Source organism: Bacteroides sp. AM16-13, assembly GCF_003602705.1.
Taxonomy (GTDB): Bacteria; Bacteroidota; Bacteroidia; order Bacteroidales; family Bacteroidaceae; genus Bacteroides; species Bacteroides xylanisolvens.
The window spans coordinates 59,309-109,872 of record NZ_QTLK01000023.1 but is presented as its reverse complement, the minus strand read 5'-3'; the positions used below and the strand labels follow the sequence as shown (position 1 = coordinate 109,872).

The window sequence follows — 50,564 nt, the reverse complement described above, 5'->3', positions numbered from 1 at the left end:
AAATATATAATTGTAAGGCTTTCAGCCTAACTGCAAAATTCTCATTTAACTGCTAAATTCCCATTTAATTAAGAACTGTACTGAAATGAATGAAACCTTGCTTTCTAACTGCTGATTACTCATTATTTCTTTATCCGTACGTTTACTGTTTGGGTAGCGTCACCGAGAAATATGGATTGGGCGTATGTTGTTCGAAGATGATAGCTTTCATCTTTTCTACAACGTCCAGATGTTGGAGTGCTATATCAGTATCTTCGTGAATGTCCGTTTTTAAGTTGTAGAGGAACGGTGTTCCTTTTTTTACCACCATCTTCCAATCGTCCATGCGTACGGCAATCTGGTCTGTTTCATCAAATTCCCAATACAGGAAATCATGTTTCTTTTGCTTTTTCTTACCCAGCAGTGTGGGTGCAAAAGAAATTCCATCGAAATAATCGACTTCTTTTTCTTTATTGCGATATTTCTTTTCGTAGTCCTTGATGCCGATCACTTCGCAGAATGTAGGCATTAAATCATAAAAAGCACAGATATGATTGTTCACTTTACCTGCCGGTATGTGCCCCGGCCAACGCGCGATAAACGGAATACGTATTCCTCCTTCATGACACTGGCGCTTTAATCCACGCAGTTTTCCGTCTCTGCCGAAGAAAGTAGGATCGGCTCCACCTTCTTCGTGAGGGCCGTTGTCACTGGAGAAAATAACCAATGTGTTTTCGTCCAGCCCTTTTTCTTTCAGCTTTTTCAGGACTTCACCCACGTAATAATCCAGCCGGGTAATCATTCCTGCAAATTGAGCATGGGTGTGCGTAATAGCATTGTATCGTGAGCCTTCGCTTCCTTTAAACTCTTTGTCCGGGTTGAATTTGGCTTTGTATTCATTCAGGATGGAATCTTCCGGTTGAACGAGTTCCGCATGAGGTAAGGTGTAAGTCAATATGCCGAAAAACGGTTGTTTGTCGTCTTGTTGGTCCAGCCACTCCAATGCTTTCTGATGAATCATGTCGGCCGAGTATTGCGGACGTTTCTGGTAGTCGGGACCATACATCGGATATTTGATGTTTTCATCCATCACCACCCGCACCACTCCGGTGTCGCCCAACGCTTTACTATAACGGTTCAGGAAATTGGGATAGTAGAGATGAGCCTGAAATTGACAGATGTAACCGTAGTATTCATCTATTCCCCGTTTGTCGGGAGTAGAACGCGAGCCTTCATATCCTCCCGCCCATTTGCCGAACATACCCGTGGTATAGCCATTGTCTTTCATTATTTCCGGTAAGATTACATGGTCGGAATCATAAGGGTGTTGTCCTACTATCGAATATTCTTGGTTTTGCCCATACAACACGATCGGTACATTTTTCCAGTATTCTTTGTTGCCTCGCACCTCGCAGTGGCCTGAATGTTGCCCTGTCATGAATGAAGCTCTGGAAGGCGCGCTGACGGGACTGCCGGCGTATGCCTGTGTAAAACGCATACCTTCATTCGCCATCGTGTCTATATGAGGGGTGCGGATAAATGGTTGACCGTAACAGCCTAAATCTCCATATCCCATGTCATCGCAGAGAATGAAAAGAATATTGGGTGGAGTATTTGATTGGGGCGGTGTAGTGTTTTCCGGTGCTTTGTTAGTGGCTGTTGCAGCGCAGGCAACAGTGGACATAAGGGTTAGAATGAAAGGTTGTTTCATTGTTTTTTGGGGTTAAGTGTGTTATTATTAGTAGAAAAAGATGTGTCCGTTCTTTGCCGGATACATCTTTTTCATCATCTGTTTAACTTAATTCAATGATTTCTTCATTGCAGTTCGTCAGCTTTTCTATTCCTTCATTGGTTACTACCCAAGAGTTTTCAATACCTACGGGGCCTACACTCGGAATAACGATTTTCGGTTCGAGGGCAAAGACCATGCCCGGTTCTAATTGTTGTTTCATGCGGGGAGCCAATACCGGAGCTTCATTAATTTCGAGTCCGATACCGTGGCCGATAAACTTGGCTTGTTGCCCTGTTCCCATAAATTTGTCGGCAAATCCGGCTTCTTTGGCTATTTCGACAGCTATGTCGTAAAGCACTTCACAAGCAATGCCCGGTTTGGCGATGGAAGCTATCTTTGTTTGGATATCCAAACAAACCTGATGGGCGGTGTAAGCCTCTTCGGGCAGCTTTCCTATTGAGAATACGCGGCTCATATCGTTCATGTAGCCGTTGAAGTTACCTCCCAAGTCCACCATAACGCTCTGACCTTCCTTTAGCGGGGTTTTATTTGCTCCTCCCGGCAAAGCAGGATCAAGTCCCTGTCCACCTAAAGCAAAATCATAAGGCGAGGGGTATCCGGCATTGTCTCCGGTCAGTACGCTACCCATGAATATTTCCATGCTGCGTCCGAATACCCGGAAAATTCCGAGGCAACCTTGCAGACGCATCAGGCGTTCTATTTCAATGGAAAACTCAATGTCCGTCATACCGGGGCGATATACGCTTGGAATCTGCTCGTATGCCTTGGCGTGGGCAATGCCCGAACGGCGGAACATCTCAATTTCTACAGGTGTTTTTACGCTGCGTGCCTGACGAATCAACGGGGTGCCATTTACAACTTCTGCTTCCGGAAACAGGCTGGCCAGACGGCAATATTCCGTATAAGGGAGTTCGTCACCTTCTAACATCAGTTTGGTTGGCATCGGCAATCCTTGTTCTTTCAACAGGTCAACGATTTGTTCCGGTTTGCGAATCGAGAACGAATGTTCTCCTGTGATATTATTAGGGCGTTTGAAAAATAATAGTGCAGGCGAATGAAGGGGGAGGTAAAGATAGCCACTGACTACACAGCCATACGTGTAAATTAAATTTGCATTACAAGTGATAAGTGCGGCGTCAATGCCCTGTGACACCATCAGACTGCGAATCTTGTCACGGCGAAATTTCAATTCGGGTTGTAGCATTTTTTATTTATTACATGATTATTAATTACAAAACTATCAATGGTAAATTATTAGTTGTGAGTTATTTATCTGATATAACAAATTCACAAACCATTATTTAACCTATCATGCCACAAAGATAATTAATTCCAGCGAAAATAATGTTAATCTCAAAAAAATAGCGCTACCCGCGTCCTGTCACAGGAGGCGAGCAGCGCAAACCACAAATACAAATACAACTAAACAAAGTCTTCTAAATAACGCCTTGTCCCATCATTGCGTGAGCTACTTTCATAAATCCGGCAATGTTGGCACCCTTCACATAATTAATGTATCCGTCGGGTTCCGTACCGTACTTCACGCATTGTGCATGGATGCCGTGCATGATTGCATGGAGCTTTTCGTCCACTTCGGCAGCACTCCAGCTTAGGTGCATTGCGTTTTGAGACATTTCCAAACCGGAAGTGGCAACACCGCCTGCGTTGACCGCTTTACCCGGAGCATACATTATCTTATGTTCAATAAAGAGGTCGATTGCTTCGGGAGTACATCCCATGTTGGAAATTTCTCCGACGCAAAGTACGTCATTTTTTATGAGATTTTGAGCATCTTCTCCATTTAATTCATTCTGGGTAGCACAAGGAAGCGCGATGTCTGCTTTCACTTCCCATGGGCGCTTGCCTTCTACAAAGGTAGCATTCGGATACTGTTCTGCATAAGGTGCAACAATGTCATTACCCGACGAACGAAGTTCGAGCATATAGTCTATCTTTTCGCCGCTGATACCATCCGGATCGTAGATATATCCGTCCGGACCGGAAATTGTAATCACTTTGGCACCCAGTTCGGTAGCTTTGGTAGCTGCTCCCCATGCAACGTTGCCGAAACCGGAAATAGCGACTGTCTTACCTTTTATATCAATGCCTTTCGCTTGTAGCATCTGATTTACAAAATACAGACCACCGAAACCGGTAGCTTCCGGGCGAATCAACGAGCCTCCGAATTCTAATCCCTTGCCGGTGAATGTGCCTGTAAATTCGCGAGTCAGTTTCTTATACATACCGAACATATAACCTACTTCACGTCCGCCTACGCCGATATCACCGGCTGGTACATCCATATCCGGTCCGAGGTGGCGCCACAGCTCCAACATAAAGGCTTGGCAGAAACGCATAATTTCAGCATCACTCTTACCGCGCGGAGAGAAATCGGAACCACCTTTTCCACCACCCATAGGCAGCGTGGTCAGTGCATTTTTGAATGTCTGTTCGAAACCGAGGAATTTCAGAATGGAAAGATTGACGGAAGCATGGAAACGGATACCGCCTTTATAAGGACCGATCGCATTATTGAATTGTACACGATAACCGAGGTTGGTCTGCACCTCGCCTTTGTCGTCCACCCACGTCACACGGAAAGTGAAGATACGGTCGGGTTCTACCAATCTTTCTATGATTTTAGCTTTTTCAAATTCAGGATGTTGATTGTATATATCTTCGATAGAAAGAAGAACTTCCTTCACTGCTTGAAGATATTCAGATTCACCGGGATGCTTAGCCTCCAAAGAGGACATGATTTTCTGGATGTTCATGATACTATATTTTAAAAGGTTAATTCTGATAAAATGTCAACTAACTCACTGCAAATATAGGAAAATTTTTCAAAGTTGCTTGTTTTAATGCGGATATTTTGATTAAATAATGATAAAATGTCAATTTCTTCTGCTGAAAAACACAAAGCCCCGCAGCCTGTAATATAAAATACAGGTTACGGGGCTTGTATGTGTTTATAAATAGGAAGTGCCGCTTTAGAATTTTGGTTTCATTCCTAGATTATACATGATGAATCCGTAAATATCAGCTTGTTCTTCCAGTACTTTAGCCATTGGTTTGCCTGCGCCATGTCCGGCTTTGCTGTCAATACGGATCAGTGTCGGATTCGTACCGTCGTTGTCGGCTTGCAGGGTAGCGGCAAACTTGAATGAGTGGGCAGGGACTACACGGTCGTCATGGTCAGCGGTAGTGACCAGTGTTGCCGGATATTTCGTGCCTGGTTTCAGGTTGTGCAGTGGAGAGTAGCCTTTGAGGTATTCAAACATCTCTTTGCTGTCTTCGCTTGTGCCGTAATCGCTTGCCCAGTTCCAGCCGATAGTGAATTTATGGTAGCGGAGCATATCCATCACACCTACTTGCGGGATCGCTACACGGAACAGGTCGGGACGCTGTGTCATGCAGGCACCTACCAACAGACCACCGTTGGAACCTCCTACAATGGCGATTTTATCTTTATTCGTATATTTCTGGTCGATCAGATATTCGGCAGCAGAGATGAAGTCGTCGAATACGTTCTGTTTCTGCATTTTAGTTCCGGCTACGTGCCAGTCTTCACCGTATTCACTACCACCGCGCAGGTTTACTTGTGCGTAGATACCCCCATTTTCGAGGAATGGAATGCGTGTGGCGCTGAAGCCCGGGTTGAGGCTGATACCGAAGCCACCGTATCCGTAGAGGAATACAGGGTTTTTGCCGTCTTTCTTCAAATCTTTCTTATAAGTAAGGAACATCGGAATTTTTACGCCGTCTTTGCTGGCGAAGAATACTTGTTCGGTCACAAAATCGTCCGAGTTGAATTGTACTTTCGGGGCACGATATAGTTCGTAGGTATTCTGATCCATGTCGTATTTGTAGGTAGCACCCGGTATGGTGAATGAAGTGAATCCGAAGAAACATTCTTTGTCGTCTTTGTTGCCGCTAAAGCCTACGGAACCGAGTGACGGCAGTTGGATTTCCTGGATTTGTTTGCCGTCGAGACCGTAAACGTATGCGTGGTTCGAGGCATCTTTGTCATAAGTAAGGAACAGTTTGCCACCGATCACTTCCGCATTTGAAAGAACAGCTTCCGATTCGGGTACGAGCTCTTTCCAGTCTTCCAGCTTCGGACGGTTGATGTCGGCTACCATGATCCGGTTTTTCGGTGCACCGTAGTTGGTATAAATATAAATCTGGTCGCCGATAACTTCGATTGGGTAATATTGGTAGTCGAGGTCTGTAGTCAGCTGGATGAAGGGTGAATTCGGCTTTTTCAAATCCCGTATAAACAGGTTGTTACCTCTTCCGGCGCCGGATTCCGTTAGGAAGAGAATCCGTTCGTCTTCACTGGTGCTCGATGTATAGAAACGTTTCGGATAAGCAGGATTCTGATAAATCAGTTTATCTTTTGACTGTGGCTCACCGATTTTGTGATAATAGATTTTGTGATTCTCGTTCACGTTGGAGAACTCTTTTCCTTTGGATGGTGCATCATAGGCACTGTAGTAGAAACCGTCTCCCTGCCAGGCAGCACCGGTGAACTTGGCCCATTCGATGTGGTCTTCCAGCAGTTTTCCGCTTTCGGTATCCATTACATAAATTTCAGACCAGTCCGAACCGCTGCGTGAAATACTGTAAGCGGTGTACTTGCCGTCGTTTGAGAAATAAAGACCGGTCAGTGCTACTGTTCCGTCGTCCGATAGTTTGTTCGGATCGAGGAAAACACGCGGTTCGCCGTCCAATGAGTCCTGCACATAGAATACACTCTGGTTCTGCAGACCGTCATTTTTACTGAAATAATACTTTCCATGTTTCTTGATCGGGGCACTGATTTTCTCGTAATCGGCCAGTGTCGTCAATCGTTTCAGAAGGTTTTCGCGGAACGGGATCTGGCTAAGATACTCATTCGTTACTTTGTTTTGTGCTTCTACCCAGGCAGTAGTGGCTGCACTGGTGTCATTTTCCAACCATCTGTAAGGGTCGGGAACTTGTGTGCCGAAGTACACATCTACAGTGTCTACCTTTGCCGTCTCGGGGTAGACCAGCTTTTTTTGTTGGGGAGCGCATGACATCACCATGATTCCACTCATTAATAAAGTTGCTTTTTTCATGTGAATAAAAAGTCTTTTTGAATAAACTTAAAGTTACAAATCTACAAAATAATAAGAGATAAACAAGTAAACTTTATAAAGAAGATGATGGAAAATGAGATTTAAAGAATTAACTTTGCAAAAGTAATCATCAAGTATAAAGGACTATGGGTAATTTTATTACGAGTATCAAGGTTAATCATATTTTTCATTTGGAGAACTTTTGTATACCAATCTCTGAAAATGAAAAAAAACATCTGATTATTACGGGAAAGAACGGAAGTGGTAAGACTATTTTGTTGAATGCAATTGTGGAGCATTTAAGCAAGGTTTGCAATGATAAGACATTGAGCTTTTTAGATTATGAGAAACATTTAGAGTCTTGCCGAACACGGTTACAGCAATATAAAGTTGTAGGTGATTCACAGAAAATAATATCTAACCAAGATAGTATTGAATTATATAAAACTTGGATTGAAGAAGTTTATGGAAAAGTAGAACTTTCATTCCATGATATATACTCTATACCTAAGGATTTTTTAAGTCAGGACTTTATTATAGCCTACTATGCTGATGAACGTAAGTCTCTTTTTGTAGAACCTAAGAATCCTGTTAAGCCGGATTTGAAGATGAAGACTGATCTGAAACATAATAAAGTAGATCAGTTCTTGAATTTTATGGTTGACTGTAAAGTGCAAGAGGCTTTAGCTCGTAATGAAGGAAAAACAGAGGATGCTGATTATATTCGTCAATGGTTTGTCGGCTTCCGAAATATTCTTCGTCAGATATTTGATGATACAACCTTAGAACTTGATTTCAATTATAAAGATTACTCTTTCCTCATTCAAACACGCGGAAAGTCGTTTAAATTCACCGAACTATCAGCAGGGTATTCGGCTGCATTAGACATTGTAGCCGATTTAATTTTAAAAATGCAATCACAGAATAATGTGGTCCGTGCATACGAGAAAGAAGGAATTGTGTTGATTGATGAAATAGAAACGCATCTTCATTTGGAACTACAACGAGTGATTTTGCCGATATTGACTACTATTTTTCCTAATATACAGTTTGTTGTCACTACTCATTCCCCTTTTATTCTTAATTCTTTAGAGAATGCTGTTGCTTTTGATTTGGAGCATCGTGAACCAATTGAAGATTTAACGGATTATTCTTATGAAGCATTAGCAGAAGGTTACTTTGGTGTTCGTACAGACTCCAGTGAGATTCAAATGCGTTTACAACGGATGGAAGAATTGATTCGTTCCGATCGGCTTTCTATTTCGGATAAAAGTGAGTTGGAAATGTATCTGCAGGATTTTGATAAGATTCCAGAAGCAGTTGCTCCTGCTATTAAAGCTAAATATTATGATCTGAAAAGAGAGTGGCAAAATAAGAATTAATTAAGATGATTAGAATTTGTAAAAATGCAGATAAGCCACAAACTTTAGATAAGAGTTATAATACGGACGAGGTCTGCAAACAATTACTGATGGATCAGAATGATAAATGTTATCTATGCGAACGGCGTTTGACAACTGATTATCAAGTAGAGCATTTTAAATCGCAAGCCAATAATGGAGACTTGAAACAAACATGGGAAAACTTATTTGTAGCTTGTGGATACTGTAACAATAAAAAGTCGAATAAGTATGATGATATCTTAGATCCGACTCAATATGATATCGAAACTATAATAGAACATTCAAATGATTTTGTTAATCAGAAAGCAATATTTGATAGTGATAATAGAACTTCTGAAGTACTTTCAACGATAAAGTTATTGAATTTATTATTTAATGGAAAACTATCTTATAGGAATTGTCGTGAGCAACGATTTTATGATGAATTTATTCAAAAAATGAATTTCTTTTCTTATGTTGTTGATGAATATATGTCAGGTAAGAAAGAATATTATTATCCGGTTATAAAAGAACAGTTGGATATTCGTAGTGAATATTTGGGATTTAAATATGCAATTATTCATAGTAACGATTTGCTGAAACATGATTTTGGAGATATGACGATTTGGAATAAGAAAGGAGAATGACTTTATGCTTAGTAAATATAAATTAAACCAGCTTTACTTCAAAGATACACAGTTCGCCAACCTGATGACAAGGCGAATTTTTAACGTGTTGTTAATCGCCAACCCTTATGACGCTTTTATGCTGGAAGATGACGGGCGCATTGATGAGAAGATTTTCAATGAATACACCTCTTTATCTTTGCGTTATCCACCTCGTTTCTCGCAGGTATCCACAGAGGAGGAGGCATTGGCGCAGTTGGAAAATATGTCGTTCGACCTGGTGATTTGTATGCCGAGCACGGGGGATAATGACAGTTTCGACATCGGTCGCCATATCAAAGAGAAATATGAGCATATTCCTATCGTGATCCTGACTCCTTTCAGCCATGGTATTACCAAACGGATTATCAATGAAGATTTGAGTGCGTTTGAATATGTGTTCTGTTGGTTGGGCAATACCGACCTGTTGGTGTCTATTATCAAATTGATAGAGGACAAGATGAATCTGGAACACGATGTGCAGGAAGTCGGTGTGCAGTTGATTCTTTTGGTGGAGGATGGTATTCGTTTCTATTCTTCTATTTTGCCGAATCTGTATAAGTTCGTGTTGAAGCAGAGTCAGGAGTTCTCTACTGAAGCCTTGAATGCGCACCAGCGTACACTTCGTATGCGTGGGCGGCCTAAGATTGTACTGGCACGTACGTATCAGGAGGCGATGGAAATTTATCATAAGTATCAGAATAATATATTAGGAGTAATCACCGATGTCCGTTTCCCGAAAGTGGAGCGGGGGGAGAAAGACGGTCTGGCAGGTATCAAGCTGTGTGCCGAGATACGCAAGAACGATCCGTTTGTTCCGTTGATTATCCAGTCGTCCGAATCGGAAAATTCGTCTTATGCCGCTAAGTACGGTGCCAGCTTTATTGATAAGAATTCAAAAAAGATGGATGTCGATTTGCGTCGTATCGTTTCCGATAATTTTGGTTTTGGCGATTTTATATTCCGTAACCCGGATACCGGGGAAGAGATTGCCCGTGTCCGGAATCTGAAAGAATTGCAAAACATTCTTTTTGCCGTGCCTGCGGAGTCTTTCTTATATCATATCAGCCGGAATCACGTGTCGCGTTGGTTCTATTCTCGTGCTATGTTCCCGGTAGCCGAGTTCTTGAAACCGATTACCTGGAATAGTCTTCAGGATGTGGATGCTCACCGGAAAATCATCTTTGAAGCCATTGTGAAGTATCGTAAGATGAAGAATCAGGGAGTTGTGGCTGTCTTTAAGCGCGACCGGTTCGACCGTTATTCTAACTTTGCCCGTATCGGAGATGGTTCTTTGGGTGGAAAAGGGCGTGGACTGGCTTTTATTGATAATATGGTGAAGCGTCATCCGGAGTTTGACGAGTTTGAGAATGCGCGTGTCGCCATTCCTAAAACGGTAGTGCTCTGTACGGATGTGTTTGATGAATTTATGGATACCAATAATTTGTATCAGATTGCATTGTCGAATGCGGATGATGATACGATTCTGAAATACTTCCTGAAGGCCAAGTTGCCGGACAGGCTGGTGGAGGACTTCTTTACTTTCTTTGATGTGGTGAAATCTCCGATTGCCATCCGTTCCTCTTCTTTATTGGAAGACTCTCATTATCAGCCGTTCGCCGGAATTTATAGTACATATATGATTCCCTATCTGGATGACCGGTATGAGATGTTGCGTATGCTTTCGGATGCTATTAAAGGGGTGTATGCTTCGGTTTATTTCCGTGACAGCAAAGCGTATATGCAGGCCACTTCGAATGTAATCGATCAGGAAAAGATGGCTGTTATCTTGCAGGAGGTAGTTGGTAATCAATATGGCGACCGTTATTATCCGTCTATGTCCGGTGTGGCCCGTTCGCTGAATTATTATCCGTTGGGGGATGAAAAAGCAGAAGAAGGAACGGTTAATCTGGCTTTGGGATTGGGAAAATATATTGTAGACGGTGGTATGACCCTTCGTTTTTCTCCTTATCATCCTAACCAGGTGTTGCAAACCAGCGAAATGGAAATCGCCCTGAAAGAGACCCAGACCCGTTTTTATGCTTTGGATTTGAAAAATGCCGGGCATGATTTTTCTATCGACGATGGTTTCAATTTATTGAAACTCCATGTTAAAGAGGCGGAAAATGATGGTGCCTTGCGTTATATCGCTTCTACGTATGACCCGTATGACCAGATTATCCGGGATGGTTTATATCCCGGAGGTCGAAAGGTGATTACTTTTGCCAATATCCTGCAACATGATGTATTCCCGTTGGCTCGTATTCTGCAATTAGTCTTGAAATATGGTGAACAGGAGATGCGCCGTCCGGTTGAAATTGAATTTGCGGCTACGATGAGTCGTGAACATGATAAATCCGGAACTTTCTATCTGTTACAAATACGTCCTATCGTAGACAGTAAAGAAATGCTGGACGAGGATTTGAACGAGATACCGGATGAAGATGTGATTCTCCGCTCATATAATTCGTTGGGACATGGCATTATGAATGAAATTTATGATGTGGTTTATGTGAAGACCGATAATTATAGTGCCTCCAACAATCAGGCAATTGCTTGGGAGATAGAAAAGATCAACCAACAATTCTTGAATGAAGGAAAGAATTATGTGCTTGTCGGTCCGGGGCGTTGGGGAAGCAGCGATACTTGGCTCGGCATCCCTGTGAAGTGGCCGCATATCTCGGCTGCCCGTGTGATTGTGGAAGCCGGACTGACCAATTATCGGGTAGATCCCAGTCAAGGGACACATTTCTTTCAGAATCTGACTTCTTTTGGGGTAGGATATTTCACTATCAACGCCTTTATGAATGATGGGGTTTATAATCAGGATTTCCTCAATGCGCAACCGGTAGTGGAGGAAACGAAATATCTTCGTCATGTTCGCTTTGAAAAGCCGATGATGGTCAAGATGGATGGAAAGAAAAAGCTGGGTGTGGTTTTGATGCCGGACGCCGGTAGGTAAAACTATTTATTATGGATTGTCTGGCAAAAAATGAATGTATTTTTGACAGATTTGTTTATGGGAGTCTTGAAAAAACATGAATGGATTGGAGGCGACTAATTCTTACTTGCTGCTTTTTGTCTCTTTTTAAATGGAGAATCTTAAAAAAAGAACAGAAATAAGAGAAATAAGCCTTGCATTACGTCTGTAATATTTGTTAATTTGCGATGTCTTTTGAAAAGAGAGAAAGGAACTTTTTCCTTTATTTGGGTAGAAATATTAATTTTAAAAAGAAGGTTATGAAAAGAATTTCGTTTTTTTTATTTGCGATGCTGATCAGCTCAATGAGTTTGTTTACGTCTTGTGGTGACGACGACGATGATGATACTACTGCTTCCGGAATGGTGGCCGGCACGTATGATGGTACTTTAGTCGTTAGTTTAGAAGGACAGCAAGTGGGTAATGAATCCAAATCGTTGGCTTTGGTCAAAAATGGTGATAATGCGGTAGATGTAGTTATCAAGAATTTCAAGTTAAATGTAAATCTTGGAGAAGATGCAGTGATACCGGTGAGTTTGGGTGATTTGAAAGTGGAAAGATGTCTTTTGACACAGAAAGATGGAAAATACACTTTTAATGGTGCTACGGAATTGAAAGGGATAGAAGTGCCGTTGGCTCCAGGAATGAATTTACCTGTTGACTGTAAGGTTAATATCAAAGATGCAACGGTCAATGGCAAGAGTTTGAACTTGCCGATTGTTGTTGGTGTTAGTTCAAATGATACCGAACTTATGGATGTTGATGTTCAATATACCGGAACGAAACAGTAAAAGTTTCGATTGTTTCATTGGCAAAAATGAATCATTGGTAGATAGTGCTTGCATTGGTATTATAAAATAGACATATTACGCACACATAAATGTGGGAAAAGCGTGACGAATTAGCTGAAAATAGCGTTCGTTGCGCTTTGTTTTTTGGGGTGGTAAGCCATAGGATGACTATTTATATGAGAAATTTAAAATATATCTCATTTGGGGTAAAAAATAGGGAATGTGGCTTCCAAATCTTAAAAATAGAATATAAAATACGTAGAATTGACCTTGTGAAGGTAGAAATAAAATTGTTACTTTGCGGTCAATTTTTTATCGAAAAGAAGATTATTAACTAAAATGAAGATTATGAAGAAAAGTTTGTTGTATTTGTTTATGCTTATTTGTTCAGTTAGTCTGTTTACGGGATGTAGTGACGATGACGATAATGGTGGGGGAGACCTCGCGATGGCACTTCAAAGTTCAGTGGTAGGGACTTATGAAGGTGATTTGCGTGTAGTTCTTCCCGCACTTCAATTGGATAATACACAGAAACGAAAGATATTTGTGAAAGCTGATGGACAGGAGAATGTACAATTGGTTTTAAGAGACTTTAGTATCGAAGTGGCAGGCAATCCTGTAACAGTAGGTGATATTGATGTATCGGGCATTGTGTTGTCAGGTGATGTCAGCAATGTTCAGTTGGAAGAAAAGAAAGTGATAATTTCACATCCCGATTTGGGCGAACTGCCTGTGACTGTTTCAGGTAATGTGGCTTCTGGTAAAGCTAATTTGAGTATCCAAGTAGTATGGAATTCTATGGATATAGATGTAACGTTTGCTGGTGACCGCATTAGTACAGAGGTTGATGATAGTGATTATGCAAAATCTGTAGGTGCATGGTATGCTCGTATAGATTTGACTGCAATTGGCAATCTTCCTGAAAATTTTAAATTGACATATCCTACAGATGGTGTTGAATTCAATTATGTGGGATATAATAAGGTAAGTATTCCCAAATTTTATCTTTCTTTCCCAGGTGAAAAAAGTCCAACGAGAGATATTACAGTTGAAGAAATGCATATAGATAAGGATGCAGAGGGTAATCTTGTTTTGCTTGAAGTTTCTAAAACAATTGAAGATTCAAAAAAAGGTGATGTTGATATGAAAATGTCTGGAGTAATCAAAGATGGTGTTCTGACATTGAATATTGAACTGAAAGATGATACTTACAATGCTCAATATGTATTTGTAGGAGGTGTAAGACTGACGGGAAATGATATTGAAAGTATGACAGTGGCAGGTGAAGGTGTTTTTGTACAACCGGAATTTTCAGGAAACAATGCCACCTTTTTTGTGACTTCAGGCTGCACAAATCGTTCGTTTATTCCCACTTTCCAAATTTCCGAAGGAGCAACTATCAAGTTAGGAGGAGAAGACTTCGTAGCAGGTACCGCAGTAGATTTTACTCAAACACAAACTTTCGAGATTTATTCTCAGAAAGGTTCGAAACATACCTATAAGATTTCTGTACAAGAGTGGATTGAAACAACTTTTGCACACGATATGAATGAGTGGGAATTGAGAAACGAAACGACCTCTGAAGAAGATAAATTTCAAGAATTTTATGAACCAGCTGGTTGGGCTACCTCCAATGAAGGGTTGAGGTGGATTAAAATGATGTATGACAAATTATATGCTAAGGATGCTCCTTATTTGGTAACGGAAAGCGATGGCGCAGCTCGTTTGGAAACTGTAGATACAAAAGGTCAGCCTGGTTTTGGTGGTTTTATTCCTGCTATTCCTAAGGTGACTTCTGGATCCGTATTTAATGGTTCATTTGTAGTAAATATATCAAATACATTGAAAAGTACTCGTTTTGGAGAATCTTGTCGGAAAGAACCGAAAGCTTTTTCTGGAAAGTATAAATATCAAGCTGGAACAACATATTATTTGTGTGCGGATCCTGTAAAGGCAAACGAAGTTAAAGAAGATGCGTCTAAGACAGATGCTCCGGCTATCAATGCTGTATTATTTGAAGTAGATGCTTATGCATACGATTATCTGGATGGTACTAATCTGCTGACTTCCGATAAAATTGCAGCTATTGCTTCTGTGAAGGATGCGGGAAGTCATGAAAGCTATGTTGATTTCAATGTATCTTTTGAATGGAAAGAAGGTAAATCTTGGGATGCTTCTAAGAAGTATAAACTAGCTATAGTGTGCTCTTCAAGTAAAGATGGAGATAAATTCTCTGGTGCACCGGGCAGCGTATTGTATGTTGATGATTTAAAGGTGTCTTTCTAAAATGTATAGGCAGATATAAACAAATATTCCATATACGATTATTACCCCCACTACAAAAAATGTAGTGGGGGTAATTTGTTCAATATCCATTCTCATTGCTTTCACGTTATTTTAAGTTTATCCGATAAATCATGAGGGAGAATGTTGCATTTCATACATTTTGCCCTTATTAAAGTTGAACTGCTTTCATCTTTCTTTGGAAAAAATTGTTTATGAGTTTGTTACGGGTGAAAGCAAAGCTGAAAAACGGCTCAAAATTTGCTTTCATCGCTTTCACTGTCTCGTCCTTCAGGTGTAGAAACTACTGTAATGCTAAATGGGGAATTTTTATTTGGGGTAGGTACGACAGAAATTAAAACAATTTCTCAAATATAAAGCGGTGCTTTACTATAATGAAATGGCAGTTACAAGTAATGTAAATGAAATACGCTGATTTGCCGGACTTGTTATGACAAGTATTAATATTCAAGCCGACAACTATTAATACTTGAGCCGACAGGTATTAATTCTTATCCGATAAGTTGTTAATACCTGAAATGGTGGGTATATATATCTACCATGGTAGGTATATATGTCCACCGTGCTGGCTATATATGTCTACCAAATCGACAGGGGGAAAGCGGTGAAAGCAGATTTTGAGCCGTTTTTCAACTTTTCTTTCACTCATAACAACTTCATAAACAAACTGTTACAAAGAAAGGTGAAAGCGATGAAACTTGGTTTAAATGTATAGTGGTAGAATCCGGCAGATGGCAACAGAGTTTGCTGAGCAGAAAGGGAGAGCCGAAGGGACGGCAGTGGAGAAGGGTAAAGCGGAAGAACGTCGTATTATAGTCGGTCAGCTGAAACGAATAGGCATGTCCTTTGATGTTATCCGTGAGGTGACGGGGCTTTCCGATTCGAAAATCGATAAGCTGTAAAGAAATGATTTGGTATTATTGGTGGATTATAATTACACAAATATAAAACAGACGATGAATGGATCGTTTTTTATTGAGTTGTTTTTTATATAAATTAAAAAAAGGAGTATCTCCCAATAAAGAGATACGCCCTTTTTGATTTAGAATTTATTGAATTTCTCTACTTTCAAGCGTGACATTTACGGAAGTCTCTTTTTAGAACGCATATCCAAATCCGATATTCAAATAGATGGGGTACATTGCAAACGTGATGGTATCAAAGTCTTTTTTAAAGATATCGTTTAGTCCCCATGTCAGATCCGCATAGACATTAAGGTGTTTGAAAGCTTTCCACTCACCGCCTAATTGAGCTCCCCATTGAAATTTACGTAAGTTGTCGGAGAAATCATAAGTTGCAATACTTTCACCACTGAAGTCAACACGCTGACCTGTTTCATCAGGTGTGCGTAAATGTCCTTCATATACATGTCCGGAGAAGTTTCCTTCAGTCATGTAAGAAAAATAAGGACCAAGTGATATTTTCCAACGATCGCTTATCTTATAATTAGCTAATAAAGGGATGGTGAGATATGAATTTTTCACTTTTGTTTTTACGCCACCAGTCCAAAGACCTTGTAGCTCGCCACCATTAGTGTTGATGATCTTCATACCATAATTTTTTACGGTAGCTTCGGTTGTCATAGTTTTGTTTTCGAGACGTATACCCGCAGTCATTCCCCATTTCTTGTCATTACCGAACCACTTTGTAGCATTTCCTTCAATAGCGATAGCTATGTTTGGAGCATAGCTATCAATACTGCGTATCTCTTTAGGTAGGGGTAAAGGAGAAGTACCTCCAATGCTCAATCCGGCTTTGATACTATACTCCCATCCATGTAAATATGAGTAGATAAGAGCTTTGTTACGTTCGTTTTGGGCATATACCACATGTGAAAAAAGTATTGCGAGGAATACGATCCCTACTACTTTATTATATATTGTTTTCTTCATTATCTTATTAATTGATTGGGTTTATTATTAATTTGCTGGATATTCATTAGGGTTAGAAGTATGTTCAATTACCACTTTGTCTATATAAAGTGTACTGCCAACAGCTCCCTCAAATTTACCACCGTCTACACTGGAAGAGAATACGATGGCAAGTTTGTAGATGCCTTTCTCTAGCTTGTCAGAGTCAATAGATTTGCCATTCTTTGGTTCGAATTTAAAACTGAATTGTTTCCAATTATCTGTTTCAGGAAGTGCATCAAGATTTCGTGCCAAGGCTACAATATTGGGTGAAGTGAGTGAAGTAGAGCCATCAAGAAACTGTACATTATCATCTGTTTCATACAATACTCCATAAATATCACATTTATCTTTTCTCCCTTCTATGATTTCTCCTTTTGATGAGAAGTTGGCACCTGCTTTATATTTATACCATCCTTCCAACTTCAGCGGATAGTAGAAGAATGGAAAGCCAAAGTGAGTGGCTTTCATTGCATTGCTTAAGGCCTGTCCCACTTCAAATGAACCAACGAATAAGTTGCCTGCAGCAATATACATTTTTACCATACTTCCGAAGCTACCTGTGTCTTTCGTTGTCAGTTTTACACATTTGCCACCATCAACTCCTCCATTTACTTGTACTGTGGGGTAGTCTTCAGGTGTTTTTGCCATTTTTGTTAATTCAAATCCTGGGTTTCCACTAGCTAGCTCTAATCGACGGATAACATTTTCAGAAGATTTATCTTCATAAAATTTGTGATAGGGAGCATCAGAACTTAGAGTCTCAAAATCGTATACCAAAGGCATTTCTGTTTGCCAAAGTTTGATTGTATAGGTTGCAGAAAAAGCATCATCTTCTGATGTAACTTTAAATTCTCTAGGGTTTTCATCATTAAAGTTGTAGACGTTAGTTTCGTCTCCGGTTAACTGTCGTACCGGTTTTATAGAAGCTCCAGTAGGGAGGTCGAAGTTGATGTTTATTTTGGATGGGTCAGCAGCTTTTGATACATACAACTGAACGGTGAAGTCATTTCGATCAATCAAATACTGTTGGATGTGGTTCCCGCTGCATCCGTCTATAGCTGCTTCAACATTTTGAGCTTCATCTTGAATGCAGGAAGCAACTGCCAGACATAATATCATTCCGGCGAATAAATTTCTTAGTTTCATCAGTCTGTTATAAATATTAATGAGTAATATGGGGACAAAGATAGTTAAAAGAGTCGAATGAGTATTTCAGTAAAGTGTTAAAAGAAAAATGAAGGATGGCAGTAATATTATACAAAAGTGAGTACCTTGATAATGATTTATAGTTCATATTATACTCTTTGGGGTATGAAAATTCAGGAAGAAGGAGTACCAGTAAAGGAAAGTGATAACAGATTACTTTTTCAAAGTCTCTTGTAAATCAATCCCCAATGCTTTAGCAACTCCCGTTCTGTATAGAATCGGCTTTGTAGCAGTTGCGTGTATGACGTTGTTTGATAAATAGTTCAGCGTCTCCCATGGCACGGGCTGTATTCTCAAACAATAATTGTTGTTTTTCAGCCAGCATCAGTCGGAATAGGTCACCCGGGTGTCGTACATCTTTTTATCGCATAAAAAAACTCCCGCACTTCCTTTCGGAAGGCGGGAGCCTTTAAATAAACTATAGCTTATATATCTTTCGCTGATTATACGATACCTTGTGCCATCATTGCTTTAGCAACCTTCATGAATCCGGCTACGTTAGCACCCTTCACATAGTTTACGTATCCGTCGGCTTCTGTACCGTACTGAACGCAAGCTTCGTGGATATTCTTCATGATGCTCTTCAGCTTTTCGTCTACTTCTTCAGCGCTCCAGCTCAATTTGATAGAGTTTTGAGTCATTTCAAGACCTGATACTGACACACCACCGGCATTAGCAGCTTTACCCGGAGCGTAAAGGATCTTAGCATCCTGGAACACTTTGATAGCTTCCGGAGTAGAAGGCATGTTAGCTCCTTCAGATACGGCGATACAGCCGTTTGCTACCAGTTGACGAGCGTGGTCGCCATTCAATTCATTTTGAGTAGCAGAAGGAAGAGCGATATCACATTTTTCACCCCAAGGTTTAGCTCCTTCTACATATTTGCAACCATATTTTTCTGCGTATTCACGGATACGGCCACGGTACAGATTCTTCAGTTCCATGATGTAGTCCAGTTTTTCGCGGTCGATACCATCCGGATCGTAGATATAACCGTCAGAGTCAGAGCAAGTAACTACCTTACCACCCAGTTCGATTACTTTTTCGATTGTATATTGAGCAACGTTACCAGAACCGGAAACCAGACAAACTTTACCTTTCAGGTCAGTGCCTTTTGTTTTCAGCATTTCCATCAGGAAGTAGATGTTACCATAACCGGTAGCTTCCGGACGAATCAGTGAACCACCGAATTCGCGGCCTTTACCTGTAAATGTTCCGGTAAATTCATGAGCCAGTTTTTTGTACATACCGAACATGAAACCTACTTCACGGCCACCAACACCGATGTCACCAGCAGGAACGTCAGTTTCAGGACCGATGTGACGCCACAGTTCCAGCATGAATGCTTGTACGAAGCGCATTACTTCAGCATTTGACTTTCCACGAGGAGAGAAGTCGGAACCACCTTTACCACCACCCATCGGCAGCGTAGTCAGTGAGTTTTTGAATGTTTGTTCAAAGGCAAGGAACTTCAAGATAGAAAGGTTTACAGATGCATGGAAACGGATACCGCCTTTGTAAGGACCGATCGCGTTGTTGTGCTGAACACGGTAACCCATGTTGGTCTGAATATTACCTTTATCATCCATCCAAGTCACGCGGAACTGATATACTCTATCAGGAATACACAAACGTTCGATCAAGTTTACTTTATCAAACTCCGGGTGTTTGTTGTATTCTTCTTCAATAGTAGAAAGTACTTCTTCTACTGCTTGATGATACTCCGGTTCATTGGGAAATCTTCTTTTCAGATCGTCTAATACCTTTGCTGCATTCATAATCTTTTTTTCTTTAATTGGTTGATATAAAAATAATGTGCTAATTTGACAATTTGCTCATGTGCCGCTCGACTATGTGCTTTTCTGCCGTATAGCAATTTGCACACTTGTATATGGGTACATCGGATTTTTATTTCCGGTTGCAAAAGTAAAGATAAAAATTGAACTGGCAAACATTTTATAAAGAAAAATGCGATAAAACATCAAATTTGATATTTTATCGCATTAAAAATAGGAAAAAAGATATTTATTTGTTCTTTTTGATCGACTTATAAACAGGAATAAATACTAATGCTGCCGAAATGACAAGCATTACTATCGTCATCCCGTCAATTCGTTCGGCTTTTGTTAGAACTAAATAGCAAAGCGCCAACCAAAGCAGGCTGATGCAAACTATTTGTGATTTGGATAACGGGCGTTTCATTTCACTCCTCTTTTCTTTTTGTCAACAATGGCGTCGATCACGGCTACGGCTGTGATATTCACAATGTCACGGACAGAACTTTCGAAATCGGTGAAGTGGATAGGTTTGTTCAATCCCATCTGGATAGGGCCGATGAATTCTGTATCCGGGTCCATTGCCTGCAACAGTTTGTAACCGGCGTTTGCTGAACTTAGATTCGGGAAAATCAATGTATTTACATCTTTACCTTTCAAGCGGGTAAACGGATATTTGGTATCACGCAATTCGCGGTTCATGGCAAAATTTACCTGCATTTCGCCGTCGATAGCCAATTCCGGATATTCGTCCTGCATGTGAGCAACTGCTTCGTGCACTTTCACTGGGCTACCTGCGGTATCAGCGCCGAAGTTAGAGTATGACAACATAGAGATAACCGGTGTGTGATTGAAGAAACGAACTGTTTTATCGGACAGTTTGGCGATATCAATCAATGTTTCCGTATCGGGGTGGCGGTTAATCAATGTGTCTGCCAGGAAGTAAGTACCTTTCTTGGAGTTCAGGATATGCATGGTACCGAAGTGTTTGAAGCCCGGTTGGATGCCGATCACTTCTTTTGCCACTTTGATCGTATTGCTATATCTTGTATAAAGTCCGGTGATGAATGCGTCTGCATCTCCTGTTTCCACCATCATCATACCGAAGTAGTTGCGTTCGAACATCTTGTCGTTGGCTTCTTCGTAGGTAAATCCTTCGCGTGCACGTTTTTCTGCAAGGATGCGGGAGTAACGCTCGCGACGGTCTGATTCGTCCGGGTGACGAAGATTGACGATTTCAATACCTTCCAGACTAAGCTCCATTTCTTCTGCCAGTTTTCCGATAGCTTCGTCGTTTCCTAATAAGATAGGATGACAGATACCTTCGGCTTTTGCTTCAACGGCAGCTTTCAGCATATTCGGGTGGATACCTTCGGCAAATACGACACGTTGCGGTGAGCGGCGGGCAGTATCATACAGTTGGCGGGTCAGTTTGGATTCGTAGCCCATCAATTCGCGCAGGTGAACACAGTAAGCGTCCCAGTCTTTGATTTCTGTGCGAGCCACTCCGCTTTCCATAGCAGCTTTTGCCACTGCGCAGGAAACTTCGGTGATGAGGCGTGGATCTACCGGTTTCGGGATAAAGTATTCCGCACCGAAAGAAAGGTTGTTTACGTGGTAGGCTGCGTTGACTACATCAGGCACCGGCTGTTTTGCCAGGTTGGCAATGGCGTGTACGGCCGCAATTTTCATTTCTTCGTTGATTGCTTTAGCTTGAGTGTCCAAAGCACCACGGAAGATATATGGGAAACCGATTACATTATTAATCTGGTTCGGATAGTCGGAACGTCCGGTAGCCATCAGTACGTCAGGACGTGCTGCCATGGCATCTTCGTAAGAGATTTCCGGTGTCGGGTTGGCCAATGCGAATACGATGGGCATCGGAGCCATGCTGCGTACCATATCTTGACTCAACACATTTCCTTTTGACAGGCCGAGGAATACATCCGCGCCCTTGATTGCTTCTTCCAGTGTGTGGATATCTGTGCGGTCAGTTGCAAAATATCTTTTCTGTTCGTTCAGATCGGTACGTGTCTTGCTGATAACGCCTTTACTATCCAGCATGACAATATTTTCGAGGCGAGCGCCCAAAGATACATATAATTTAGTACAAGATACTGCGGATGCACCGGCACCGTTCACGACGATTTTCACATCCTCGATTTTCTTTCCTGCCACCTGCAAGGCATTTACCAAACCGGCGCTGGAGATAATAGCAGTACCGTGCTGGTCGTCGTGCATTACAGGAATGTCTAATTCTTCTTTCAGGCGACGTTCGATTTCAAAACATTCGGGCGCCTTGATGTCTTCTAGGTTGATACCTCCAAAGGTAGGAGCGATTGCTTTCACTGCCGCAATGAACTTCTCCGGATCTTTCTCGTCTACTTCGATGTCGAAAACGTCGATACCGGCATAGATTTTGAAAAGCAGCCCTTTACCTTCCATTACAGGTTTGCCGCTTAATGCGCCTATATCGCCCAGTCCGAGTACGGCTGTACCGTTAGAAATAACAGCTACAAGATTTCCTTTAGCTGTATACTTGTATGCATCCTGCGGGTTCTTCTCAATTTCGAGACAAGGTTCTGCTACACCGGGGGAATATGCGAGTGATAAGTCGGTTTGAGTACTATAAGGTTTGGTAGGCACTACCTCAATCTTGCCGGGTTTGCCCTGTGAGTGATAGAGCAAAGCGGCTTCTTTCGTTATTTTAGCCATGGTATATATGTAATTTGTTAATAAGTTATCAATTGGCTGCAAATGTAGGAATAAAAGTTAGAAATTGTTGCTGTTGATTGGTAATTTCTATTAATTTTATAGCAAAATGGCTGAATTTATGATATGAGATACATAGGATATGCATTTATATCCTATTCTTTTTTAAAAGCTTAGATATTGATTTATTGAAATTTTAACAAGCGCTTTGGTTGTCGGCTTTAGTTATTTCGTTATTTTTGAGTCCATATATGATTTAACCTTATTTGATGATGATTACCACCCAACAACTTCAATTATTGAAGGAAGGAAATAAAAATGCTTTTGAAGCGTTGTATCGTGCATACAATGCTCGCATTTCCCCAAATATGGTGTATTATTACGTGAGACGCGAACTCCTACTTCAAAATTATGTGGATAAACTATCAAATGAATACTAAAATTCTTCTAGTTTGCTGATTTTCAGGGAAAATATGAAATAAACAAATGAGACAATTAACCGAATTATAACATTTTAAATAGCTGAATCAAAAAGTGGTTTCAACTGCTGATTCGCATAAAGATATAAGAGATAGGTGACTGGTTGGAAAAAAGTAGAGTTTATGCCGGATAGCTACGGCAGTTTGTTTTCGTAGCCGGATGGCATAAATTCTATTGATTATCAGTTCAATAAATATACAGATAAACAGTCTTCCTATTTTTCTTTTTATCTCCAAACAGTTCTTGTCAAAGAATACTTATTTGTGTTTCATAGGATAAACTACAGTTTCACCTCTTTCGTGAATACTTCCCCGAAACGATTCTTAACCACCACTTTGACAGACTTCGTACCTTTCGCAGGCTGTGCCCGGAAAAGATGCCGTGTATGATAGCCGGTTTTCTTTCCTTTCACCATGTTGATGTAATCCTGGTCTTCATCATCAAAAGCCTGCATGGCACCTTTCAATACTCCGTCTTCGTACCAGTTTATTGTATATGTTCTGTCCCAATCCCAGATGTTGGCTACCACATAGTCTTTCTGGCTTTCAAATTCTCCCGGCTTGTAGAGCCGGAACTGATAATCGGGAGAACAGCCTGTCGCTTTGTAACGCCACTTCACATCGTCACCTTTCACTTCTACCACCAGGTAACCGTTCGGCGCTCCGCAACGGTTCACGTGTCCTGCCCACCATGCACCGCAGGCAGCTCCGATATTATGTTCATAAATAGTAGGCGCAGGTTGCTGATTTTCATAGAAATGTGTGTGTCCCGAGAAAATATGAACCTGATACGGTCTTAATAGTTGGAAAAGCGCGTTGGCGTTGCGTGCATTTCCACCGGCCGATACCGTGTTGTTGGCTACCGGAGCGTGTACGTTCAGGAATACGGTGCTTCCTTCGGGCACATAACTTAAATCTTTTCTCAACCAGTCCAGATCTTCCGGCGTGAATCGTTCCGTGTATTTCTTATTACCATCGTAGTCGATGTCTTTCATTGCGATTACATGGATTTTTCCAATGTTGAATGAATAGTTGGCCGGACCGAACGACTGGTAATAATTCTGTTCCCCATATCCGTCTGCCGGATGGTCCGTCTGTGTCATGGATTTGTAGAGCAGGTTGAAATCATGGTTTCCCATTAGTTGGAACATTGTGATACCTAAATTAGAGACGGCTTGCCGGTAAGGAGCATATAAGTTCATGGCATCCCACACAAGGTCGCCCAGTCCCATACCAACGATTTCGAAATTCTTTAGAGAGTCGGCAGTCTGTTTCAGGTCGGGCACTGTCTCTGTGCGGAAGCGGTCCAGTTGCTTCTCGTTCCTCACTTGCGGATCGGAAATGGCGATATATACAAATTCATCCGCCGGCTTCTGCCGCTTGGTTAGAACGAAGTTGCACTGATTCTCGCTTTTCTTCGCATCCAAATATTGATAGAAGCCGTCGGCTACACCCTCTTTGGAAGGAAGCTCATAGTCTGCCGGAGTAGAGATGTAAACCATCGGATAACGTGCCGGATCGGTGTTCAAAACATAGTTTCCTTGCGCGTCGGTCGTTTTAAAATGCGCACCGTCAGTTACTACTACACCGCTGACAGGCTTACCTGTGTTATCTTTCACACTGCCTTTCACAACAGTCTGACCAAAAGCGGCAACAACATTTAGCTGGAGACATAAGATTGCCGCAAACAGCATATTTCTATTACATACTTTTTTCATTGCTTATAACTTTCTTAGAGTGACTTGATTGAATAATGCGATAATCTCTTCCGGTTCGTCTGCCGACTTTACAGCCTCTTCGAAAGACTTGCTGTTATCGTCGAAACACATCACATTGGCACAATCCAGAATGTGTGCCATGTTGGATGTAGCAACTTCCCGGCTCACTTCTTCCTTTTTCAGTGCCTTTTTATAATATTTGTTCACTTTGTTGACCGCCTTGTAAATGGAAGGCTTCAAAATCTCAACGGAAGAATCAGTGAATCCAATCGTTACATCATACTCGTGCGTGTAATTCTGGATGAAAGTATTCCATTTTCCGGTAATGTCACTACCTAGATAATGTTCCGTTTCAAACACCGGTTTAGTTGTCGGAATCTCTCCATATACGTCGAATATAAATGTAGCTTTTGGTTTCTTCCCTACGGGAGTAGCTTCTTTCTCTGCTCTATTTTCTGCTGTATTTCCTACCATATTCTCCGCAACGTTTCTTGAAACATTTTCCTTTCCGCGGATATTTTCGTTCATGGCAAGTTCTCCTTTCTGTGCCATTACTGTCATTGTTATATATAACATGACAGCCATACTGATAATTTTCTTCATACACATTGAATTTTAAATTTATGGTTGATACATTTCTTTATTTGCCATATTCCGTTATTGTTGCCATATTAATCGAATATTAAAATCATCACCTCCCATATTCTGCTTGGCAGCCTGATAGTTTTTCAGGTTGGTACGTTGCAGGGCAGCCGGATATTTGAAACGTTTGGGCATTTGGTTGTTGGCATTCGCGATGCCGGGTCCTACGGGCAACACAGGAAAGCCGGTACGGTTATATTCGAACCACTGTTGATAGTCGCAGAAGAACAGTGCGACGAATTTCTGGTTCATGATACGTTCCAAAGTATCGTCATAAGCCGCTTCCGGATTCTCAAAGTAATTGTCGGGCAATACCTGTCCCCACTGTTCGATAGCTGCCTGCACTCCTTTCTGATACGCTTCTTTGGCAGCGTTGCTTCCTCCGTCGATCACCCCTTTCTTCAGTAGTTCCGCTTTGATAAATTCAACTTCGGCATAAGGCATCATGGCAAGTTTCATGGGAGCTTTCGCCATTTCTTGATTCAGTCCCGAAGCCGTGATAGAGGGCAACGTTTGATAACCGCTGGGCAAACCTACATAATCCTTTGTCTGGTCGGGCAGAGTGACCTGCGTTGCATACACTTGCAGACGAGGGTCATTCCATCCTTTTAGCAGGTCGACAAAGAACTCGGAAATCTGAACGTATGAAGTGAAATCCTGCGGCCGGGTGAGCGGAGCTTCCTGCGGATAAGTTCCGCTGATGGCAAGCAGGGCAGCATCATCGTTCGATTCGAATACCGGATAGGTGGCGGGATCGGTTAGCATCGTGCGCAATTCCTGTTTCGCGTTGAACTCCGGAACGTCGATCACGCGGAGCAATGCACGCAGGCGGAGCGAGTTGCAGAACTTCTTCCATTTCTTTATACCGGTTGCATCTCCTTTAGACGTGTTGTACAACATTTCGCCCGATTGGTTGTAGATCAGTCCGTTAGCTTCGTCAAACAGTTCGTTTGCCGTTTTCAGGTTGTCGATAATTTGTCGGTACACTTGTTGTTGGGTGTCGAACTTCGGCGCGAGTATTCCTTCATCGGCAGAGCAGGCTTCGCTCATCGGGACGTCACCGAAAGCATCGGTTAGAATCTGGTACAGCCAACTTTGCAGTGTGAGTGAGATGGCGTCATAATTGGGTTGTTTGGCAGCCTCCGGGAGTTTTTCGGTGAGACGCGTCATCTCTTTGGCGTTATTGATCCATTTATAAAAGGTAGTCCATGTGCCGTCTCCCTGGCTGTCCGTCATATACCACCATCCGACACCGTTAGTGCTGGAAGTAGATACAGCGCATTGCATCAGGTCGTAGGTGTAGTTGTTGTAGAGTTTCCAGTTGTAGACAGACGTTTCGTAGAGAATCGGGTTGAGCAGTGTGCCGGGATTCACCTCGTCCATGCGGGTGGGGTCCGTATTCAGTTCGTCGAAGCTGGTACAGGAGGTTGTACAGAGTGTTCCGCACACTATTATTCCTCCTGCTATATTCTTTAAAAAATTATAGGTTTTCATGAGTCAGTGTTTAAAAAGATAAGTTAATATTCAATCCGAAAGTACGTGCCGTAGGCAGTGAACCCGTTTCCACACCCGTTACCATCGAACTTCCGTTGAGGGCGGCAGATTCGGGGTCAAATAAAGGATAATCCGTGATGCAGAACAAGTTGCGTGCATAAAACGCTATCGATGCTTTGCTGAAAGGAGTTTTCTTCAGTGTGCTGCCCGGTAATTTATATTCCAGTCTCATTTCACGCAGTTTGAGGAAATCGGTGCTGAAAGTGTTCGTCTCCACGTTTGCCATCCGATAGAACTCTTTATAATAGCTTTCCACGGTTACCACTTTAGTGTTTTTCGAGAAGCTACCGTCGTCGTTTTTCACTACACCCGGGGCAATCATATACATTCCGTCCTGTGGTGAAAGTCCGGCGGTGGCAATGCGCGGATCATCTTTCGACATATAAAAATCCGTTCCCGGCAGACGTCCGTTCAGGGTATGTGCCAGTTTTCCCTGTTCCGTCATTTTGTGGTGAGAGTGCGAATACATTTTTCCTCCCACTTGTCCGTCGAGCAGGACGCTAAGAGTAAAGTTTTTGTAGGAAAATTCGTTATACAGTCCGGCTTTCCATTTCGGATAGGCTGTGGCTACGTATTCAATCTCTCCCGAACGTTCGGGCAGTCCGTTATCATTGATGACAACGTTTCCTTCCGGGTCGCGCACTAGTTTGTAGCCCCAGAGGTCGCCTGTCGTACCTCCCACGCGTCCGATGATGGAGACGTTGCCGATACTGCTGATTAACTGATTCTCGTCTGCTCCTTCCGCCAGCGAGATAATCTTGTTTTCGTTTTTAGACCAGGTAAAAGTGGCGTTCCAGCGGAAATCTCTGCTGACTACCGGGGTAACGTCCAATTGGATTTCATAACCACGGTTGCGGACACATCCCGAATTGATAGTCGCTTTGCTGTAACCTGTAGTCGGGTCCATCGGAGCATCCAGAATTTGGTTTTTGGTGCGGTTGTAATAGAATGTGAAATCGAGCCCGATGCGGTTTTGGAACATACGCAGGTCGAAACCGGCTTCGTAGTTGGTTGAAATTTCCGGTTTGAAGTCCTGATTGTACAGTGTGGAAGCAACGACAGCCGATCCGGGGAAATCGCTCGTGCCGTAGTAGGGCGATGTTTTGTAAGGGTCTGTGTCGTTACCCACCTGGGCGAAAGAACCTCTTACTTTCAACAAATTGATTGGTTCCGGCATTAGGAACAGTTCGTTCATCACTGCGCTGACACTGACCGACGGATAGAAGAAGGAACGGTTGCTCTTCGGTAGGGTAGACGACCAGTCGTTACGTCCGGTGACGTCGAGAAACAGTTTATCCTTATATGCGAAGTTGGCTGTGAAATAAAGACTGTTCAATGCTTTCTTTTTGATGACAGTCTGCACGTTCGGGTTGGAGACACCGTTTGCCAGTTTGTAGACTCCCGGGTAATCCAGTCCCACCACCGAGGCAGCGAGCATATCATAGCTCTGTTGCATCATGTTTCCTCCCGCCGAAGCATTGACGTGCAATCCGTTAGCGAAGGAATCATGGTACGTAAATAAAGCGTCGCTGTTTAATTCATAATCGAACACATTCTGTTTTTTGAAGAATCCGTTGCCAAATACCACATCGCTGATAGGACGGTGTTGTTCGCGCTGGTCGGTGGACAGTTGGATACCGGACCGGATCATGAAATCGAACTTGCTGTTGATACGCAGGTTGGCGGAAACGGAGGAAACGTTACTATGTTTCTCTGACGGATTTTCCGATTCGTATAGAATGACATACGGGTTTCCGATGAAGGAACTGTAAGGCTGGAGCTGTTTCACATTTTCCTGTCCGGTACGCCACATCGGGCGCAGCCAGTCGAGGTTGACATTCGGATTCTGGAAGATAAGGAAGTAAGAGATGGAGTTACTGTTATACCCCAGGGCAGGCGTATTGTTGAGCTTTCGGTAGGTATAGCTCGATTTAAAATTGATGCGCAACGCCCGTGAAATCTGTTGTTGGGCGGAAATCATGGCAGTGATGCGCTGGAAACCTGTATTGGGAAGAATCCATTCGTTTTTGGTGTGGGTGATGGAAGCCCGCACGCTGCCCCGGTCGGATTTTCCGGTCAGGGCTACGGAGTTGGTAATTGTGTAGCCCGTCTGGAACAAATCCTTGCGGTTGTTTTTATACGCTACCCAGGGAGTCGCTTCGGAGGCACGTCCCTGTGTCACCGGATCATATTGGTAGAATTTCCTGTTGGCATCGAAACGTGCCCCGTATGCGCTACTCGTTCCGCTGGTGCTTGCGTAGCTGCCGTCTTCCGCTTTTCCGTAGGAGTAGTATGGCTCGCCCTCATAGATGGACCCTGCCGGACCGATGTTACTCGGCAGTCCCTGTCCGAATTCATACTGATAATCCGGCCACCTCATCACATCGTCTATGCTGAAGTTACCGCTATAAGATACGCCGATACCTTTGGGTGCGCCGGCTCCCGATTTCGTAGTCACCATAATCACGCCGTTGGCTGCACGTGTACCGTACAGAGCCGTCGCGCTGGCTCCTTTCAGTACTTGTATGCTTTCGATATCATCCGGATTGATGTCGGAGAATCCGTTACCGTAGTCTACGGAAAGCTCACTGTTGGAACCTGCACCGTAGGCAACTCCCGGATTGGTCATCGGGCTGCTCATCGGTACACCGTCCACTACCACTAATGCATCGTTCCCGTTCTGATTCAGCGAGACATCTCCTCGCAAGGAGATGCGGCTCGAATTGAGCGGGCCACCGGAAGAGATAACGCTCAATCCGGCTACCTTACCGTTGAGTGCCGTCGACCAGTTGGAGGGCAGGGCGCTGGTAATTTTGTCTCCTTTCACGGTTTCCGTGGCGTATCCCAGTCCTTTTTCTTCACGTTTGATACCCAAGGCAGTCACTACCACATCATTCAGTTGTTGCGACTCTTCTGCCAGTTTTACGTTCATCGTGTTGCCCGTATAGTTCTTTTGTAGCGTTTTATATCCTACATAACTAAATAGGAGCAAATCTTTGGAATTTAATGTTTTCTTAGTTTTCAGAGAGTAGTTGCCGTCGATGTCGGTCACTGTACCGTCTGTTGAGTTTTTTACAGCGATGGTAGCCCCGATTAACGGTTCTCCGCTTTCACTCGTTATTTTTCCTTTCACTGTTGTCTGTGCGTATGCAGAGCCACAGCACAGGAGTCCAACTGCCAGAGAAAGCAGCCATTTGTTCCTTTTCATAATCTTTTTACCTTGCTTCTTTTAATTTATTAAATGCAATAAAGTCGTTAACACCAGTGTTTTTGTTTCACGGTGCAAAGGAAGACAAGGCAGATTAAGATAGTATTACAGATCTGTTAACAAATTGTGTTATATCGTAAACACTAATTAAAGAATCAGTTTGCACTCGTGACAAAGTGGTGGTATGACGGAAAAGGCAGGCAAATTTATCGGATAGTGCATCCGTAATGCTTCAATTATCATTATATTTGCCACTCTATTACCAAGGAAGGTCTCTTTGTTTTGGGGCAATCGGCTGAATGATGCTTGGATAGGAATAACCTATAGTGTTTTTTATCTAAAACGAAAAATAATAAATGGAAATTCAAAATAGTATATTTAACTACGCTACTTTGCTTAAACAAGTCAAAGCACGGGTGGCACTCGCACAAAAAAAAGCGATTTATTCCGCTAATGAAGAAATGCTTTTTATGTATTGGGATATCGGCAAACTTCTTTGTGAAAGCCAGAAGCAGATAGGATGGGGGAACAATGCACTTGAACAGCTTGCCAATGACTTGAAGAATGATTATCCGAAAGTGAAGGGCTTTTCCCCACGAAATTGCAGGTGTATGATTCAGTTTCATAAAGAATATAATCAAGAGCTTACAATTTGGCAACCAGTGGTTGCCAAATTAGAAATGTCAAATTGTGTTCTTCCGATAAAACAGTTAAGCTGGTCACACAACATCACTTTAATACAACGGGTAAAAGACCTGAAAGCCCGCTATTGGTACATGATTCAATGTTTGAAGAGTGGATGGAGTCGTAATTTCTTAATTGAAGCTATCAATCAGGACTACTACCATACTTACGGGGCATTGGCAAACAACTTCGATTCCACTCTCCCGGAAATACAAGCCAAGCAGGTAAAAGAAACCTTAAAAGACCCCTATATTTTTGATATGCTGACTTTCACTGACGAATATAACGAAAGAGATGTAGAGTTAGGGTTGGTTAAGCATATTGAAAAGTTCCTTCTCGAAATGTTATGCAAACCTTTACATAAAAGTTCGAACAAACCTTGCTGAATGCAGGTGTGGAAGTGAACGAGGCACTGGTACAGTATCAGACTGCCCGCGAGAAAGCCGACTACTACGACAAGCAGGTAGCCTCTTTGCAAACAGCCGCTAAGAGCACAAGCCTGTTGATGAAGCATGGCAACACCACTTATCTGGAAGTGCTGACGGCACAACAGACGTTGCTCAACGCGCAACTGTCACAAGTGGCGAACCGCTTTACCGAAATTCAGGGTGTGATTACGTTGTATCAGGCTTTGGGTGGCGACCGTATGTAGGGAGGTATGTTTAAAATGGATGGCATCCGTTACATTGACTAACATCTGGTACCTGATAATTTGAATGTTTGTGTATGAAGAGAAAGAGGTGGGCTACCCTGTGAAGGGGAACTCACCTCTTTTGTTTTAGCTGTCTATGTCATATAGGTTAAGAAGGGTTTCTTTAATTCTGTCTTTTTTTCTCTCTATATCAGAACACTCTTTTTTGTTTACCATCAGGTAAGAACTGATTTCTATAAATTCGTAATGTTCAAAACGTTCTTTACCAAATAATTGGGTAGCCATGTTTTTGTATAATCTGAACCTTTGATTGTTGGCTCTTCCTTCTATTTTGTTAGATTCTAAATCTAAACTTTGAGCACCATTTATCACAAATGAAGCTAGTGGGAATTTTTGTAAAATGAGAGGGACAATGCTGGCACAAGTCATAAATATACGTAGAGTTTCTGTATAGTTGTGCATTTTAGTCTTTGACAGATATCTTTTCTGTTTGAGTAGAATTTATAAATATATGCAAAATCAAAAGCGTCACCAACATTTGGTGACGCTTTTTGAATAAATATCATCTTATAAGGCCTTATATTATCCAGCATTACGGTACAAGTCTTATACTTGTATTTACAGGAATATTTGTTTCGTTTACACGATTCCCGTTTCCGACAATTTCTTTGAGAGACACAGTTTTATATTCGCTTATTGATTTCCATCCAAGTCTCTCACCTTTGCTCTTTTTGGTGTTGTTAGCAGCCAATAAAGCTTCTTTCTGTTTTTTTAAACTGTTTCCCATAATTAATGTCTCCTTTAGAGCTATGCCCCAAATATCTGTTTGGAACGTAATAATGTTATTACTCCGCAAAAATAACAAATATATTTGCAAGAGGGGGTGGCTGATTGTGGATTGATGAGTGCTTTTAACTTCTTTTGTCTAATTACTCTATAACTCTTCGATCATGCTTAAAGGTAAATCAGTACATTCGGCAATAGATTGGTTGTCTATCCCTTTGGCTTTCATATTCCGCGCTATTTGTAGTTGGGCTTTTTGGGCGCCTTCTTTTATCCCTTTCTCCATCCCTTCTTTCATCCCTTTTTGTTCAGCTGCATCCATTGTCACCAAATAATCGCGGTACACCTTGACGCTATTGTCGTATCGCTCCCTGTCTTCCGGAGACATGGAAGCCACATCAGCGATATCTTCCAATTTCTCGAAGACAGCTTTTCGTGCCTTCAACGGCAAGATAGGTCGATCTGAAATCTTATTTCCACTCATTCGGGCGTTCTATTACATATCCGTTTGGTAGCTGCACTTTTTGGGGCAATATATGTTTCTTGAATATATTAAAAGCGCCATCAAGTTTACGTGTGCCATCACTTAGGTTCGATAAATTAGATGAATATCTGTTAGGAGGAAAATATACATAGACCTTTTGTAACGGGTTAAATTCTCTTATCAGCTCTACAGGTGGTATTAAATCGCTGTCTGCTGATACAATGATAGCAATGTCACAGCGCTTTTTATAGGCGTCCGACAGAATCTTTGTAGCTATTCGTACATCTGTCTCTTTTTCTTCAAAAGAATGAATGATACCACCACAATAACGGCATTTAATCTCTTTTTTGAGGTATTTACCCAATATCAAGTTAAATTTAGGGTTGCATTTGTTTGCTTGAAATAGTTTATCTTGCCTATCGTGTTTGCCTGCATCTGTTGGACGAGCTGAAAAATAATTGACTTCTACCAATTCTTGATAGGGCTTTAGAAAACTATTAAAGAAGCTGACTAAATCCAGCCAATAACACATTTTCCATTTTTTGGACTTCAGCCCGTAATAGAAATTAAAACCGTCTACATAGACTATTACTTTCTTTTTGTCTTCCATAGCGTTATATATAAAAAAACCCATCTTTAATTGATGGGTCAGCCTTAGTATTTCTCAACTAAGGGGGGTAATTTGTACCACAAAGGTACAAATCTTTTTTAGAATAACAAATTGATAGGTTCTTTTTCTTCCTTTTTTATGATTTACTCTATTCTTTGGTTTCTCGAGTTACAAATACTGGCTCTACAAGTCGAGGCCTTTTCCTTGTATGATAAAGATGCGATAGTTCTTGGTTTTCTATCTTTCTTTGCCTGAATTTATGATATAAACGAATGATGATGGCATGTTTCGTTTTTATATTCAGACTTTTTCCCGGTTTATCTTCCCCTGATTAGCTTTTTCAGTGTCCCGTTGTATGTGTTCTCAAATTCCGTCGGATGATTGAGCGCCCAAAGAATGTAATCGCCCGGTTCGTTCTTTTTGAGTAGCGTAGGGCGGTATTGGGAACTAAGGATTTTCCATAAAATCCCGCCGGGACCTCCCAGTTCTTTACGTCGGGCAAGGGCGGCAATCGCTTTCACTGTCTGTTCGTTCCGAATACCGATTGTTTGCATATTTAGTAGAAGTATAGCTTCCGAACCCCCTCCCGTTTGCATCCCTTCCGAAATCGTTTTCGGAGCTGTTTCTAAGACTGTTCCCGGGGCTGTTCCCGAAGTTGTTTCAGAAACCGTCTCCGCAGTAGATTCCGTTTTTTCTCTTCCAATCGATTTATCCAAAGACAAACCCTCTACAACGACAGGCGAAGCCTGAAAAACGCTGTTTGACGGAACGGGCGGCATTATCCTCTCATTCTCTTTTTGGCATTTTCCTTGTCTCTCTGTCTCTTTGTCTTTTTTGATTTCAGATTTGATCTCATTTTCCATATCCATTTCCTGTTTACCTTTGATATCTGTATCCGTTTCCTCTTTTGTTTGTGGCATTGTTGTAGCAAAATCATGGGATTCTGTTACATCTTTAAAATCTTCCTTGATAAGCCAGAAATGTTCCAGAGGTAATTTGTATTTTCTCCGGCTGTCGGTGATGATTTTATGATATTGTTCCTGAATGGCCTGTGAGGTCAATACACCGTACTCCTTATATATAAGATCGTCGAACAGCCCCACCGCCAGGCAATCATCAATGATGGCCTGCATTTCCTCCTCCTCGCAACACGCTTCCTGGGCGATGTCGAAGAGCGTGTCTTTGTTCCACGAAATATAATAACCTTTCTCTTTATAAATGAGGCAAAGCAGTGAAGTGAGCGCAGCAATCCCTGCCGCATGGTGGCGACAGGAGATGCGGCGTACTTTTCTGTCTTGCAGAAAATTGACATCGAGGGGAAAATAATCTAATCCGGGTTTGGAAATGCGGGCCATGATGATAAATTACTGATTGTAAATAATTGATAATAAATAACTGATAATTATTGAATAAACTCCGCTTTTACATCGAAGCAGGGGCAGGATTTTATATACTCGTTCGGTGAGATAATACCGTCTCCATTAAGGTCGGGACTGGTGTCCCGATGTCCTATCACCTGTTGCAGAGAAGGGAAGACAAGGCGCAAATCTTCTACCAGCCGGACAAGTGCTTCACGCTGCGCTTCCGTTCGTGTGTCGGCAGGCCGACCGTTCTTGTCCAGTCCGCCAATGTAGCAGATACCGATAGACCGATGATTCCATCCCGTGCAATGTGCTCCGTCGAGGGCAACATCCCTTCCCGGTTCAACCGTGCCGTCGAGACGGACGACGAAGTGATAACCGATAGAACGGAAGCCGCGTTGACGATGCCAGCGGTCGATGTCGGCAGCGGTAAAATCCTGTCCCGCACGAGTGGCGGAACAATGGATGATGATGGTGTCTCTCATTGTGAAATCCTCCTTTCTTGTTTGCGTATAGTAGGGGAGGTGAATCCGAAGGCGGCAGCCTCCTCTGCAGACAGTTGACGGTAATATTGCTTTGTCACCGAGTGGTGCACCGGAGTGAAGGGAGCGTGAATCGGTGGTACAGCCGTATCCGTTATTGCCAATGAGTTTAAAAAGACAGGCAGTTGTGATAAAGCCGATGAATTGGCAAAGGGAACTTTCATGAAATCGTTTCCCCGATGTTGCCTTGCACGTAGGTTATGTAGCCATACACGATCCGGATGTTTCAGTTGCAGGATGAGCCAGTGTTGGTGTGACGGTTTCAGACGTTCCTCTCTGCCCATTTCTTTCATAGACGGATAGGCACGTAAAATGATTCCTTTCGCATCCGTTACGGCGCAGGGAGTTTTGCGGGAACCTGTTCCGGTGGGGCGTAATCCTGTGCGGATGGCGTGCATCGTGTTGGTGTATGCATCGCACCATTCAAGGTTTGACACGTGGTTGTTCATCGTGTTTCCGTCAAGGTGGTTTATTTGCGGCAGATGTTTCGGGTTCGGAATAAATGCTTTGGCAATTAAGCGGTGGACGTTGTAATCGGTACAAATTCCTTTATTCAGGAGTGATACCGTTTCATAACCGGTTCCGATGATTTTAGTGCAAAGAATTAACTTCGATTTGCCCTTGAAACTCAATACCCGCCCATGATCTGAAATCATATAGTCGGGGTTTTCTTCAATAAATCTCCAATTTTCCATACTTGATACTGATAAATGTTAATAAAATTATACTCTGTTAAAAAATAGTCGCTTCTCTGAATTTAGCAGGGAGAAACGGCGTTCCCTGCATCTGTTAAACGGCGCTTCCTAGTGTGGAAAAGCGGCGTTTCCTGTATGTGTTAAACGGCGTTTCTTGCTGTCTTCATCTTGCTCTGTAGGAGGTTCGAGCCGTTCGGCACAGTGAATGAGAAATTCTAATTCTTCCCGGCAACCTTGAATCGCTTCTTGCAGGGAGTCTACATTATACTGTCTGCAAAGAGCTTCCCACTCTTTTCGTTCTTGCTGATTCATTCCTTTTTCTTGTAGGTTCATTCCACTTCGATATCCAGAAAATTTTCAGCATGAAAGGTGCGCCAGCCTTTGGCATCGATGTCGTAATAGACGACAAATGTGTTCTCCGGTTTTGGTGTGTACGGGCGGCGGAAACTATGTTCGTAGCCGATGAGTGTGCCGGTGGCACGACGGATGGTTCCATCCTGCTTGGTATATCGGAAACAGACGTTTCCGTGATGCATTTGTCGGATAAGCTTTCCTATCCGGTGAGCCGTGACGAGTGCATCGTGTCGGCTCATGCCATTACTTTGCCGGATGACAGCGGCCTGCTTCATAAGCCGTATCCGTTGAAGTGAATGATTCTTTTTGATTTCAGTCATTTTTTTTATTCGGTTTATTTTTGATTACGGTGGCAAAGGTAGAAGATGAGTTGCGTAAAGGTTGTCCAAGCTTGACGCATAAAAAAAGAATGGATACGAATGTGTCATGCTTGAATGAGTCGATGCATTAAAAGATTCGACCTGTTTTTTTTGATTATGTCAGTTGGGTAGAAAATGGGTACCTCCAAATCTATCCATATTTAAATTTATTCATGGAATAAGAACGAATGTGTCATGCTTGAACACAAATGTTAAAAGAAATATCGGACTTTTGTGGAATAATATAAAAATAAATTATGAAAAAGGAAAGCAAGAAATTTAAAGTAAAAAGTAGAGATAAACAGAGTAAAACAACCGGTGTCCGTCATAGTGACGACGATGTGAAGAAAGCGGTGGTGGATCGTATTTTTAAGATAGAACAGTTGAATAATATTCCTGAAAGATATGTGGCGAACCATTCGAATTGTTCGCGCTCTTCAATAGGACGTATGTGTAAATGTAAATTTGACGGTCAGAGTCCTATCCCCGATTGGACAACTATTCATAATTATTCTGCTTGTATCATTGGAAAGTCTGAATTTATTCCCGGATTTCCCGAAGTGTTGTGTCATGTTTTAAATCTAATTGTTGACGATTCGGCAGATATAGACTGCACGGTGGATAATGACTGCCATATAGACATTGAAATTCGATTTCATACCTCCAAAAAACTGGTTAAGGATCCTATGGAAAAGGAAGGAGATAGGGAGAAAGAGGAACAATAAAAAGTAGAATTAAAGACGAAAATAGAAGGAATGGACTAATGATTACCAAGTTCTTGATGAACTTGGTACATTACTAATCACGAACTTTCCATCAAGGTCAGTGGTAGTTCCGATAGATGTACCTTTAATTACAACAGATGCCCCTATGACAGGTTGATTGTCTTCCTCGGAGAAGACAACGCCTGTTACCTTTTTAGAGGTTTGGGCAATTGTCAGGCTAATGCTTGCTAATAAGCAAGTTAATAACAGCGTTAGTTTTCTTTTCATATAGTTTTTATATAGTAGAATAGTCTGTTTTGTTATTTAATTATTTGCAAAAGTAAGCACATTTTTAGAAAAACAAAGAGAAATATGAAAAAAAATGCGAAATTGAACTGTATAGACAAAATACTGTTGATAAAAAAGAAATGCAGATGAAACGAGTGTGTAAAAGTGAATTTCTATGCCTTTGTGATGGCTGATAATTCAAAAGAAGTTTCTTTTTGATATTTAAATGTGATAAAATAGCCTGATAAGATGTTTAATAACACATGAAAAATCATTAATTAGCATCTATCGGTAGAAAAAGGATAGTTTTCGGGAAGATTATGAATTTCGTGACCGTTATCTTTTATATTGTCACTTGGAGTTCAGGATAAAAGCTATTTGGGAACTGGAAAGGTCATTATATAAAAGATATTTTCTACCTCTTCAGTAAACCGGTAAAAGACGAAAAAAGTAGATTAAAGGCAAAAAAAGAAGATTATTTTTATCTTATAGTTCCGCATTTGTTTGCTTGTATTCTCTTTAGGTATCTTCTTTTTTATGTTTATTAAAGACTTTATATTTAGATATTTGCGGAGGAATGGGCTATGAAACGTATAAGTTCATCAAGAACTTTGCGAATCACCTATGTCGGCATGAAGCCGCAGGATGTTCCTATTAAGTCGGGGACAATCAAGGTGATGATGAAATCCGACTCCGAAGTATTGCAGGAAGTAGTGGTGACCGGTATGCAAAAGATGGACAAACGCCTGTTTACGGGAGCCACCAAACAATTGGATGCCGATAATGTGAAACTGGACGGTCTGCCCGACATCAGTCGCGGCTTGGAAGGTCGTGCGGCAGGAGTTTCCGTTCAGAACGTTTCGGGTACTTTCGGTACCGCTCCTAAGATTCGTGTGCGCGGTGCTACTTCCATTTACGGAAGTTCCAAGCCCCTTTGGGTAGTAGACGGAGTGATTCTTGAAGATGCCATCGACGTAGGTCCCGACGATCTTTCCTCCGGTGATGCGGAGACATTAATCAGTTCCGCCATAGCCGGGTTGAATTCCGACGACATCGAGAGCTTTCAGATATTGAAAGACGGATCGGCAACTTCCATTTATGGTGCACGTGCGATGGCGGGCGTGATTGTGGTCACCACTAAAAAAGGCCGTGCCGGAGTCAGCAAAATCAGTTATACCGGTGAGTTTACCACCCGTGCCATACCTAGTTACAAAGAATTCAATATCATGAATTCGCAGGAACAGATGGGTATCTATAAAGAGATGGAGCAGAAAGGCTGGCTGAACAGTGCCGACCTTTTCCGTACCAAAGACACGGGAGTGTACGGTCGTATGTATCGTCTCATCGACGAGTATAATAACAGCAACGGCCAGCGCGGACTTCTCAACACCCCCGAATCCCGCAATGCTTATCTCCGTGAAGCGGAAATGCGTAACACCGACTGGTTCGACGTGCTTTTCACCAATGCCATTTCGCAGAATCATTCCGTCAGCATCACCGCCGGAACGGAAAAATCATCCTTCTATGCCTCGTTGAGTGCCATGCTCGATCCGGGCTGGTACAAGCAGAGCAAAGTGAAGCGTTACACAGCCAACGTAAACACCACCTATAATCTTTATAAAAACCTGTCGATCAACCTGATTTCTAACGCTTCCTACCGTCAGCAAAACGCACCGGGAACGATGAGCTCCAGCCTCGACATCGCTTCCGGAAAGATGTCACGCGGATTCGACATCAACCCTTATTCTTACGCACTCAACACGAGCCGTACGCTCGACCCGTCTGCGGATTATATCAGCAACTACGCTCCATTCAACATTCTTCACGAATTGGATAATAACTACATCGAAATCAATATGGTAGATGTGAAATTTCAAGGCGAGCTGAAATGGAAAGTGATTCAAGGACTTGAATTGAGTGCCCTCGGAGCGGTGAGATACCAGACCTCGTCGCAGGAACACAACGTGCTCGACGATGCCAACCAAGCCGTTGCCTACCGTACCGGTATGGACGATGCCACCATCCGCGAACAAAACGGATTGCTTTATAAAGACCCCGACAATCCATACGCCCTGCCTATCACCCTGTTGCCCGAGGGGGGAATCTACCAGCGCCAGGACCGCCGTATGTTGGGGCTCGATTTCCGCGGAACCCTCTCATGGAATCACCTTTTTGCCGAAAAACACATCACTAACTTCTTTGCCGGTATGGAAGTGAACAGTCTTAAAAAGGCATATTCTTCCTTTCAGGGCTGGGGAATGCAATATTCGATGGGGGAAATTCCTTCCTACGTCTATCAGTTTTTCAAGAACGGAATAGAGTCCGGTTCGCGTTATTACAGTCTGGGGCACTCCGAAACCCGTAGCATTGCGAGCTTTCTCAACGCCACCTATTCTTATGACGGGCGTTACACGCTCAACGGAACGTTTCGTTACGAAGGAACCAACCGCATGGGGCGCAGCCGTTCGTCACGCTGGCTGCCCACGTGGAACTTGTCCGGTGCATGGAACGTGCATGAGGAAGCTTTTTTCAAAGCGCTCCAACCCACTCTCTCCAACCTGACTCTGAAAGCTTCTTACTCTCTTACCGCCGATCGCGGTCCGGCGGAAGTAACCAATTCGCAAGCCATCATCCGCAGTTTCTCTCCCTATCGTCCTTTTACCGATATTCAGGAAACGGGACTTTACATCGAGGACATCGAGAACAGCGAACTCACCTACGAGAAAAAGCATGAACTGAACATCGGCATCGACCTCGGTCTGCTCGAAAACCGGATCAACTTCTCTGCCGACTGGTATCAGCGTAACAACTACGATCTGATCGGTGTCGTTCCCACGCAGGGAGTAGGCGGTTTCATCAACAAATATGCCAACGTAGCCACGATGAAATCCCACGGTGTGGAGTTCACCCTTTCCACCCGCAACATTCGCACGAAAGATTTTTCGTGGAATACGGACTTTATCTTCTCCTACGCCAAAAATGAAGTGACCCAACTGAAAGGACTCACCAGCATGATGGAACTGGTATCCGGCAACGGTTTCGCCCGTGAAGGCTATCCCGTGCGCGGACTGTTTTCCATCCCTTTTGCAGGGCTCGACGCGGACGGTATTCCACAGTATCTGATTGACGGAAAACTGACCACTACCGGTGTCAACTTTCAGGAACGGGAGAAACTTGATTATCTGAAATATGAAGGTCCTACCGACCCTACTGTCACAGGAAGTTTCGGTAACGTATTCACTTACAAAGGCTTCAAACTGAATGTCTTTATGACCTATTCTTTCGGCAACGTAGTTCGACTGGACCCTGTGTTCAACTATAAATACTCCGACCTCACCGCCATGCCGCGTGAGTTTAAGAATCGTTGGACGGTTTCCGGCGATGAGGCGAAAACCAATATACCAGTGATTATAAGCGACCCGCAATATCAGGCGAATACCTCGCTCTATCTTGCTTACAATGCTTACAACTACTCTACGGAGCGTATTGCCAAAGGCGATTTCATCCGTATGAAGGAAATATCACTGATGTATGAGTTCCCGAAAAGCTGGATTGCTCCTGCCAAAATCTCCAACTTGTCGCTCAAGTTGCAGGCCACCAACCTCTTCCTGATTTATGCCGACAAGAAACTAAACGGGCAGGACCCGGAATTTGTGAATACCGGCGGTGTAGCATCGCCCGTACCCCGCCAGTTCACCCTCACCCTGCGCCTGGGACTATAAGTAAAGAATCAGAGAATCAACCTAAAAAATATACGAGAGATGAAGAAAAAAAACAATCATATACTCCCTGCACTGGTACTGACCGCAAGTTTAGGTCTGACCACCGTCTCCTGCAACGGCTTTCTGGACGAAATGCCGGACAACCGTACGGAGTTGAACACCGACCAGAAAATAGCCAAACTGCTTGTATCGGCGTATGCCGACGCGTCGCCCAACGAACTATTCGAGCTTTACAGCGATAACTCCGATGACAGTGGCCCTACCTACGGTTACTACAAGCTTTCCGAACAAGAGTGCTACCACTGGCAAGATACCAAGGAAGAATATCAGGACACGCCCAATTCTCTTTGGGGAAGTTACTACAGCGCAATAGCCGCCGCCAATATGGCGCTCGATGCCATCGAAGAAAAAGGAAATCCGGCGTCACTCGACCCGCAGAGAGGTGAAGCGCTCGTGTGCCGTGCCTACTGCCATTTCATGTTGGCGAATATCTTCTGCAACGCCTACGACACTCATGCCTCCCAATCTTTAGGAGTGCCATATATGGAAGAGGTGGAAACCACCGTATCTCCCCGTTACGAGCGGGGCACGTTGGAAGAAGTGTACCGAAAAGTGGAGCGTGACCTCCTCGAAGGGATCGACTTGATTTCGGACGACAGCTACTCCGTACCCAAATATCACTTCACCCGTAAAGCCGCTTATGCCTTTGCCGCCCGTTTCTACCTTTATTATATGAAACCCGATTTCTCCAATTGCGACCGTGTGATTGATTTTGCCACCCGTGTATTGGGGACTAACCCCGATGATCTGCTGCGCAACTGGGAAGCGTTGGGCAATCTTTCCGTGAACGGAAATGTGCAGGCGGATGCCTATATCGCCTCTTCCAATGAAGCCAACCTGTTGATAAGCAGTACCATTTCCAACTGGGGAGCAATCGGGAGTGACTATCTGATAGGTCCGCGTTACTTCCATAACCAGACGCTCGCCACCAGCGAAACCTGTCTGTCGTCAGGGTTGTGGGGCAGTTCGGATTATTTCTATCTGAAACCTTTCTCCACCAACGGGTTTGTTGCCAGTATTCTGCGTAAGAGCGGACTTTATGAGGGCTCATACCTTTATTATATGCCTGTACTGTTTTCTACGGATGAAACCTTGCTCTGTCGTGCCGAAGCATACGCGCTGAAGAAAATGTACTCCCAGTCGGCAGCCGACATCACGAGTTGGCAACGTGCCTACACCCGCAACAAATCGGTGCTGACACCCGAACAGATCAACACCTATTATAATAAGATGAATTTTTATACCCCCTTCACCCAACAGACACCGAAAAAGCAACTGGCTCCCGACTTTACGATTGAAGAGGGAATGCAGGAAAATTTCATCCATTGCATCCTGCATATCCGTCGTATCACCACCTTGCACGAAGGGATGCGCTGGCCCGACATCAAGCGATATGGCATCCTGATTTATCGCCGTGACATGGCCAACCAGCGTGTCACCGACGAAATGCCTCCGAACGATTTGCGTTACGCGATCCAAATTCCGCGGAGTGTGATCGTGGCGGGAATACAACCCAACCCGAGAAGAAATTAACAAAGAAAAAAAGTGGAAGTTATGAAAAAACAGCTCATTTATTCTTTGCTTGCCCTTACCGCAGTCTGCCTGGGGGCTTGCAACAATGACGACGAAATAGACACCGCGCACAGCATTTTCTCCACCGAGCCGGTGGAGAGGAACGCTTTCGACGATTGGTTGCTCGACAACTACACATATCCCTACAACATCGATTTCATGTATCGCATGAAGGACATCGAGAGCGACCATAAATACAACCTTGTGCCTGCCGACTATGATAAAGCGGTGGCACTATCCAAAATCATCAAGCACGTCTGGATGGACGCTTATGTAGAACTGGCGGGAATCGATTTTCTCCGCGTATACGTGCCTAAAACCTTTCATCTCATCGGATCGCCTGCTTACGAAAGTAGCGGGAATATGGTACTCGGCACGGCAGAAGGCGGAAAGAAAATCACGCTTTACAACGTGAACGACCTCAACGTGAAGAAAATCAATATCGAAAAACTGAACGACTATTACTTTGAAACGATGCACCATGAGTTCGCTCATATCCTGCACCAGAAACGAAACTTCGACCCTTCTTTCAACCGGATCTCGGAGGGGAAATATGTGGGAGCCGACTGGTACTACTACATGACTGCAGAGGGAGCCATGCCCCGTACAAACGATATAGCGTGGCCCGACGGCTTCGTGACCGCCTATGCCATGAATCAGGCGAACGAGGATTTCGTGGAAAACATAGCCATGTACGTCACCCACACGCAGACCTACTGGGATAACATGCTGAAGGCAGCCGGAGAAACGGGCGCAGCTACTATCAATAAAAAGTTTACGATTGTTTACAACTATATGCGCGACACTTGGGGAATCGACTTGAACGAACTGCGTAAAATCGTGCTGCGTCGTCAGCAAGAGATTACCGAAATTGATTTAAGTACGATTCAATGAGTATGAATTTTAATTATACATTATCACTATGAAGAAGAAGATAACGAAATACCTCTTGCTGGCTCTTGCCTGTCTGGGCTTGCAGTCATGCCTCTTTCAGGAGGAAAACTACTTTGACGATTCGTCTGCCAATCGTGCCACAGCCGATGTGAATCGATGCGGCGAACTTTTGAAAGCTGCCCCGAATGGCTGGGTGATGGAATATTACGTCGGCAAGGATTATTCGCTTGGAGGCATCACCCTGCTTTGCAGATTCGATGGTCAGCGAGTGACAATGGCTTCGCAAATGGCGGAGGCAGATGAAACGGTCAGTTCGCTCTATAGCGTTAAGTCGGAACAGGCGACGATGTTGTCATTCGATACCTATAATTATCTGGTGCATTATTTCGGGCAGCCGCAGGGAAGTATGTCTGACGACCCGAACGGGACGCTCGGAGGCGACTACGAATTTATTATTTCGAGTGCTTCTGCCGAGCGTATCGAACTGAAAGGCAAAAAATACGGCAACCGGATTGTGATGAAGGCACTTACCGAAGACCAGACGTGGAAGCAATATCTCACTAAAATAAAAAAGGTGGAGGACGATGCTTTCTTTTATGAATATGACTTACTGATGGACGGACTCTACACGGGGCAAATGCTGCGCAGCAACTATACGTTTATCGTGACTTATTATGACGAAATAGGAAAAGTGCATCAGAAAACCGTGCCTTTTATGTTTACTGCCGACGGAATGCGTTTTCATGAACCGGTAACGATAGACGGTCAGACGATGCAGAATTTTGTCTGGAAGAACGAGGTTATCAGCTTTGTCTGTACCGACGAAGGGGCTACGGGGGTCAAACTGGCGGGTGTCTACACTGCCGGATATCAAAGCTATGATTATTATCCGGGCACTTATCAGATGGATTTTTACCGCCTGAACGATGAAACGAAACAACTGGAAGTGGCCTCGCAGGAAGTTCGGCTATTGAAGAACGAAGACGGAAAGAGTTACTGGCTCAAGGGGCTGGAATATGATATTCTGGTGATGTTTGACAAGCCGCGCGGCGGACTTTCTGTCTCCCCGCAGCTTCTCAAAAAGGTGCAGGGCGGATATGTTTATCTGGCTATGTGGGACGTAATGAACGATTATGTGCTCCGTAGTGAGTCTATCGGACTGATTAGTTATGCTACCACTAACGGCATTTACCTGGTGGACAATGGAGTCTGGATGGGAGAAATTTCCGGATTCATCTTCGGAGTGTACAACTCGCAGGAGGAGGACGCGGCTTTCATCGGATACACGGATGCGTTTGCTTCCATCAGATTAGTTAAAAAAACAATAGAAGAATAGTATGATGAACAAGTTATTTATGATCGTATTATCTGTATGCTGCCTGCTGATGGCAGCGTGCGGCACGGATAATGATGAAACGCCGCAGGGCTTACGCATCGTGGACACGGATGTCGATCTGGCTGCTGGCGGTGGAACGGTGGAAGTGGCTTTGCAGGCTGCCGGGGAACTGACGGCTGTTTCCGGTGCGGACTGGTGTAGGGTGATCGAAGTGACAAACGAGAAAATCACATTACTTGCCAGGGCTAATTATGAATATGTGTCACGTGCCACGCAAGTGACCGTAAGCGATGGTAGCAACGAACAGAAGATTGTGGTGACACAGGCTGGTAATATTTTTGCGCCCGATACCGACCAACAGGTGTTGCGGCTCGGCAATGCTCCTTCACAAACCGTGGTGCGGGTCAACAGCTCGTTCGATTTCAAGGTGAGTGTACAGAAAGGAATCGACTGGGTGGAAGTCCCTTCAGCCTCGAAAGAAGAAGGCTTCTTGCTCGTATTGAAAGAGAACAAGACCGGAAATCCGCGTGCTTGCCAACTGATGGTCAGTACCAATGAGGGACGGAAGTTTTTCTATTATGTCTACCAGTATGAAGCGAGCGACCTGCTCGGAGCATGGGAGAGCAGTCAGATTTATGTGAAATGGGATAAGAAAAAGATAGATAAGGCATATTCTTTGTCGGCTACGGAGGTGACGAAAGATGCGGAAGGTGATGGCTACACTATTAAAATGTCATTAGTCGGTACTCCGGTGGTGCAGTATTTGAAAGATCCTTCGAAGGCTACGATTTCATTGCAGGCTACCTACGAGGATGGGGCTTTTGTGGTTCCTATCGGCGCAGCACAGAAAGATTTTATTCTGACGCAGGAGGTGGATGAAACAGCCAATAGCAGGACGGCTGATAATACAGCACTGGAAGAGGAGGTGGTTTTACAAACATTATACGGCTTTTCCGTAGCTGCTTCCTCCAATATTTATGCGAAAGGTAATTTCGGATTTGCTCCCCTGCTTTATCAGGATGGTTCTGTCGGGATGAGTTATCAGGATGTAACCGGTGCACCGGAGAGCGGGTGTTATCTTGCGATAGCACTATTCGACGGACAGCAATTTTCTACCGCAGCATTGAAAGACTATATTCTTTTCCCTGACATTGCGCTCTTTAAATAGTTGGAAACTTGCAACTAATGAATCAACCGGATATAACGTTTCCGGAATAGATGTATGAAGAAAAGAACTACCGTTGTGAAACGGAAGGAGAGGTTAATGACCCTCTCTTAATTTTAACTTTACATATATGACAGGCGGGGAGGACTACCCGTGTGGAGAACGGGAGTTTTTTTCCCGGGATTACCCTGCCTTTTTTATTGCCTTCGCGGGCACTACGGAAGTTCTTTTTAATGATGTAACGATATAAAATAACTCTTATATGGATAAGAAATTAAAATTAATGAATTTATTAGGTGTTTGCCTGTTCGCTGTTGTGTCTGCGTGTGCGTTGGCCTCTTGCAGCGACAATGACACAGAAAATCCGGAGGGCGAAAAACCCGGCGGAGAAAATGGAAAACCTACTCCTGAAACCGTAGAGTTTGTCAACTCCAACTTGGTATACTGGGGAGACGAAGACGGAGTGGGGACGGATCACTTTGTGCTCACTCTGTATACGGATATGGAAGTGGACGCTGCCGGTAATCCGATAGGACCGGGCAAGATAATGGCGTTCAGCCTCAATGTTCCGCCGTTTGCTCCCGGAACCACGGAGTTTCCGCTTCCTGAAAGCACCTTTGATGCGGCACCGAACGGATATACGTTTAATGAATGGACGTTCAACCTCGGATACATGAACCAGATGGATCTGCCGACCGGAAAAGTGGAAGTGCCTGGCGGTACTTTTTATGGTGACGTGAAAGCGTACTCCACAAGCGTTGATGCCGACCTCCTATCCGGAGGTAAAATGACTGTCAAACGGAGTGACGGCGGCGAATATACGATTAGTGGTACGTTGGTAGGTGACTTGTCGCTCAAACGTTATTTCACCTACACGGGAAAACTGACTACTATCGACCGTCACGAAAGCACGGAAGAAACTCCGAACTCTACGCTGACCACCGATCTCGCCCTGAACGAATGGACACAAGCCCGTCTGCAAGATAAGGGCGATTCTTATTACCTGCAAGATGAATCGTGCCGGGTAGTCGAACTTTACCTGGCAGAAGACGGTGTAGGACTTACCGACACATGGCCGACAGGCGACGGAAGAGTGCTGAAAGTGGAATTCTTTGTAGAATGGGCTACGGATGTGACACAAGGTATTCCGGCTGGTACGTATAAGGTAGTGGCACGTGACGAAGAATCGAAGGGCATTCCGCGCGAATTCCTGAAACCGGGAGGCATTGCTTCGGGTTATCCCAATGTATTTACATATCCGCAGGGAACCTGGTACGAGAAAATATCCAACGGAACCATGAAAGAATATGCACGTATAGACGGCGGAACGATGACCGTGGCACGCGATGGCGACAAACATACGCTGACTATTGACTTTATCGATTGTGATAAGGTACACCCGCACCACGTGCGTACCACCTACTCGCAGGATACTCCCGTCAATGTATTCTTTTTTTAATCACACGATTTTATAATTAACCCCAAAAATGAGAGATATGAAAACTAGATTTATTTCCTTTTTCTTGTTCATGTTAACAATGAGTTGTTTTGTGGCATGTAGTAGCGATGACCCGGCGCCCGAGCCTGAACCGGAGCCAGAACCGGAGCCGGTAGAAACTGTTAATACGTATACGTATAAAGATAAGACGATACAAGCGAAATCGGTGTCCTGCTTTGAACAGGAGGGCATTATATACGTATGTATGAGTCCGTTGCAAAGTCTGGAAACGCTGGAAGACTTTATGAGCAGCGGTAAGGAATATGTAATGCTGGGAGTGGATAAGAGTCTGGTAGGCAATCCGGTCACGGTAGGTAGTTCTGATGACGACACTTATGTGGTTTATTACATGGATGCCGACGGAGAGGCGATTGTCACCGTTAGTCCTGACGAATGGGAAGAGGCGTTGACACAGGGCAAGATCACCGTGACAATGACACCGGGAGAAAATGAGACATCCGCTGTGAAAGCAACTTTTGACTTTACATTGAAAGGTGGCGGCAAATTTACGGGCGAGGCGGATTGCGCTTACAAGGCTCCGGAAAAGCTTCCGAGCGAATATTCTTTGGGCGATGAGGTACGTGCGTTGAAGTCGGTTGTGGCTACTACGTTAGGAGGTTTCCAATATGTTTATTTAAGTCCGGAGGCCGGCTTGACTACGGTGGAGGATATATCGGATGCCGAATATCTGATGCTGGCTGTTACTCCCGAAATGGTCGGACAAGAAATCGATATTACCGCTGGTGAAGATGTGGAGTACGCTTTCTATAACATGACGAACTTGGGAGCGGATGATATTGACGCAGTAGATCCTTACGGATGGGCGGATGTGTGCTCGGCTGGTAAGCTCAAAGTCGAAAAGACAGAAGAGAGTATAAAGGTAACCTTTAGTTTTACGTTGCTTTCGGGCGAAAAGTTCAAAGGTTCTTATGAAGGTAATTACACCGAGATAAAGCAAAGCACCACCAATATTTTGACTCTGAATGGAGAAAGTACACGTGATATCAAAGCTACCTTCTATGAAAAGACCAATGAAGGAGTTGCCTTGTATCTCACTCCGTCAGGGATTTCATCTGCTGCAGATTTGAATAATGTAAATACATATTACGTACGTCTTTTTGTTCCGAATACAGGACTGGACGGACAGGAGGTAGATATAACAACTACGAATCTGGCTTTTGAGTTTACTTATTATAATCCGTATGATGAAGAAAGAATCGAAGTTTCTAAAGGACATCTGGAAGACGCGGCAGGTACATTCAGTGTGTCGAAATCGGCGGATAATGAATACTCGTTGACGCTCGACCTCAAATATTTGGGAGACAATAGCCTTAAAATATCGGGCAACTACAACGGTACTTTCGAAGTATATGATACGACGATTCCGAATCAATATCAGTTGAGAGCGGACGGCACTCCGGTGACTATCCAGTCGGTAGTGGTAGATAAGACAGATGCGGATATTTGTGCGATTTATATTTCCCGGCAGGCAGGTATCACTACCGTGGCCGGAATGTCGGCAGCGGATGCCGTGGTACGTGTTCCGAAGAGTATGATGGAGGGAGCTATTCACGGATTTTCCGGTAGTGCGGAAAATGCGAAAATATCGATCGCTTACGGAGGAGTGACTTATAATCAGGCTAATACGACGAACGGTGCTCATTTGGCCGCAGGTGGCAATACTTCTGTGGCTCTTCAAGGAAGTGAAATTGAAATGACATTCAAGATTTTTAGTATTGTACAGTACGATGGCGACTTGTCCGGCTACTACAAGGGCACGGCGACCGTAATAGAATAACGATTTAATGAAGTATATTCATGAAGAAAATTTTACTGAAATATTTCAACCTGTTCGCTTTATCGGGACTGCTGTTGGCTTTCGTCGGATGCAGCGACGACAATGATTCGATAACTCCCGGGCCGGACGTGGAGGAAATGCCTTCCATCGGTACTTACTCTTTCCGGGGAGAGGCGAATAAGATTGTGACCGGTGTGGCTTCTGTGGATGGGGACTATTTAACTTGTGTCCTTTCTCCGGAAAAGATGGATGAGGGAAAGACTGATACTTATTTTGCTTTTTCTCTCCATTTGTATTGGGAAGGGCAGGTGGTGGATGCTTCTACGCTCTATCACAACGACCAGTATGTTTTTATCTACGAAGATCCGATTTATTATTACTCGCAGTATAAAAAGGTTACAGGGACGTTTTATGTGCAGCGTAACAGCGAAACGAATGTGACTGTCAAATTGAATCTGCGGCTTCATGACGGGGTCCGTTTTAAAGCGGAGGTCACTGCCGATTTAATGAAACCGTCGGGAGAAGAACCCTCGGAATAAGGCGGCTTCGGGCGATATTCTTGCCCGGTTATGAATTTATCTTTTAGACGCGGATGACGGACGCGGATTTTAAAATAGCTATGCAGCTTTAAAAATCTGCGTCATTCGTGTCATCAGTGTCATCCGCGTCATTCGTGTCTAAAAAATTACTTGTATGCCGGAGGGAAATCCTGTTCGGGCACTACGATGTCAAATATCCATTCAGATCACTCTATTTTCATTCCTTTCCGTGCCGTATTTGTTTTTTAGGGTTCTCCCAAAAACTTGAAGAATAGTCCAACTTGAGCCGGAGTAAGTAAGA

38 protein-coding genes and 5 pseudogenes (1 of these 43 cut by a window edge) are annotated in these 50,564 nt (G+C 43.3%); 18 read left to right on the top strand and 25 right to left on the bottom strand.

What is annotated here, in order from left to right:
• Positions 1–142 precede the first annotated feature (142 nt).
• The 4 genes from DW173_RS17945 to DW173_RS17930 all read right to left on the bottom strand — a co-directional run bounded on the left by DW173_RS17945 (position 143) and on the right by DW173_RS17930 (position 6,834).
• The gene (locus DW173_RS17945; protein ID WP_120144909.1) at positions 143–1,690 is read right to left on the bottom strand and encodes an arylsulfatase; all 1,548 of its coding nucleotides are present in this window, start codon (positions 1,688–1,690) and stop codon (positions 143–145) included.
• An 82-nt stretch (positions 1,691–1,772) separates the two neighbouring features.
• Positions 1,773–2,936 carry a M24 family metallopeptidase gene (locus DW173_RS17940; protein WP_004317266.1) on the bottom strand — a complete coding sequence of 388 codons (1,164 nt, stop codon included), beginning with the start codon at positions 2,934–2,936 and terminating at the stop codon, positions 1,773–1,775.
• 232 nt (positions 2,937–3,168) lie between these two features.
• Complete coding sequence (gene gdhA / locus DW173_RS17935) at positions 3,169–4,506, bottom strand: NADP-specific glutamate dehydrogenase (protein WP_008024724.1); 1,338 nt, start codon at positions 4,504–4,506, stop codon at positions 3,169–3,171.
• A gap of 216 nt (positions 4,507–4,722) precedes the next feature.
• Positions 4,723–6,834, bottom strand: a complete 2,112-nt coding sequence (locus DW173_RS17930; protein WP_055236488.1) for a prolyl oligopeptidase family serine peptidase — start codon at positions 6,832–6,834, stop codon at positions 4,723–4,725.
• 146 nt (positions 6,835–6,980) lie between these two features.
• Between DW173_RS17930 and DW173_RS17925 the strand changes: the two genes are divergently transcribed.
• From DW173_RS17925 to DW173_RS17895, 6 genes are all read left to right on the top strand, one after another.
• Positions 6,981–8,216 carry an AAA family ATPase gene (locus DW173_RS17925; RefSeq protein WP_117809253.1) on the top strand — a complete coding sequence of 412 codons (1,236 nt, stop codon included), beginning with the start codon at positions 6,981–6,983 and terminating at the stop codon, positions 8,214–8,216.
• 5 nt (positions 8,217–8,221) lie between these two features.
• Positions 8,222–8,863 (top strand): HNH endonuclease, encoded by a 642-nt coding sequence (locus tag DW173_RS17920; RefSeq protein WP_008024719.1) that lies wholly within the window; start codon positions 8,222–8,224, stop codon positions 8,861–8,863.
• A gap of 4 nt (positions 8,864–8,867) precedes the next feature.
• Positions 8,868–11,843, top strand: a complete 2,976-nt coding sequence (locus DW173_RS17915) for a PEP/pyruvate-binding domain-containing protein (protein ID WP_120144908.1) — start codon at positions 8,868–8,870, stop codon at positions 11,841–11,843.
• 278 nt (positions 11,844–12,121) lie between these two features.
• Positions 12,122–12,652: a calycin-like domain-containing protein gene (locus DW173_RS17910; protein WP_117684029.1), complete on the top strand. Its 531-nt coding sequence runs from the start codon at positions 12,122–12,124 to the stop codon at positions 12,650–12,652.
• Between the two features lie 348 nt (positions 12,653–13,000).
• The gene (locus DW173_RS17900; RefSeq protein ID WP_158593289.1) at positions 13,001–14,938 is read left to right on the top strand and encodes a PCMD domain-containing protein; all 1,938 of its coding nucleotides are present in this window, start codon (positions 13,001–13,003) and stop codon (positions 14,936–14,938) included.
• A gap of 725 nt (positions 14,939–15,663) precedes the next feature.
• Positions 15,664–15,858, top strand: a complete 195-nt coding sequence (locus DW173_RS17895; RefSeq protein ID WP_120144905.1) for a hypothetical protein — start codon at positions 15,664–15,666, stop codon at positions 15,856–15,858.
• Between the two features lie 195 nt (positions 15,859–16,053).
• Here DW173_RS17895 and DW173_RS17890 read toward each other — a convergent pair whose 3' ends face one another.
• From DW173_RS17890 to DW173_RS17865, 6 genes and pseudogenes are all read right to left on the bottom strand, one after another.
• Positions 16,054–16,848, bottom strand: a complete 795-nt coding sequence (locus tag DW173_RS17890; RefSeq protein ID WP_074910679.1) for a porin family protein — start codon at positions 16,846–16,848, stop codon at positions 16,054–16,056.
• A gap of 27 nt (positions 16,849–16,875) precedes the next feature.
• Complete coding sequence (locus tag DW173_RS17885; RefSeq protein ID WP_074910677.1) at positions 16,876–18,015, bottom strand: PCMD domain-containing protein; 1,140 nt, start codon at positions 18,013–18,015, stop codon at positions 16,876–16,878.
• 213 nt (positions 18,016–18,228) lie between these two features.
• Positions 18,229–18,421 (bottom strand): annotated as a pseudogene (locus DW173_RS17880) (catalase-related domain-containing protein); the annotation flags it as partial.
• Positions 18,422–18,518: 97 nt separating this feature from the next.
• Positions 18,519–19,853, bottom strand: a complete 1,335-nt coding sequence (locus DW173_RS17875) for an NADP-specific glutamate dehydrogenase (protein ID WP_004317274.1) — start codon at positions 19,851–19,853, stop codon at positions 18,519–18,521.
• 247 nt (positions 19,854–20,100) lie between these two features.
• On the bottom strand, positions 20,101–20,277 hold the full coding sequence (locus DW173_RS17870) for a hypothetical protein (RefSeq protein WP_004317275.1): 177 nt from the start codon (positions 20,275–20,277) through the stop codon (positions 20,101–20,103).
• Entirely contained in the window at positions 20,274–22,565 is a 2,292-nt protein-coding gene (locus DW173_RS17865; RefSeq protein ID WP_074910676.1) for an NADP-dependent malic enzyme, read from the bottom strand. The genes DW173_RS17870 and DW173_RS17865 overlap by 4 nt, the downstream gene beginning before the upstream one ends.
• Before the next feature lie 269 nt (positions 22,566–22,834).
• Between DW173_RS17865 and DW173_RS24420 the strand changes: the two are divergent.
• Positions 22,835–22,996: pseudogene (locus tag DW173_RS24420) on the top strand (RNA polymerase sigma-70 factor); the annotation flags it as partial.
• Between the two features lie 326 nt (positions 22,997–23,322).
• On the opposite strand, the gene DW173_RS17855 reads toward DW173_RS24420, so the two are convergent.
• The 4 genes from DW173_RS17855 to DW173_RS17840 are packed head-to-tail and all read right to left on the bottom strand — an operon-like array spanning position 23,323 to position 30,163.
• The gene (locus DW173_RS17855; RefSeq protein WP_120144904.1) at positions 23,323–24,759 is read right to left on the bottom strand and encodes a calcineurin-like phosphoesterase C-terminal domain-containing protein; all 1,437 of its coding nucleotides are present in this window, start codon (positions 24,757–24,759) and stop codon (positions 23,323–23,325) included.
• A 3-nt stretch (positions 24,760–24,762) separates the two neighbouring features.
• Positions 24,763–25,362, bottom strand: coding sequence for a hypothetical protein (locus DW173_RS17850; RefSeq protein WP_192920607.1), 600 nt, complete (start codon positions 25,360–25,362; stop codon positions 24,763–24,765).
• A 54-nt stretch (positions 25,363–25,416) separates the two neighbouring features.
• Entirely contained in the window at positions 25,417–26,895 is a 1,479-nt protein-coding gene (locus tag DW173_RS17845) for a SusD/RagB family nutrient-binding outer membrane lipoprotein (protein WP_120144902.1), read from the bottom strand.
• A gap of 10 nt (positions 26,896–26,905) precedes the next feature.
• The gene (locus DW173_RS17840; RefSeq protein ID WP_120144901.1) at positions 26,906–30,163 is read right to left on the bottom strand and encodes a SusC/RagA family TonB-linked outer membrane protein; all 3,258 of its coding nucleotides are present in this window, start codon (positions 30,161–30,163) and stop codon (positions 26,906–26,908) included.
• Between the two features lie 356 nt (positions 30,164–30,519).
• Between DW173_RS17840 and DW173_RS17835 the strand changes: the two are divergent.
• Positions 30,520–31,191: pseudogene (locus DW173_RS17835) on the top strand (PDDEXK nuclease domain-containing protein); the annotation flags it as partial.
• Positions 31,192–31,214: 23 nt separating this feature from the next.
• Positions 31,215–31,499, top strand: a pseudogene (locus tag DW173_RS17830) (TolC family protein); the annotation flags it as partial.
• Positions 31,500–31,625: 126 nt separating this feature from the next.
• On the opposite strand, the gene DW173_RS24205 reads toward DW173_RS17830, so the two are convergent.
• The 9 genes and pseudogenes from DW173_RS24205 to DW173_RS17785 all read right to left on the bottom strand — a co-directional run bounded on the left by DW173_RS24205 (position 31,626) and on the right by DW173_RS17785 (position 36,648).
• Positions 31,626–31,928, bottom strand: coding sequence for a hypothetical protein (locus DW173_RS24205; protein ID WP_225449910.1), 303 nt, complete (start codon positions 31,926–31,928; stop codon positions 31,626–31,628).
• Positions 31,929–32,091: 163 nt separating this feature from the next.
• Positions 32,092–32,286, bottom strand: coding sequence for a hypothetical protein (locus tag DW173_RS17820; protein ID WP_118407727.1), 195 nt, complete (start codon positions 32,284–32,286; stop codon positions 32,092–32,094).
• 147 nt (positions 32,287–32,433) lie between these two features.
• Positions 32,434–32,733, bottom strand: a pseudogene (locus tag DW173_RS17815) (hypothetical protein); the annotation flags it as partial.
• A gap of 19 nt (positions 32,734–32,752) precedes the next feature.
• The gene (locus tag DW173_RS17810) at positions 32,753–33,376 is read right to left on the bottom strand and encodes an NYN domain-containing protein (RefSeq protein ID WP_117684065.1); all 624 of its coding nucleotides are present in this window, start codon (positions 33,374–33,376) and stop codon (positions 32,753–32,755) included.
• A 317-nt stretch (positions 33,377–33,693) separates the two neighbouring features.
• Entirely contained in the window at positions 33,694–34,731 is a 1,038-nt protein-coding gene (locus tag DW173_RS17805) for a DUF4373 domain-containing protein (RefSeq protein WP_120144899.1), read from the bottom strand.
• 47 nt (positions 34,732–34,778) lie between these two features.
• On the bottom strand, positions 34,779–35,222 hold the full coding sequence (locus tag DW173_RS17800) for an N-acetylmuramoyl-L-alanine amidase (protein WP_004314038.1): 444 nt from the start codon (positions 35,220–35,222) through the stop codon (positions 34,779–34,781).
• Positions 35,219–35,974 (bottom strand): HNH endonuclease, encoded by a 756-nt coding sequence (locus tag DW173_RS17795; RefSeq protein WP_117684042.1) that lies wholly within the window; start codon positions 35,972–35,974, stop codon positions 35,219–35,221. Before DW173_RS17795 ends, DW173_RS17800 begins: the two co-directional genes overlap by 4 nt.
• Before the next feature lie 108 nt (positions 35,975–36,082).
• Positions 36,083–36,286, bottom strand: a complete 204-nt coding sequence (locus tag DW173_RS17790; RefSeq protein ID WP_233562206.1) for a hypothetical protein — start codon at positions 36,284–36,286, stop codon at positions 36,083–36,085.
• Between the two features lie 17 nt (positions 36,287–36,303).
• A complete protein-coding gene (locus DW173_RS17785) occupies positions 36,304–36,648 on the bottom strand; it encodes an SH3 beta-barrel fold-containing protein (RefSeq protein WP_008770759.1) in 345 nt (114 codons plus the stop codon).
• A 296-nt stretch (positions 36,649–36,944) separates the two neighbouring features.
• Here DW173_RS17785 and DW173_RS17780 point away from each other — a divergent pair, with 296 nt between their 5' ends.
• A complete protein-coding gene (locus tag DW173_RS17780; protein WP_008770760.1) occupies positions 36,945–37,412 on the top strand; it encodes a hypothetical protein in 468 nt (155 codons plus the stop codon).
• Positions 37,413–37,454: 42 nt separating this feature from the next.
• Here DW173_RS17780 and DW173_RS17775 read toward each other — a convergent pair whose 3' ends face one another.
• On the bottom strand, positions 37,455–37,679 hold the full coding sequence (locus DW173_RS17775) for a carboxypeptidase-like regulatory domain-containing protein (RefSeq protein ID WP_004314034.1): 225 nt from the start codon (positions 37,677–37,679) through the stop codon (positions 37,455–37,457).
• A gap of 584 nt (positions 37,680–38,263) precedes the next feature.
• Between DW173_RS17775 and DW173_RS17770 the strand changes: the two genes are divergently transcribed.
• The 8 genes from DW173_RS17770 (at position 38,264) to DW173_RS17735 (ending at position 50,263) form a co-directional block, all read left to right on the top strand.
• On the top strand, positions 38,264–41,401 hold the full coding sequence (locus DW173_RS17770; RefSeq protein ID WP_120144898.1) for a SusC/RagA family TonB-linked outer membrane protein: 3,138 nt from the start codon (positions 38,264–38,266) through the stop codon (positions 41,399–41,401).
• 39 nt (positions 41,402–41,440) lie between these two features.
• Positions 41,441–42,994 carry a RagB/SusD family nutrient uptake outer membrane protein gene (locus tag DW173_RS17765; RefSeq protein ID WP_120144897.1) on the top strand — a complete coding sequence of 518 codons (1,554 nt, stop codon included), beginning with the start codon at positions 41,441–41,443 and terminating at the stop codon, positions 42,992–42,994.
• Positions 42,995–43,015: 21 nt separating this feature from the next.
• Positions 43,016–43,927: a putative zinc-binding metallopeptidase gene (locus DW173_RS17760; RefSeq protein WP_120144896.1), complete on the top strand. Its 912-nt coding sequence runs from the start codon at positions 43,016–43,018 to the stop codon at positions 43,925–43,927.
• Between the two features lie 28 nt (positions 43,928–43,955).
• Positions 43,956–45,263, top strand: coding sequence for a DUF4302 domain-containing protein (locus DW173_RS17755; RefSeq protein ID WP_120144895.1), 1,308 nt, complete (start codon positions 43,956–43,958; stop codon positions 45,261–45,263).
• Position 45,264: 1 nt separating this feature from the next.
• Entirely contained in the window at positions 45,265–46,431 is a 1,167-nt protein-coding gene (locus tag DW173_RS17750) for a BACON domain-containing protein (RefSeq protein ID WP_120144894.1), read from the top strand.
• A 259-nt stretch (positions 46,432–46,690) separates the two neighbouring features.
• Positions 46,691–47,887 (top strand): hypothetical protein, encoded by a 1,197-nt coding sequence (locus tag DW173_RS17745; RefSeq protein ID WP_120144893.1) that lies wholly within the window; start codon positions 46,691–46,693, stop codon positions 47,885–47,887.
• Between the two features lie 37 nt (positions 47,888–47,924).
• Positions 47,925–49,724 carry a hypothetical protein gene (locus DW173_RS17740; RefSeq protein WP_120144912.1) on the top strand — a complete coding sequence of 600 codons (1,800 nt, stop codon included), beginning with the start codon at positions 47,925–47,927 and terminating at the stop codon, positions 49,722–49,724.
• Between the two features lie 20 nt (positions 49,725–49,744).
• Complete coding sequence (locus DW173_RS17735; RefSeq protein WP_118218435.1) at positions 49,745–50,263, top strand: hypothetical protein; 519 nt, start codon at positions 49,745–49,747, stop codon at positions 50,261–50,263.
• A 245-nt stretch (positions 50,264–50,508) separates the two neighbouring features.
• Here DW173_RS17735 and DW173_RS17730 read toward each other — a convergent pair whose 3' ends face one another.
• Positions 50,509–50,564 carry the 3' portion of a DUF4248 domain-containing protein gene (locus DW173_RS17730; RefSeq protein ID WP_049702163.1) on the bottom strand. Its footprint extends 217 nt past the window's final position, so 56 of the gene's 273 nt are visible here — the last part of the coding sequence; the start codon falls outside the window, past its right edge; its stop codon occupies positions 50,509–50,511.

Coding starts and splice junctions, on each gene's coding strand:
- DW173_RS17945 (WP_120144909.1), bottom strand. CDS start 1,690: ATGAAACAACCTTTCATTCTAACCCTTATGTCCACTGTTGCCTGCGCT.
- DW173_RS17940 (WP_004317266.1), bottom strand. CDS start 2,936: ATGCTACAACCCGAATTGAAATTTCGCCGTGACAAGATTCGCAGTCTG.
- gdhA (WP_008024724.1), bottom strand. CDS start 4,506: ATGAACATCCAGAAAATCATGTCCTCTTTGGAGGCTAAGCATCCCGGT.
- DW173_RS17930 (WP_055236488.1), bottom strand. CDS start 6,834: ATGAAAAAAGCAACTTTATTAATGAGTGGAATCATGGTGATGTCATGC.
- DW173_RS17925 (WP_117809253.1), top strand. CDS start 6,981: ATGGGTAATTTTATTACGAGTATCAAGGTTAATCATATTTTTCATTTG.
- DW173_RS17920 (WP_008024719.1), top strand. CDS start 8,222: ATGATTAGAATTTGTAAAAATGCAGATAAGCCACAAACTTTAGATAAG.
- DW173_RS17915 (WP_120144908.1), top strand. CDS start 8,868: ATGCTTAGTAAATATAAATTAAACCAGCTTTACTTCAAAGATACACAG.
- DW173_RS17910 (WP_117684029.1), top strand. CDS start 12,122: ATGAAAAGAATTTCGTTTTTTTTATTTGCGATGCTGATCAGCTCAATG.
- DW173_RS17900 (WP_158593289.1), top strand. CDS start 13,001: ATGAAGAAAAGTTTGTTGTATTTGTTTATGCTTATTTGTTCAGTTAGT.
- DW173_RS17895 (WP_120144905.1), top strand. CDS start 15,664: ATGTATAGTGGTAGAATCCGGCAGATGGCAACAGAGTTTGCTGAGCAG.
- DW173_RS17890 (WP_074910679.1), bottom strand. CDS start 16,848: ATGAAGAAAACAATATATAATAAAGTAGTAGGGATCGTATTCCTCGCA.
- DW173_RS17885 (WP_074910677.1), bottom strand. CDS start 18,015: ATGAAACTAAGAAATTTATTCGCCGGAATGATATTATGTCTGGCAGTT.
- DW173_RS17875 (WP_004317274.1), bottom strand. CDS start 19,853: ATGAATGCAGCAAAGGTATTAGACGATCTGAAAAGAAGATTTCCCAAT.
- DW173_RS17870 (WP_004317275.1), bottom strand. CDS start 20,277: ATGAAACGCCCGTTATCCAAATCACAAATAGTTTGCATCAGCCTGCTT.
- DW173_RS17865 (WP_074910676.1), bottom strand. CDS start 22,565: ATGGCTAAAATAACGAAAGAAGCCGCTTTGCTCTATCACTCACAGGGC.
- DW173_RS17855 (WP_120144904.1), bottom strand. CDS start 24,759: ATGAAAAAAGTATGTAATAGAAATATGCTGTTTGCGGCAATCTTATGT.
- DW173_RS17850 (WP_192920607.1), bottom strand. CDS start 25,362: ATGAAGAAAATTATCAGTATGGCTGTCATGTTATATATAACAATGACA.
- DW173_RS17845 (WP_120144902.1), bottom strand. CDS start 26,895: ATGAAAACCTATAATTTTTTAAAGAATATAGCAGGAGGAATAATAGTG.
- DW173_RS17840 (WP_120144901.1), bottom strand. CDS start 30,163: ATGAAAAGGAACAAATGGCTGCTTTCTCTGGCAGTTGGACTCCTGTGC.
- DW173_RS24205 (WP_225449910.1), bottom strand. CDS start 31,928: ATGACTTGTGCCAGCATTGTCCCTCTCATTTTACAAAAATTCCCACTA.
- DW173_RS17820 (WP_118407727.1), bottom strand. CDS start 32,286: ATGGGAAACAGTTTAAAAAAACAGAAAGAAGCTTTATTGGCTGCTAAC.
- DW173_RS17810 (WP_117684065.1), bottom strand. CDS start 33,376: ATGGAAGACAAAAAGAAAGTAATAGTCTATGTAGACGGTTTTAATTTC.
- DW173_RS17805 (WP_120144899.1), bottom strand. CDS start 34,731: ATGGCCCGCATTTCCAAACCCGGATTAGATTATTTTCCCCTCGATGTC.
- DW173_RS17800 (WP_004314038.1), bottom strand. CDS start 35,222: ATGAGAGACACCATCATCATCCATTGTTCCGCCACTCGTGCGGGACAG.
- DW173_RS17795 (WP_117684042.1), bottom strand. CDS start 35,974: ATGGAAAATTGGAGATTTATTGAAGAAAACCCCGACTATATGATTTCA.
- DW173_RS17790 (WP_233562206.1), bottom strand. CDS start 36,286: ATGAATCAGCAAGAACGAAAAGAGTGGGAAGCTCTTTGCAGACAGTAT.
- DW173_RS17785 (WP_008770759.1), bottom strand. CDS start 36,648: ATGACTGAAATCAAAAAGAATCATTCACTTCAACGGATACGGCTTATG.
- DW173_RS17780 (WP_008770760.1), top strand. CDS start 36,945: ATGAAAAAGGAAAGCAAGAAATTTAAAGTAAAAAGTAGAGATAAACAG.
- DW173_RS17775 (WP_004314034.1), bottom strand. CDS start 37,679: ATGAAAAGAAAACTAACGCTGTTATTAACTTGCTTATTAGCAAGCATT.
- DW173_RS17770 (WP_120144898.1), top strand. CDS start 38,264: ATGAAACGTATAAGTTCATCAAGAACTTTGCGAATCACCTATGTCGGC.
- DW173_RS17765 (WP_120144897.1), top strand. CDS start 41,441: ATGAAGAAAAAAAACAATCATATACTCCCTGCACTGGTACTGACCGCA.
- DW173_RS17760 (WP_120144896.1), top strand. CDS start 43,016: ATGAAAAAACAGCTCATTTATTCTTTGCTTGCCCTTACCGCAGTCTGC.
- DW173_RS17755 (WP_120144895.1), top strand. CDS start 43,956: ATGAAGAAGAAGATAACGAAATACCTCTTGCTGGCTCTTGCCTGTCTG.
- DW173_RS17750 (WP_120144894.1), top strand. CDS start 45,265: ATGATGAACAAGTTATTTATGATCGTATTATCTGTATGCTGCCTGCTG.
- DW173_RS17745 (WP_120144893.1), top strand. CDS start 46,691: ATGGATAAGAAATTAAAATTAATGAATTTATTAGGTGTTTGCCTGTTC.
- DW173_RS17740 (WP_120144912.1), top strand. CDS start 47,925: ATGAAAACTAGATTTATTTCCTTTTTCTTGTTCATGTTAACAATGAGT.
- DW173_RS17735 (WP_118218435.1), top strand. CDS start 49,745: ATGAAGAAAATTTTACTGAAATATTTCAACCTGTTCGCTTTATCGGGA.